Genomic DNA, 55,967 nt, shown 5'->3' on the forward strand with positions numbered 1-55,967 from the left:
CGCAATCTTCATTGGTCACGCTTAGAATCGACGAGAACATATTTACACCTGCATTCAACCCCAAAGGGCCAAATGCCTGTCATATCTTCTCTCGAAACGTGTCCGCCAAAGTATCTGTTGAACTTCTATGCGAAGTTCCGCAGGACCCTGCCGCCCACGTTTCTCTTTCTTCCATATGAAATTGTCAAAGAACCGACCATGGCATAAACCACCGTCAATAAACCGGCTTCAACCGGCACGAATTCAACCCTCCGGTCAAACCCGAAGGAATGTCACTTCCGCAACAATCCCTTAAACCTTGCCAAGGACCGCTTGCATCAACACGTCAGTCTCGCAACCAACCATCCTGCAAACCTTAGGGCGCATTCAGCAACCGCCAGCGGCGCCCCGCCCTCGTTGTGCCGGTATATAGACCCCACCCAACAAAACTGTCAACACCGATTTTGAAGAATTTATGAAAAATATGACGGTTCGAATTTGCCGCCCTGCCCAGGCCTTGCAATGGCTGCGAAATCCCGGCCCGGCAAATCCAAATGTGATGGCCTTGGCCACAAACATGCCCCAATCGCGACCTAGCGCTCGCGCAGATGTGCGGAGGCTTTTCTAAAACACCCCCGCGGTCGAATGAGCGATGCGCGCATCCGTTTCGGCGGCCTGCGTTGACATAGTGAAGTCCCGGGGGCAAAACTGCGGCCTCGTTGATTTCATGCCAGGGCAAACCTGGCCGGCCAACGCGCCGGGAACCTGCATTCACAACGGCGACGGGATCACACTTTAAAGTATGAGCGAGTACGAGGGGCACTCATCGATCGATCCGGGCAATGAGCCGCCGCTTATCACGGACGGACGCCGCGGGCCGCCTGACCGTCGCGAAATCTCGGCGCGCTGGCTGGCCGGCACGTTTCTTACCGGCATTACCTCGAGCATGCTGATGGGCGTTGCCCTGTTTGCGGCGCTCGACGGCCGCGAACAACTCGCAACACCGCCGGAATTGATCGGTCGCAATGCCATGCCCGCCCCGGCCGACGCCAGCGGCGTGACCAAGGGTTCGCGCGTCGTCGCAACCACCCCCATACAGAAGAACCGGGATCGGCGCCGCCTTGACGTTTCGACCATGTTCAAGGATGGCGAGCGCGATGTCGTTCGCTCCATGCCGTTCGAGTTCGTGCATATTGAACTTGCAGACGTGCACAATACCAATCGCCGTTATCCAAACTTCAATCCGCTCGACGTCTTTGCCGAAGCGAATGAGGATACGGACCCCACGCCGAAGACCGGTCAGATTTACGGCGCCAAGGTCGAGAGCGAAGTCAGCCTGCGCACCGTCGATTTCCCGCTGACCACGGCACAATATGATCCTGCGGACGATCTCAGCGTCGACGAAGTTGAAGAAGTCGTCCGCAACACCGGTTCGCTTTTGACCGATGGCGCCATTCAGGTTGCTTCGCTGCATTATGTCGATCCGCTGCGTTTCGGTACGGATGACGACCCCTACAATTTGCGCAGTCCCCTCGCGGTCAAGATCATCCAGGAGAATGTGAGTGTTGCGCCACGCCTGCCCGAGGATGCAGCGAGCACCGGATATTCGGAAGCGCTGATCCCGTTCCGCAGCGACAAGGAAATTACCGCCGCCCTCGCGGACGCCGGCTATGAGAGCGACGATGCGACCGGCATGTCCGGGGCGATCAGCAAGCTCTTGAACTCCCCGCGCCTCAAGAGCGGCAGTGTTCTACGCCTCGGCATTGAATCGCGCGACGATCTCGACCGCATCGTGCGCGCCAGTGTCTACAATGGCAGCACGCATATTCTGACGATCGCGCTCAACGACAAGGAACAATATGTCCCCGCCGACGAGCCGGAAATGACGCCCGGCCTGCAGGTGGCGTTCGATGACAGTCCCGCCGGATCGCGGCGCGCCGAAGACCTGCCGACCGTCTATGACGGTATTTACAGGGCCGGCATCGCCTATGGCATGACCGATCCGATGATCAAGCAATTGATCCGCATGCTGGCTTCCGATGTCGACTTTCAGTCGCAGCTGAGCCCCACGGACGAGCTTGAAGCGCTGTTTTCGCTGCCGGCGGGCTCCGACAAGGCCGGGGACGAATCGGAGATTCTCTATGTCGCCGCGAACTTCGGCGGCGACCTCAAGAAGTTCTATCGGTTCCACGGCGAGGACGGCACGACCGACTATTACGACGAAAACGGCAAGAGTTCCAAGCAGTTCCTCCTGCGCAAGCCAGTGCCCAACGGCACTTTCCGCTCGCCGTTCGGCATGCGCCGCCACCCGATCCTCGGCTATTCGCGCATGCATACCGGCGTCGACTGGTCGGCGCCCCGCGGCACGCCCATCGTCGCGGCCGGCAATGGCGTCGTCGAGCGCGCCGGCTGGACCAATGGCTATGGCATCCAGACCCTCATCCGTCATTCCAATGGTTACGAGAGCAGCTATTCGCACCAGAATGCCGTGGCCAGCGGCGTGGTTGCGGGCGCGCGTGTGCGCCAGGGACAGGTCATCGGTTATCTTGGATCAACCGGCCTATCGACCGGGCCGCATCTCCACTACGAGGTGATCGTCAACGGCTCGAAAGTCGATCCGATGCGTATTCGCCTGCCGAGCGGCGGCGAACTGCAGGGCAATGATCTCGTCGCCTTCCAGCGCGAGCGTGAACGGATCGACCAATTGCTTCAGGACGAAAATTCCGACGCCACCAAGGTTGCAGCGAGCGGGTAAGCACCCGCTCTATTCCTGGAACTCTACCGTCACGCCCTTCTGAACCATCTTGGAAAGCTCCGTTGCGTCCCAATTGGTCAGGCGCACGCAGCCATGGCTGTTGGTCTTGCCGATCTTCGACGGTTCAGGCGTGCCGTGAATGCCATAGGTGGGCTTCGACAGCGCAATCCACACCGTGCCGACCGGGCCGTTCGGGCCGGGCGGAATCGTCAGGACCTTGTCGTTCTCACCCTGCTTGAAGTTGAGCTTCGGATTATAAGTGTAGTTCGGATTGAGCGCGATACGCTCGACCTGGACCGTGCCCGAAGGCGATGGCGTATCGGTCGACCCGATCGTCGCGGGATAGGCGACGATGAGCCGGCCCTCGGCATTATAGCCGCGCACCTGCTTGCGGCCCTTGTCGGCGATGATCCGCGTTACCGCGCCGCCGGCATTCTGGCCGGGATTGGCCACCTGGATGGAAACGCCAGGCGTGTTGAAATTGATGCCCGGATTGATCTCCTTGAGATAAGTCTCATCCATATGGAAGCGTTCGGCCAACATCTCTGTGACCGAAGTGAACGCCATGCGCTCGAGTTGCGCCTTGTGGCCGTAATCTTCCGGAATGGAGGCGACGAACGGATAGGCCGCGTCCTCGGAGGTGATCGTATAGGACACGAAAGCGGGTCCGCCGGTTTGTTCGAGCGAGGCGTTGATCCCGTCATCGTTGAGCGGATCGAATTGCTGGCCGGTCATTTCCTCGAATGCCGCGACAGCCTTGTCGACATTGCCGCCCTTGTGGCCATCGATCACGCCGGGTGACACGCCGATCCGATCGAGCAGGACCTGGATTGCGGCGATCTTTGCCTTCGCGCCCTGCCCCTTCGGTAATTCTACTGTCGGCGCGGGATTTGGATGAGCGGGTATCTGCTCCTGCTGCGGCGTATCGTAGAACCCGTCGTTTTGCGAGTCCGGTGGATTGAAATTCGGATCCGCCGGATTGAGATCGGCCTCGCCGCCTGTGGGTGGCAGCGGTTGCCGGTCGACGCTGCCATAGTCACGCTCGGACGGGAGCGCCGATTGCTGTTCATAGCGATCATTGCCCGGTCCTGCATAGGGATCGTTAGGGATGGCGCCGGTGTCGTAGGGATCCTGCGGCGCGTCCGGGAAGTAATCCGCACCCTGATCGTTGCGCGGCTCTTCCACCGAAACGACACGGCCGCGGCGATCAACCGTAACCCTGCGGCCATATTCATCATAGTAGGAACGATAGGCCTCCCGGCGCGGGCGACGCTCGCCTTCGAACCATTGCGCCAAAGTGTATGGCGTGTCGGCATTGGCGGCAGGCGCAATCATTCCGGCCGCGCTCGACGTCGCCGGGGCGGTGACGCCCGCTGAAGCCATGAGCAACAATCCGAGTAATGAATGATGATAAGAGGCCATGCCATAAGATTCCGGTTATTGCCGATAACGCGACATTAATCATAAATGACCGAACTTCCTGTCATTATGGTTAATGCCTTCGCGCTTTTATCGTTGCATTTATGAGATGAACGAGACGTGAAAATGGCCGCGCTGTGGCGGCCATCTTCTTTCTTTCAGTGTTGCGAAATCGCAATCATGCAGCTTCGCTCTTGTCGCGCTCCGGCGCGGATTTGACCGACTTGAAATTCAGCCGATCCGAGCCCGCTGTGATCTTCACCGTCGAGCCGTCCAGAATATCGCCGAGCAGGATTTTCTCTGCCAGCGGATCCTGCACCTCTTTCTGGATGACACGCTTCAGCGGTCGCGCGCCATAGGCCGGATCGTAACCCTTCTCGGCAAGCCAGTCGGTTGCTTCGCTGTCAAGCTTGATCGTGATCTTGCGATCGGTAAGCAGCTTCTGCAAATGCTCCATCTGGATCGCGACGATCTTGCCCATATCCTTGCGCTTCAGACGATGGAACAGGATGATTTCATCGACACGATTGAGGAACTCCGGCCGGAACGCCGACTTGACGACGCTCATGACCTCGTCACGCGCCACGTCGACGTCCTGGTCTTCGCCCAGCGCAGTCAGATATTCGGCCCCGAGGTTCGACGTCATGATGATCAGCGTATTGCGGAAATCAACCGTTCGTCCCTGCCCATCGGTGAGGCGCCCATCGTCGAGCACCTGCAGCAACACGTTGAATACATCCGGATGCGCCTTCTCGATTTCGTCGAAAAGGATCACCTGATAGGGCCGCCGCCGCACCGCTTCCGTCAGTGCGCCGCCTTCCTCGTAACCGACATAGCCGGGAGGAGCGCCGATCAAACGCGAGACCGAATGCTTCTCCATATATTCGGACATGTCGAGGCGTACCATCGCCGTCTCGTCCGAGAACAGGAATGCCGCAAGGGCCTTGGTCAGTTCGGTCTTGCCGACGCCGGTGGGTCCGAGGAAGATGAACGAGCCAATCGGCCGGTTCGGATCCTGCAGACCGGCACGCGCCCGGCGGATTGCTTTCGACACGGCCTGGACTGCCTCACCCTGGCCGACGACGCGCTTGGCAAGCTCGTCTTCCATGCGCAGCAGTTTGTCACGCTCGCCTTCGAGCATTCGGTCGACCGGAATGCCGGTCCAGCGCGAAACGACCTGGGCGATGTGATCGGAGGTAACGGTCTCCTCTACCATCGACGTGGCGTTGTCCTGCTGTTCGGCGGTGGCAAGTTCCTTCTCGAGCGCCGGGATTGTGCCATAGGCAAGTTCGCCGGCTCTCTGGTATTCGCCATTGCGCTGGGCAGCGGCGAGCGCATTGCGCGCATCTTCAAGCTGCCGCTTCAGATCCGCCGCATGGCCGAGCTTCTGCTTTTCCGACTGCCAGGTATTGGTCAGCGCGGTCGACTCTTCCTCAAGCTCGGCGAGCTCGTGTTCCAGGCGTTCAAGCCGGTCACGCGAAGCATCGTCCTTCTCTACCTTCAGTGCCTCGCGTTCGATCTTCAGCTGCATGATGCGCCGATCGACCTCATCGAGTTCCTCCGGCTTCGAATCGACCTGCATGCGCAGCCGCGCCGCACTCTCATCGACAAGGTCGATGGCCTTGTCCGGCAGGAAGCGGTCGGTGATGTAGCGGTTCGACAGCGTCGCGGCCGCAACGAGGGCCGAGTCCGAAATGCGTACCTTGTGATGCTGCTCGTACTTCTCCTTGAGGCCGCGCAGGATCGAGATTGTGTCCTCGACCGTCGGCTCGTCGACGAAGACCGGCTGAAAACGACGGGCAAGCGCCGGATCCTTCTCGACATGCTTGCGGTACTCGTCAAGCGTGGTTGCACCGACGCAGTGCAACTCGCCGCGCGCCAACGCCGGCTTCAGAAGGTTGGAGGCGTCCATCGCGCCTTCGCTCTTGCCGGCACCCACGAGCGTGTGCATCTCGTCGATGAAGAGAATGATCTCGCCATTTGCCGACGTCACTTCCGAAAGGACGGCCTTGAGACGCTCCTCGAACTCGCCGCGATACTTTGCGCCGGCAATGAGCGCACCCATGTCGAGCGCCATCAGCTTCTTGTCCTTCAGGGATTCCGGCACGTCGCCATTGACGATGCGCAGTGCCAGCCCCTCGGCGATGGCAGTCTTGCCGACGCCGGGCTCGCCGATGAGCACCGGATTATTCTTCGTGCGCCGTGACAGGACCTGGATCGTTCGGCGGATTTCATCGTCACGACCGATCACCGGGTCGAGCTTGCCCGCCCGCGCGTCGGCGGTAAGGTCGCGCGCATATTTCTTCAAGGCGTCATAGGCATTTTCGGCGGAGGCCGAATCTGCGGTGCGACCCTTGCGGATATCATTGATGACGGCATTGAGCCCAGCAGGCGTTACGCCGGCACGACTCAGGATTTCGGATGTCTTTGCCGATTTCTCAATGGCCATGGCCGTCAAGAGGCGCTCGACGGTAACAAAACTGTCACCGGCTTTCTTGGCCACTTCCTCGGCCGTGGCAAAAACCTTGGCCAATGGCTGCGAAAGGTAAAGCTGACCATTGCCGCCCGTTACCTTTGGCATCGCGTCAAGCGCTGCCTGAAGGCCGAGGCGAACCTCTTCGACATTGCCGCCGGCGCGTTCGATCAGCGACGCAGCAAGTCCTTCCTCATCGTCGACGAGAACCTTCAGCAAGTGCTCGGGAGCAAACTGCTGATGATTGGACGAGAGGGCAAATGTCTGCGCAGACTGGATGAAACCCCGAACCCGTTCGGTGTACTTCTCAATATTCATTACTGTCTCCTTTTCCCGGACGACCCTTAAGCGGCATCGTGCGGTGGTCTGGTGACGGGCCCCCTGCGAGAGGCGGACCCATTCGCTCGAGGCAAATATGGGAACCAGTTCCTAGGCTCGCAAGGTCGAGGCGGAAGGATTTATCATGCCAGAACTAAAGCAAATTATCGATATAAATCATGGCGCATGCCGGCGCGCCCGGGAAGAAGCAATGATGGATTTGGGCGGCGGGCTCTGATCTGCGGCAAATGGATTGGAGTTTGCCGAATGGTCAGGCTTGCAGCGCAATAGCGGGCGCGGATCCTCGGGTAAGCCGGGGATTAGGGCCAACCAGTCGGCATGTGCACAACGGCGCCTACGCATCTCGCATTCACAAAATGAATAAGCCGCCCGCGAATGAACGCAGGCGGCTTATATCAAGAAAACCGAAATCAGACGTCCGACTCGACCGCGGCCCGGCGCTTCTTCACTTCGGCGACAATTCCTGCCGGCGAAAGATCGTTCGTGGCGTCAGCTGTGCTCGGTGCGTCACTGTTGCCTTCTGCCACACGCGGTTCACGCGGCCGGGCCGGGCGACGACCGCGCGGTGCGCGGCGGGCGGACTTGGCCTCGGCGTTTTCCGCGTCGACAGATGCCTCGGCCTCCACCGGCCGTGCCTCGGGCTGAGGCTGCGGCTGGCGCTGGCTTGCCGTATCATCATCATAGGCGACCTCTGCGGGCGTGCCTTGAATGACCGGCTGCGGTCCGCTGCCATTGATCGGCTGGTGCACGATACGTTCGACCTCGTTGCCGTTGTCGTCGTCATAGCCCATGTCGTCGTCCTGGTCATCGCGATCGTCGCGCTGGAACTGGACGGGCGCCTGGGCCTGTGCCGCTAGAATGATTCGATTGTAGTGCTCGGCGTGCTGAAGGTAGTTTTCAGCCATTACCCTGTCGCCGCTGCTCTGTGCATCACGTGCCAGAGTCGTATATTTTTCGGCGATGTGCTGAGCATTTCCCCGAATTTTGACATCGGGTCCGTTGCTTTCGTAATTGCGGGATAGTGGGTTCGGACCTTTTCGGTTGTTGTTACCGCGTCCGCGCATGCGCCTATTCTGCTGTACTGGCCTCATACTTATCTCTTTTCAGAAAATCAGGGGCGCTGTTTTGCTCACCATTTGAGTCAAAAAGCTTCGCTTCTCAAGTGCCGACCTGAAGCGCGCCCCGCGCTTCAATCGCATCCAAAGTTTCATAAAACTTTTGTGCTGCCGCAAAAACCGTCTTCTCCAAATTTTTCCCGAAGAAAGATCAAACACCCAGAAATTCCCTACCAACTTCTTGATAGGCAGAACCAGTTTTGTTCGGTTTAGAGCGGTATCCGGAAACTATCCGTCTTCGCGGCAAATTCCAAGCCTTTTTTCAAGATTTTTACGCGGCTGTGAACAAAAGTGCCCGTTCATGGCCACCAATATCCGTCTTTGTGGCCTCCAGCACCAAATCTGAAGCAGCGAAAATCGCTGCAACGTCGGCGCGTTGATCAAAACCGATCTCCACGGCAACCGCTCCACCTTCCCGAAGATACTGGCGGGCCCCGGCGGCGATGATTCGGTATGGTCCAAGACCATCCTCCCCGCCATCGAGCGCCCGGACCGGATCGTGCAATACAACTTCACGTTGCAGGCCTTCGATGTCGGCCGTCCGTATATAGGGTGGGTTGGAGACAATCAGATCGTAGACGCCCGTCACGGTGGAATACCAATCCGAATGCAGGCAGGCAAAGCGCTCCGATACCCTGTTAAGGTGGGCATTCTCGCGCGCCGTATCAAGGGCGCCTGTCGATATGTCGACACCGACGGCCCGCAATTGCTGCAAGTGATTGAGCAACGCCAAGGCAATGGCTCCGGTGCCGGTGCCGAGGTCGAGAAGGTCGGCAACACCTAATTCCTGAATGCGGCGGCGCAGGAACGGCAGCACGAGTTCCACAATCGCTTCGGTATCGGGGCGCGGCTCCAGCGTTTCGCGCGACAGCGCCAGTTCGATATCGAAAAAGGCCCGTTTGCCGATAATCCGATGTACGGATTCGCCGTTCATTCGCCGGTTGAGGACCACTTCAAGCCGCGCATTCGTTTCAGAATCCACCTGCCTGCCGGGGTTCCGGATCGTTTCCAGTTGATCGGTTCCGGTGACCCATTCAACCAGAAGGCGAGCATCCAGCGTGGCTGTGTCAATTCCTGCACGCGCAAGACGGTCGCGCGCGTGCTTGTGTGCGTCGGCGAGGCGCGCCGTCGTCATAGCCCATCGTTCATCTGGGCGAGCAAGGCCGTCTGGTGATCTGAGATCAAGGCGCCGATCAGTTCGTCGAGATCGCCTTCCATGATGCGGTCGAGTTTATAGAGCGTCAGGTTGATGCGGTGATCCGTCACACGCCCCTGCGGGAAATTGTAGGTGCGGATGCGCTCCGACCGATCGCCAGAACCGACCTGGCTGCGCCGCGCCTCCGAGCGCTCGCTGTCCGCCTTCTGGCGCTGCATGTCAAAAAGCCGCGACCTGAGCACCTGCATGGCGCGCGCGCGGTTCTGGTGCTGGGACTTTTCGGCCTGAACGACGACGATGCCGGACGGGATGTGGGTGATGCGGACGGCCGAATCGGTGGTGTTGACGTGCTGGCCGCCGGAACCGGAGGCGCGCATCGTATCGATGCGGATGTCCTCCTGGCGGATATCGATGTCGATTTCCTCGGCTTCGGGCAGAACCGCCACGGTTGCCGCCGAAGTATGAATGCGCCCGCTCGCTTCCGTATCGGGGACACGCTGCACGCGGTGTACGCCGGATTCGAACTTGAGCTTGGCAAAGACCCCCTTGCCGGAGACCATGGCAATGACTTCCTTGTAACCGCCGGCTTCGCCGTCGCTTGCCGAAATGAGCTCGACGCGCCAGCCATTGGCGGCTGCGTAACGCTCATACATGCGAAAGAGATCGCCAGCAAAAAGCGCTGCTTCCGAACCGCCCGTCCCGGCACGGATTTCGAGGATCGCGTTGCGCTCGTCGGCGACATCCTTCGGCAGGAGCAGGACCTGGATGTCCTTTTCGAGTTCGCCGATCCGCTCGTCGATCTCCGGCAGTTCCGCCTCGGCAAGTTCGCGCATATCCCGATCGGTCGCTGCATCATCGAGCATTGCCTGCAGCCCATCGGCCTCGCTGCGCGCGGCCAGAAGCTCACGGATCTTGGCGACAACGGGCTCGAGCTCGGAATATTCCGATGCGAGCTTCACATAGGTTTCGGAATCGGGATTGCTCGACATCTGCGTTTCCATCATGGAAAAACGCTTCAGCAGCTGATCCATACGATCCTGCGGAATGGACATTATTCAAAACCTCTAGAGTGGAACGCCAGCTCGCTCTGCGTACTTCGTAAGAAAATTGCGCAACGTGCCGGTCTCGCCGTGATTGTCGATCGCGTCCTTGAGCTGGGCGCTAAGTTCGCCAACGTCCAGTGAGCCGAGCATGGCTTTGACAGGACCGATCGCGGCCGGCGACATTGAAATGGAACGATAGCCGAGCCCGATCAACGCCATGGATGACAAGGGCTTGCCCGCCATTTCACCGCAAAGCGTCACACTCGTATTGTTGCGCTCGCCCGCCTCGGCGATCTGGCGCAGCACCCTCAGGAACGGCACCGAGAGATTGTCGAAGCGATTGTTGATGATCGAATTGCCCCGGTCGACCGCCATGACGAACTGGAAGAGGTCGTTGGAGCCGACTGATACGAAATCGACTTCGGCCATCAATTCGTCGAGCTGCCACAGCAGCGACGGCACCTCGACCATGGCTCCGATCTTGACGCGGGTCGGCAGATCATAGGCAAAGCGCGACAGGTGCTGGACCTCGCGGTTGATCAGTTCGCTGGCCTTGCGCACTTCTTGCACTTCCGTGACCATCGGCAGCATCAGGCGCAATTCGCGGCCGCCGGCGGCCTTGAGCAGGGCGCGTACCTGTGTGCGTAGAAGGCCAGGCCGATCGAGCGTGAGGCGCAAAGCCCGCCAGCCCATCGCCGGATTTTCTTCGTTTACGTTGCTGCGGAAGTAGGGGAGCACCTTGTCGCCGCCAATATCGAGCGTACGGAAGGTGACCGGCCGGTCGCCGGCGGCTTCGAGCACGGACCGATAGAGCCGCTCCTGCTGTTCTGCGCGCGGGAAGGTCGATGCAATCATGAACTGGAGCTCGGTCCTGAAGAGGCCAATGCCCGCCGCCCCGGCTTCGGCAAGCTGCGGAAGATCCACCAAAAGGCCGGCATTCATCAACAGCTTGATCGCGATGCCATCCTTGGTAATCGACGGCTTGTCGCGCGATTCGCGATAGAGGGCCTGGCGCTTGGCGCGGAACCGCACCTTCTCCGAATAGGCAGCCTCAAGTTCCGATTGCGGCCGCAGATGCACGCGCCCGTCATCGCCGTCGACGATCACGGCATCGTTGTTTTCCGCCATGGAAACGACGCCCTTGACCTGGCCCGCTACCGGAATGCCCATGGCGCGCGCCACGATGACCACGTGGCTGGTCGCCGCCCCGTCTTCGAGCACAAGTCCGCGCAGGCGTTCACGCGGATAGTCGAGAAGCTCCGCAGCGCCCATCGAGCGCGCGATTATGATCGCGTCCTTCGCCAGCGTTCCAGCCATGGTCTTGACATCGCGCCCCATCAGCTGGCGCAGCAGCCGATTGGCAAGGTCGTCGAAATCGCTCAGCCGCTCGCGCATATAGGGGTCGGTCAGATGCATCATGCGGGCGCGCGTATCGCTCTGCACCTTCTCGACTGCGGCTTCCGCAGTCAGGCCGTTGCGGATCGCCTCCTCAAGGCGCCGCACCCAGCCGGTATCGTGAGCAAACATGCGATAGGCCTCAAGCACCTCCCGGTGCTCGCCTTCGAACGCCACGTCACGCCGCGACAGCATGTCGTCGATGGAAATACGCAAGGACCCAAGCGAGCTCTCGAGCCTGTCGATTTCGGCATTGATGTCTTCGTTGAAGAGGTTGGTTACGACGATGCGCGGCTCGTGCAGCACGACGTGCCCGAGACCAACCCCATCGTTGAACGCGCTGCCGCTGAAGCTCATCGGCTTGCCAAGGTCGAGTTCGACACCGGGCCGTGCGATGCGGGGGATATCGCCGGCCGCAACCATTTCGGCAAGCACCATGGCCGTAGTCTCGAGCGCCTCGACCTCATCCTCGCGGTAGACGCGCTTGGTGCGGTTCTGAACGACGAGAACGCCGAGCGTGCGCCCTGCCCTCAGGATCGGCACGCCAAGGAAGGAGTTGTAAATTTCTTCTCCCGTTTCCGGCAGATACGCGAAGGCCGGATGCGCTTGCGCATCGGTCAGGTTGAGCGGTCGCGCGCTTGCAGCGATCGTGCCGACTAGACCCTGACCAAGGCGCAGTTGCGCCAGGTGGACGGCCGACGGGTTGAGACCTTCGGTTGCGTATAGTTCGAGGACCCCATCGGAGCGCAGCACGTAGAATGAGCACACTTCCGCGACCATGTTCTGCGCGATTTCGCGAACAATGCGGTCGAGCCTCTCCTGCGGCTCAAGAGCCTCCGCCATCAGTTCGCGGAGGCGCTTCAGCATCACACGAGGGCCACTTATCGGGTCGCGTGTAGGCACCGGATGCCTTTCTCCCATTGTCAATTGTGGCAAGGCCACCGGGACCTCACCAAATCAGTCGATCCATCATGTCAGTCGGCACGAACGCCGACAAACAGAATCTCGCTCGTTAATGCTTATCGAGACCGTACACAGAATGCAAAGTGCGTACGGCGAGTTCCGCGTATGGTCCATCGATCAGGATCGAGATCTTGATCTCGGAAGTCGTGATGGCGCGGATGTTGATTCCCTTGTCTGCAAGGGCGCGGAACGCCGTGGCAGCGACGCCCGCATGGCTGCGCATGCCGATGCCGATGACGGAAACCTTGACCATGCCGGCTTCGGACTGAATCACGTCGAAACCGACATCCTGCTTGACCTTCTCGAGAACAACGAGGGCCTTGTCGAGATCGCCGGTCGGGACCGTGAACGTCATGTCGGTCTTCGACCCGTCCTCGGAAATGTTCTGAACGATCATGTCGACATTGATGTGCGCTTCGGCGAGCGGGCCGAAGATGCCGGCGGAAATGCCGGGGCGGTCAGCAACACGCCGCAACGAAATCTGGGCCTCGTCCTTGGCGTAGGCAATTCCTGTGACAACCTGCTGTTCCACGATTTCTTCCTCGTCGCAAATAAGTGTTCCGGGCGGATTGATCAGATCGCCCATGCCCGGTGCATCGGGATCCTCGAAGCTGGATCTGACAAATGTGCGCACTTTGTGCACCATGGCAAGCTCGACCGAACGGACCTGCAGCACCTTGGCGCCGAGCGAGGCCATTTCGAGCATTTCTTCAAACGAAATGCGCGAAAGCCGGCGCGCCTTGGGCTCGACGCGCGGGTCGGTCGTATAGACGCCGTCGACGTCCGTATAGATGTCGCAGCGGTCGGCCTTGACCGCGGCGGCGATGGCGACGGCGCTCGTATCGGAACCGCCTCGCCCGAGTGTCGCTATGCGGTTGTCCGGACCGATGCCCTGGAACCCCGCGATCACCGCGACCTGGCCTTCCTGGAAGCGCTCGATCAGAAAGGAGCCGTCGATGTCGACGATGCGGGCCGCACCATGCGCATTGTCGGTCTTGATCGGTATCTGCCAGCCTTGCCAGGAGCGGGCATGGATACCCATTGATTGCAGAGCGATGGCAAGGAGCCCGGATGTGACCTGTTCGCCCGAGGCTACGATGGCGTCATACTCGCGGGCGTCATGCATCGGCGACGTCTGCCTCGTCCAGCCCACGAGCTCATTGGTCTTTCCGGCCATTGCCGAGACGACGACGGCAACCTCGTGCCCAGCGTCGACCTCGCGTTTGACATGCCTGGCCACATTGCGGATGCGGTCAATATCGGCCACCGAAGTGCCGCCGAATTTCATCACGATGCGTGCCATGGAAATTACCGTTCTGGAAAGGCCTGAAAACTGGGTCGGAAAAGAGTCGTTTGAAATGAACTGGCTCTTTGCCAAATGAATGCGGCCTCCCATAACGAAATTATCCGCCGACTGCAAGAATGCGAACAGATTTGCCGGGGTGAAATCGGGTGTGTGCCGCCCATGTTGAAAATGCCGGCTGATGGGCGTATATACTATTGCATATACTTTGAGAGGCAGAGAGATGACCGAAGTGCGCATTGCCAAGCTTTTCAAGAACGGCGCGAGCCAGGCCGTACGGTTGCCGGCTGATTTTCGCTTCGATGGCGACGAAGTCTACGTTTCCCGTGATGACCGCACGGGAGACGTCATTCTTTCGACGCGGCCAGGAGCCCGCGTCTGGGCCGACTTCTTCGAGTTGAGGAACTCCGTCGAAGTCCCTGATGATTTTATGGGCGAGCGCCCCATGAATGCATTACCGGTGGAGCGTAGCTTCTTTGACGAAAACGATTGACTTAACCAATTAGTGATATTTCGAAGGCTAGGCGCTCCATGCTCCATATGTTGGATACAGATATTGCGAGCTACATCATCAAGGGTCGCTCGCCGAAAATCGATGAAAAGCTCTCAGAATTGCAGCCTTCCGATGTCTGCGTCTCTGCCATCACGAAAGCGGAGCTGCTTGACGGCCTGAAACGGATACCTGAAAACCATCGTCTTCATGGTGAGATTTCGCGATTTTTCCAGATTGTTCGCGTCCTGGCCTGGGATGCGGTTGCCGCTGAATATTATGCCGGCATTCGTCATCAGCTTGTGTCGACCGGTCAGCCGATTGGCGAACTCGATATGATGATCGCTGCACACTCGATCTCTGTTGGCGCCGTTCTTGTGAGCAACAATACGCGGCACTATCAAAGGATCAGTGGCGGCCTGGCCCTCGCAAACTGGGCTCAATCGGAAGTCTGAGCAAGCATTGCGCCTTGACATTGCCTCCCGGAACAGGCCACTCGAAAACAGTCAAAGAGGATGAGGCCATGGCGACAACCGAGCGCACTTCAATCGATGCCGCAGAAGTCGAGCGGTTTTCTCGCATGGCAGCCGAGTGGTGGAACCCGCAGGGCAAATTCCGCCCGCTGCACAAGTTCAATCCAACCCGCCTTGCCTACATCAAGGAAAAGGTCTGCGGCCATTATGGTATCGACCCTCATACGCCGATGCCGTTTTCCCGCCTGCGCATTCTTGATATCGGCTGCGGCGGCGGACTTCTGTGCGAGCCCATGGCGCGGCTCGGCGCAACGGTTGTCGGCGCTGACGCGGGCGAGACCAATATCGAGGTCGCCAAAATCCACGCCGCCCAAAGCGGCCTTGTCATCGATTATCGGGCGACAACGGCAGAAGCCCTGGCGGAGGCCGGCGAACAGTTCGACATCGTCCTCAATATGGAAGTGGTCGAGCACGTCGCCGATGTCGAACTCTACATGTCGGCCTGCGCGCAGATGGTAAAGCCCGGCGGACTGACCTTCGTTGCCACCATCAACCGGACATTGAAGGCGCTGGGGCTCGCAATATTTGGAGCCGAGTATGTCTTGCGGTGGTTGCCGCGTGGAACCCACCAATATGAAAAGCTCGTTCGCCCGGAAGAACTCGAAGCCGCGCTGCGGCAATCCGGATTGGAAGTCGTCGAGAAGATAGGCGTATCTTACAGTCCGCTCAGCGATAGCTGGAACCGCTCCCGCGATACCGACGTCAACTATATGGTGCTGGCTACGCGGCCTTAGTTGCCACCAGCGCCTTGGCTTCCATGCGCTGGGCCTTCGTCGTCATCAGCACGCCGATTGTGATGATGAGGGCCCCTCCCCAGGTTGCAAGCTGGTAGATTTCGCCGAGAAATAACGTCCCGGCAAGCAGCGCAACTGCCGCGCCCACATAGCCGATCTGGCTGAGATAGACCGGGCCGCCCACCGCCTGCAGCCGAAAGTACAGCGCGAACATGCAGGCAGAAGCCACCACTTGCGCGACAACAAGCCAAGGAATGCCGCGAAGCGGCGCAACCGGAAAGCCGCCCGTCAAATATAAAATGATCGGGATCAGGAGCAAGGCCGTCATAAGGTGACTGCCGCCTGCAAGCTCGGTCGGATCGGCGCCCGCCGGCCAGTCGATCGTGCGGTAGACGTTGCCGAGCGCCAGCAGAACCGGAATAAGCAAACCGATGGCAACCCAAAGCGGATCGGCAGGCTGACCGACCTGACCGCGGGTGAAGCCGACGATGACGGCGCCGATAAAGCCGACAAAAATGCCGAGGAGGCCGAGCGGACTTGGCCTGCGCAACTTCAACATGACAGAAAACAGCAAGGTGAAGACCGGCGACAGCGTGTACATGATGCCGGTATAGCCGGATCCGAGATGCGGGATGGCCGAAAGCGTCATCAGGTTGGGAACGGCGTAGGAAACGAGCGCGGTGATAACGTAATAGCGCAGCATGTGCGCATTGAGTTGCGGTCGCTTGCCCATGACGAGAAAGGCCGTCAGCAGCACGGTTCCGGCGCCGAGTGAAATGACGAATGCCCAGAGCGACGGCGCAACACCTGCCACGAATGCGAGCTTGCCGAAAGGAAGCGTCAGCCCAAGGAAGGCGCCGGTGAGAACCAGCAGAACGGCAGCGGAGTTCAATAATTGCATGGGGAGAATCACCTCGGTCCGGAGAGGTGAACCTTAGCCATTGGCATCAACGCAGCAAGATCAATTGCGCTCTTCGGGAAAGACCGGAAGCGGCATCACGTCGACACCGTCATCGAGAAGCGACTTGACCTCCTCCTGGGAAGCTTCGCCATAAATGCCGCGCTTTTCCACCTCGCCAAAATGGATCTTGCGCGCCTCTTCGGCGAAGTCACTGCCGACATAATCGGCATTCTCGCGCACCTTTCTGGTCATTTCTTTGAGCTCGCTGACCATCTTGCTCATGGCAACGGCGACCTTCTCCTTCTGACGCCCGGTCGTCACCGATGGCGCCATCAGCGCTTTGCCGATGCTGTGCGAGCCGCAAGCCGGGCAGGCTACCAGTCCCTTCCCAACCTGGGAATCGAAGTCGTCATTGCTGCGGAACCACCCTTCGAATTCATGGTCGTGCTCGCAATGGAGCGAAAACCGGATCATGATGCGACGTCGAGCCTTGTCTTTTCGCCGTCATTTTCGACGATCAATCCGAACGGACGCGCATTCTTGAGGTTCGGTACCTTCGCACGCGCGGCGGCGCTGAGTGCCGGATCGATATCGGCGACAATGATCGCGGGATCGGCGTGGGCAGCCTCTGCAAGAACTTCACCCCAGGGAGCGACGATCAGCGAGTGACCGAAGGTCTCGCGCCCGTCTTCATGCACGCCGCCCTGGGCAGCCGAGATCATGAAGGCGCCGTTTTCAATCGCCCGGGCCCGTTGCAGCACATGCCAGTGCGCCTCACCGGTCTGCCGGGTAAAGGCGGCCGGAGCCGATATAACCGAGGCACCGGCAAGCGCCTGGGCGCGGAAAAGCTGCGGGAAACGCACGTCGTAGCAGATGGCGAGCCCGAGGCGCGCAAACGGCAGATCGATAACGACGGTATCAGCGCCGGGCGCATAGACGGCAGATTCGCGCCAGCTTTCGCCATTGTCGAGATCAACGTCGAACATGTGGATTTTGTCGTAGCGTGTCAGGATCTTGCCGTCTGGACCGAATACGAATGCGCGGTTGGCAATCTTGCCGTCATCACGGGCGATCGCCGTCGACCCGATGTGAAGATGGATGCCATGTTTCGCGGCAAGCGCAGAGGCAGTTCGCACGATGACATCGTCTGCTTCGCCCTTGAGCACGCTTGCCAGCGCCTTGCGGTCCCGCTGCAAGGCACCGGTCATTTCCGGCGTCTGCACGTAGACAGCGCCTTTGCCGGCCGCATCCGCCACATATTCGGCAAGGTCAGCGGCATTGCGCTCTGGATCGACGCCGGAGCGCATCTGGATGGCGGCTGCACGAAATGACGTCATTGGATCATCCTCAAGCGAGTTCGCCGGTCTTCAACAGTGTGTCGAGCCGGCCCTGGTTTTCAAGCGCATAGAGATCATCGCATCCGCCGACATGTGTCTCGCCGATGAAAATTTGCGGGAATGTCGTGCGGCCATTGGCGCGCGCCAGCATATCCTGACGGGCCGACGGCTCGAGGCTTGCATTGTGCTCGACGAAGGCGACGCCTTTCTCCGCAAGGAGGCTCTTGGCCGCCGTGCAATAGCCGCAACCATTGCGCGTATAGATTGTTACATCAACCATTCGAATACTCCACGTTGCTCCCTATATAGGCATGAAAAATCAACGCGGAAAGACCTGAACTTTGCGACATCTCGCCGTCAGATGGGCAATTCTTTTGCAAGCGCACGGCTGAAAGTGAGAACATCGACCCTTGACGCACCCCCGCGCAGCAATGCGCGTGACGCAGCCTTGACGGTGGCCCCGGTTGTATAGACGTCGTCGATGAGAAGCACGCGGCGGCCCCGGACCTTGATTTCTTGTGCCTCCGGCACCTTGAAAGCGCCGCTCATGTTGAGCCTGCGCGCATTCGAGCCGAGACCGACCTGCTGGCGCGTGCGTTTCACACGTTTGAGCGCATCAGGATCGAAGGTCTTGCCGGCAAGACGCGCAACATGCCGGGCGAGTTCGGCCGATTGATTGAAGCGGCGAAACCAGAAGCGCCGTGCGTGGAGCGGTACCGGCACGATAATATCGCAACCGTCAAGCAGTTCGGTGCCAGCGCGCAGCATCCAGAGAGCCATCCATGGTCCAAGATCGGTTCGGTCATTATATTTCAGCCCCTGCACCATCTCGGCTACAACGCCCTCATGCACGGCTACCGAACGGGCGCGCTCGAAAGGCGGCGGATCGGCGATTGCTTCGGCGGAGAGGATTTCGGCGCCAAGATCGTGGCTGAATGGCGTCCCGAGAACGGGACAATACGGCTTCTCGATAAAGCGAACCTTGGCCCAGCATGCACCGCAAAGACTGCCGGGCTCCGCGACAAGCCGCTCGCAGCCCGAACACACCGGCGGAAACAACAGCGTGGCAAACTGGCGTGTCAGCCCTTTCGCAAGTCCATGCGCCGTCTCCTTCAAGGTTTCCGCTCGGGTTTTCATTGCAATTCGTTCCAAGGCGACGCATCTACCCGTTGACTATACATTTATCAGAGAAATTCGGAATGGAACGGCATCAGGTTTTCGATCGGGCATTGTTGCTGAAACGGCGCCTGCGGGCGTTGCGCCAACACGGCAGCTCCGCCGATTTTCTGCTCGGGCGGGCAGCCGATGATCTCGAAGAACGTCTTTCGGCAGTCGAGCGCCGCTTCGACGTGGCGGTCGATCTCGCTGGGCATAGCGGCCTCGGGGCGCAGGCTCTGCTGCGCTCGGGCAAGGTCGAGAGCATCTTCCGCGTTGAACACGATTCAAGCTTTCTTGATCGGTCGTTTCCCGGAGTTGTCGCCGACGAGGAGGCCTTGCCGCTCAAGGCCGGGTCCATAGACCTGATCATATCCCTGCTTTCGCTGCACCTGACCAACGATACGCCCGGCACGCTGCTGCAAATAAGGCGCGCCCTCAAACCCGACGGCCTCTTCCTTGGTGCCATGGCGGGTGAGAACACGCTTGGCGAACTGCGCGAATGCCTGCTCGCGGCCGAGAGTGAAATTTACGGCGGCGCATCCCCGCGCGTCGCGCCGTTTGCGGATGTGCGCGATGTCGGTGCACTGCTGCAGCGGGCCGGCTTCACTTTGCCGGTCACCGATATCGAAACCTACACGGTCCGGTACGATACCGCGTTTCACCTGATGCGCGATTTGCGGGCCATGGGCATGCAGAACGTCCTTCTCGGGCGCTCGCGCAAGCCGATGTCGCGGCGCTTCTTCGCGCGCGTTGCGGAAATCTACGCGGAACGCTTCAGTGACCCGGACCGGCGCATAAGGGCGACATTCTCGTTTATCTGGATGTCCGGGTGGGCGGCGCATGAGTCGCAGCAAAAGCCGCTGAAACCAGGCTCGGCCAAGGCCAAGCTCGCGGATTTTCTCACCAGCGTCGAAAACCTTAAGAAGAAATAGCGATCAGCAGTCGCCGCTTTGCGAACCGTCGCTTTTTATAATGCAAACCGCATTTGGCGATCGCTGCAATACGCTACGGTGAATCGTATAGGTCTTGGTCGATGGATCGTCTTTCCGGATGGAGCCGGTTGCCATCTCGTCGAGAGACCGGCCAGCGGAATAATCGACGACGGACTGCGAGCCGCGATCGGCCAGCGGCGCTATGATCAGCGCCAGTGCAATGGCAGCCGAACCGAATAGCAAAGTGATGCGCAGCAGCCCGGTACCCGCATTCATTAGCGTACCTGACAGCCGCGGTTCATCCTCGCGATAGTCTTCCTTGCGCGCCATGCCCCACCTGAACTTCATTGCCCCAATTCGGCTAAAAGTCGCTCAATCAGGTGAAGGATTCATTAACACTTGGAAGACTTGGCAATTTACAGTTGTGTTCAAAGGAGATCGATCAGAAACGGGATCAGAGGTATGTCGGCAGGCGGCATTGGATAGTCGCGCATGTCTCTTGCCCTTACCCATTTCAGCGCCTGCCCTTCCATCGGACGGGGAATACCCTCATAGCGGCGGCAGATGAACAGCGGCATCAAGAGGTGAAAAGTCTCATAGGTATGGCTCGCGAAGGTTAGCGGCGCGAGACAGGCCGGCTTGACGGTGATGCCGAGCTCTTCATGCAGTTCGCGAATGAGACTCTCTTCGGGCGTTTCACCCGGATCGACCTTGCCGCCGGGAAACTCCCAGAGCCCCGCGAGCGATTTGCCTTCAGGGCGCTGGGTCAGGAGCACGCGCCCGTCGGCGTCAACAAGGGCGCAGGCCGTAACGAGAAGGATCGGGTGCGACACGCGCTCACTCATGATCGGGCGCCTGTCTGTAGACGTAACGATAGGCTTCCTTGAAACCCAATTGTTCGTAGAGCCCGATCGCGGCGGTATTTTCGACCTCGACCTGCAGCCATGCCTTTTTTGCCCCGTGCTGTTCGGCCCACTTCAGTGCCGAGCGCACGATCGCGCGCCCCAGCCCGGCGCGCCGGCGCTCGGCTGCGGTGCTGATGTTGAACAAGCCAACAAGAGCGCCGTCCTGAACACCGATCGCGGTTGCAACCGGCTCGGCGTTCTCCTCGACGACAAAAAGTCCCTTTGAAGGTTTGATCCCGCTGATCACTTCGAAAAGGCCAGGCTTCACTGAAGGATCATCTCCCTGGACCTTGATCGAAGCATCGATGAACCTGCCGATGTCCTTGAGCGGTATTTGATCGATGGCGTCGCCGACATCGACATGCGCGAGGTCGGCAACCATGACCATCGATTCATCGAAGCGCGCCCAACCTATGCTTTCAAGATAGGTATCGAGCTCCTGTGGCGCCAGCGGCGATAGCCGGAACGTTGGCGGCCTCCCATAGGCGCGAAAGCGCTGCGCTGCGCGCGCGACGCGATTTTCCATATCGGCAACATCCCCGGGATCGAGCGGATTGACCGAATTCAGCCGTTTCGAGGGATGACTCGCGGTAATGCGAATGGCCCAGCTTCCATCGTAATGAACCGAGGACGCTGGCCAAGCCCTGAATCCAACCGCCTCAATCTGTCTGATCTTCGCCAGTTGCATTCGCTATCCTTGTATGAGCAAGCCCGCCTAGCTGCGATAATCGCCGTTGATGGCGACATATTCCTTCGTCAGGTCGCAGGTCCAAACAGTTGCCTTGCCCTTGCCGAGGCCTATATCGACTCGGATTTTGACATCCTCATTCTTCATGTAATCAGAGGTTGCGTCTTCAGAATAGTCCGGATCGCGTTCACCGTCGCGGGCAACGCGAATGTCGCCGAACCAGATGGCAAGGCGGTCGCGGTCGGCCGGTTCGCCTGCCTTGCCAACGGCCATGACAATGCGGCCCCAATTGGCGTCCTCGCCTGCGGCAGCGGTCTTGACGAGAGGCGAATTGGCGATCGACAGAGCAATGCGCTTGGCCGAACCGTCGGACTTTGCGCCGGTCACGTTGATCTCAAGCATCTTGCGTGCCCCCTCGCCGTCGCGAACGACCTGCAGGGCGAGGTTTTTGAGGATCCCGTCGAGCGCCTTCTTGAAATCTTTCAGCCGCTTGTCTTTGACCTTGGTGACAAGCTCGGCGCCGCGTTCGGCTGCCGAGCCCGTTGCAAACAGCAGAAGCGTATCGGAGGTGGATGTATCGCTGTCGACGGTAACGGAATTGAAACTTTTGCCTACGGATTTCGACAGGAGCTTCTGCAGCACATCCGACTCGATCGGGGCATCGGTCGCAACGAACGACAACATGGTCGCCATGTCAGGCGCGATCATCCCGGCGCCCTTGGCGATGCCGTTGATGGTGACCGGTACGCCGCCAAGCAGGACCGTTTCCGTCGCGACCTTGGGGAATGTGTCGGTCGTCATGATTGCGCTTGCGGCTTCCTGCCAGAAGCCGGGCACGGCCTTCTTCGTCATATCAGCAAGGAGATGGCTGAACTTGCCGGCGTCCAGAGGCTCGCCGATGACGCCCGTAGACGCGAGAAACACTTCCCCGGTTTTGCAGCCCACGGCCTTTGCTGCTGCTGCTGCGGTCAGTTTGGTCGATTCGCGGCCTTTCTTGCCGGTAAAGGCGTTGGCATTGCCCGAATTGACCACCACCGCACGCGCTTTCCCGCCTTCGAGGCTGTCGCGGCAGAAATCGACCGCAGCGGAGGGACATTTAGACCTGGTGAAAACGCCGGCGACCGCTGCCGGCTTGTCAAAGACGATCATAAGGACGTCGGTACGGCCCTTGTACTTTATTCCGGCCTCGGCAGTGGCGATCCTGACCCCATGGATATCCGGCATCGCAGGATAGTGTTTCGGTGCCAGCGGCGAGACAGACGTAGACATTGGGCGACCTCGAAAAGCGCTTTTGACAAGGTGGGAGAGCATAGGGACCCGGCGCATGAACGCCGGGTCCCTATCAATTACTGTTGCTGCTGCGCTTCCATGGCGGCCTTCATGGCCTTTTCGGTTTCAGGATCGCCATATTCGATCTTCAAGTCGCCGCGGTCCTTCTTGACGAGATCAAGATAGCGCTCGCGAATAAGGATCGACTTTACCTGCTCCTTGACCTGGTCGAATGCCGGCGGCTGCTGCACGCGCTTGTCTTCGAGCTTGATCACGTGGAAGCCGAACTGGGTCTGCACCGGCACCTTGGTATACTTGCCGATTTCGAGCTCGTTGGCTGCCTTTTCGAATTCCGGCACCATCTGGCCCGGTCCGAAATAGCCGAGATCGCCACCCTGGGCCGCCGAACCATCGGTCGACTTGGCCTTGGCAACGTCCTCGAACGATGCGCCGCCATCGAGTTCCTTGATGATGGCTTCGGCTTCTTCCTTGGTCTTCACCAGAATGTGGCGCGCCCGCACCTCATTCTGCGGCGGCATGGCAGCTATTTCCTTGTCGTACCGAGCCCGGATGTCGGCATCGGTGATCTTGTCGACGACCTGCTGCTTGAAATAGTCGTTGTGAAGCGCGCGATCCTTGAGGAATTCAAGGCGTGCCTGGAATTCCGGTGTCTGGTCGAGCTTCTCGGCCTCTGCCTTTGCCGCCAGCGACTTGATGTCGATGATTGCGGCAAGAGCGGCCAAACGCCGCTGCTCTTCCGGCAGGCGCGAAAACTGCGGATCGAGATCGGCGGCAATCTGGTCTACGTCCTTCACGGTAACTTTCTCACCGTTGACGGTCGCAAGAACCTTGTTCGGATCGACTTTCGCGGGCTCTGCCTGGGTCGCATCGGGCTTCGGAGCTTCTGTTTTTCCTGCGTCCTGAGCCATGGCCAGAGTGGAAACACCGGTCAAAAGCAAAGCAGCAGTCATCAATGAAAGGGTTTTACGTATATGCGTCATGGTCAATTTCTCCTCGGAAGGACCGGTACGTGCTAGGAATGCGGCAGAATTTTGCTATGGCGAAGCGATCAATCGCTTGCTGCTTCAACATTGACATAATTCGGGACCCCTCTTATCTGTCCATCGGCTTTGCGTCCAGATAGCTTGGCAACCATACGCTTATAGATTTGGCTTGGTGTCCGTATTGTAACAGGCATGCTTCATGCGGGCGGCGGGCGCCATTAAATGCCGGGTTTCCTGGCAAAACGGATTAGAGAGGACCAGGGATGGTCAGTTTCGGCGGCCTTGCCCGCAAGATTTTCGGCTCCTCGAACGAGCGCCGTGTCAGAGGCTTCAAACCTCGCGTTGAGGAAATCAATGCGCTTGAAGCGGAAATGTCATCACTTACCGACGAACAACTGAAGGCGAAGACCGCGGAATTCCGCGCGAAGCTCGCCGAAGGCACCAAGCTCGACGACCTGCTGGTACCGGCATTCGCGGTCGCACGCGAGGCGGCCAAGCGTGTCCTCGGCATGCGCCCCTTCGACGTGCAGTTGATTGGCGGCATGGTGCTACACCATGGCGGCATTGCGGAAATGCGCACCGGCGAAGGCAAGACGCTGGTTGCAACGCTGCCCGTCTACCTGAACGCCCTCGAAGGCAAGGGCGTTCACGTCGTGACTGTGAACGATTACCTTGCAACGCGTGACGCGCACTGGATGGGCCAGGTCTACAATTTCCTCGGCCTGACCTACGGCATCATCGTTCATGGTCTCGACGACGAGGAACGCGCAGCGGCCTATAATTCCGATATCACCTACGCCACGAATAATGAACTCGGCTTCGATTATCTGCGCGACAACATGAAGTATGAGCGCGCGCAGATGGTGCAGCGGCCCCACAACTACGCGATCGTCGACGAAGTGGATTCGATCCTCGTCGATGAGGCGCGCACGCCGCTCATCATTTCCGGTCCGCTCGACGACCGCTCCGACTTCTACAATCTGATCGACACGTTCATCCTGCCGTTGAAACCGGAAGACTACGAAGTCGACGAAAAGCAGAAGACCGCGATCTTCACCGAAGAAGGCACCGAGAAGCTCGAAAATCTGCTGCGCGATGCCGGCCACCTCAAGGGCGAAGGCCTTTACGACATCGAGAACGTTGCGGTGGTGCACCACGTCAACAATGCGTTGCGCGCCCACAAGCTGTTCCAGAAAGACAAGGACTACATCGTCCGCGGCGACGAAATCGTCATCATTGACGAGTTCACCGGCCGCATGATGCCGGGCCGCCGTTTCTCGGAAGGCCTGCACCAGGCACTCGAAGCCAAGGAACATGTGACGATCCAGCCCGAAAACCAGACGCTGGCATCCATCACCTTCCAGAACTACTTCCGCATGTACAAGAAGCTAGCAGGGATGACCGGTACCGCTTCGACGGAAGCCGAAGAGTTTGCCAATATTTACGGCCTCGAAGTCACCGAAATTCCGACCAATCTTCCCGTCCAGCGCAAGGATGAGGACGACGAGGTCTACCGGACCGTCGAGGAGAAATACAAGGCTATCATCCGTGACATCCGCGAAGCGACAGGCAAGGGCCAGCCGGTCCTCGTCGGAACGACGTCGATCGAGAAGTCCGAACTGCTTGCCGAACGCCTGCGCAAGGAAGGCTTCAAGGACTTCCAGGTCCTGAACGCCCGTTACCATGAGCAGGAAGCATTCATCGTCGCGCAGGCGGGCGTCCCGGGTGCGCTGACCATCGCCACGAACATGGCCGGTCGCGGTACTGATATCCAGCTCGGCGGCAATCTCGACATGCGGATCAAGGCCGAACTGGACGATATGCCGGCAGGCGACGAGCGCAGCGCCAAGGAAGCCGCAATCCGCGCCGATATTGCGCGGCTGAAGGAAAAGGCACTTGCCGCCGGCGGTCTCTACGTTCTTGCTACCGAGCGCCATGAAAGCCGCCGCATCGACAACCAGCTGCGTGGCCGATCCGGCCGTCAGGGCGACCCCGGCCGCTCGAAGTTCTTCCTGTCGCTGCAGGACGACCTCATGCGCATTTTCGGTTCCGAGCGCATGGACGGCATGCTGCAGAAGCTCGGCCTCAAGGAGGACGAAGCCATCGTCCACCCCTGGATCAACAAGGCGCTCGAAAAGGCGCAGAAGAAGGTCGAGGCGCGCAACTTCGACATCCGCAAGAACCTTCTAAAATACGACGACGTGATGAACGATCAGCGCAAGGTGATCTTCGAACAGCGCATCGAATTGATGGATGGCACCGATCTCAGCCAGACCACCAGGGAAATGCGCGAGGACGTCATCGACGACCTTCTCGCCCGTCATACGCCGGAAGGCGCCTATGCCGAGCAGTGGAACATCAAGCAGCTCGATGAGGACGTCCGTAACATCCTCAATCTCGACCTGCCCGTCACCGAATGGGCGCTCGAGGACGGCATTACGCCGGACGACATTCGCGAGCGCCTGACAGAGGCGGTCGAAAAGGCGGCGGCAGATCGCGCCGAGCGTTTCGGCCCCGAGATCATGGCCTATGTCGAGAAGTCGGTAATCCTCCAGTCGCTCGATGCGCTTTGGCGCGAGCATCTGGTCAATCTCGACCATTTGCGTTCGGTCGTCGGCTTCCGCGGCTATGCGCAGCGCGATCCCCTCAACGAGTACAAGACCGAAGGCTTCGAGCTCTTCCAGACGATGCTCGTCAACTTGCGCCAGAACGTGACCTCGCAACTGATGCGTGTCGAACTCGTGCGCGAAGCCGCAGCCGCCCCTGAACCGGCGCTCCCGGTCATGGAAGGCCATCACATCGACGGCTTCACCGGCGAAGATGATTTTGGCGAAGGCAGCGTCCTCGCGGTGCAGGAAGATCTTCGGGTGGTAGACCCCGCCGACCGCGATCCTAACAATCCGAAAACCTGGGGCAAGGTCGGCCGCAACGAGGCCTGCCCTTGCGGTTCCGGCAAGAAGTACAAGCATTGCCACGGCGCCTTCGTCTGAAGTCGCCCGATCAATGACTTATGAAAAGGGCCGCGCTCACCACGCGGCCTTTTTTCTCCTGTGAGCGCACACCTTCGGGGCGTTGACATTCCGAACCGTTTCTAAACGTTTACGGACTAATACCCAGGGTTGAACAAGTGGAGCGGCCTTTGCGAATTTCTGCGGTACGAACTGCAGACCTTCTATTGCCAAAACGACTGTCGGAGCAGCTTAATCCGTGGCTTTTACGCCTCGACCAGCTGTTCGACGGATCGAACCAGCATGCCGTTGCGCAGCGCGTCTCGCTTATCGCTTTTTCCGTTCGCATTTTCAGCGCCATGATCGCCCTGATTTCGCAGGTGATCTTCGCGCGCTGGATGGGCCAGTTCGAATACGGCATCTTCGTGCTCGTCTGGGTGACGGTGGTCATCCTTGGAAACCTTTCCTGCCTCGGCTTCCAGACCACCGTCATCCGCTTCGTCCCGGAATATCTAGAGCGCGGCCAGCTGAACCATCTGCGCGGCATTCTATTCACCAGCAAGACGTTTGCCGTCGGCCTTACCACCCTGGTTGCGCTTATCGGCGCGGCCGGCGTCTATATCTTCCGAGACAGGCTCGAATCCTATTACGTCGCGCCGTTTATCGCGGGCTTTATCTGCCTGCCGATGATTGCACTTGGCGATACCCTCGACGGCACGGCGCGCTCGCGCTCGTGGGCGCTTGTCGCCCTCACCCCAACCTATATCGTCCGCCCCATCCTCACCCTCATCGTCATGAGCATCGGCCATGTGACGGGTTTTGCCCCGACCGCGATGACCGCCATCATCTCGGCGATCATCGCCACCTATGCGACGAGCCTGTTCCAGTTCCTCGTCGTCCGGCACCGGTTCAAGACGGTGGTGGAGCCTGGCCCAAGGACCATAGAGTTCGGCCACTGGTTTGCGGTATCCCTGCCGATTTTCCTCGTCGAAGGCTTCTTCTTCCTGCTGACCAATGCAGATGTCCTGATGGTAGGCCGCTTCCTCGATCCCGAGAAAGTCGCAACCTACTTTGCCACGGTGAAACTTCTGGCGCTCGTGCATTTCGTCTATTTTTCAGTAAAGGCCGGGGCGGCGCAACGCTATTCCGAGCTGATGCAGAGCCACAACCAGGCGGAGCTCGGGCAATTCGCCCGCGATACGGCGCGCTGGACTTTCTGGCCTTCGCTCGCCATGGCGATGCTGCTGCTCGTTGCCGGCAAGCCGCTTCTTTACCTTTTCGGCGCGCAGTTCACCGATGGTTATCCGTTGCTTTTCATCATGGTGATCGGCGTCGTCGCCCGTGCATCGGTCGGCCCGGCGGAGAGCCTTCTCAATATGGCCGGCAGACAGAACATCTGCGCGACGGTCTACGCAGTGACGCTTGTCGTAAACATCTGTCTCAGCATACTTTTGATCCCGATCTATGGCCTGGCGGGCGCCGCCTGCGCCACCGCATTCTCAATGGTGTTTGAAGCGGCGACCCTGTCACTGACCGTCTATTATCGCCTGGGCATAACAATGTTTGTTTTTGCCGGCAGGTCTGAAGCCAAGCCCGCCAAGGAAGAAATCTGATGGCAGCCACACCCCTTCTCGAAGAATTGGCCGCTGGCCCGTCCGCACAGATCATTGCGCAGCTTTCCGGCTTCGACAATCCGGGGGATGCGGCAAAGCAGATCGAGGAATCGCTCGGCAATCGAGGCGTGCCGCGCAAGCTCTCGGTCTATTCGGCGTCCGCCGGCTTCGAACTTCTCGAAGAACTCGACTACCTGACCTACCGCACCGTCGAGCCGAATATCTTCTTCAATCCGCGCTTCCTTGCCCCGGCCATGCCTCGCCTTGACGACAGGCAGGTGCGCCTGATGGTCGTGCGCGACGAAAACGACGCCAAGAGCCGGCTGCGCTTCGTCATGCCCTATACGATCGAAAGGCCTGGCTTTGCCCTTTCGGCCTCGATCATCCGTGGCTGGGCGACTTCGTTTGGCCCGCAGGGAACGCCATTGATCGACCGCGATGACCCGATCGGCGTGCTCAATGATTTCTTCGACATGATCGGCCGCAAGCATTTGAAGCTGCCGCAGATCCTGGTCTTGCCCGACATGCTCCTCAACCGGCCGGTGGCGCAGTTGATCCGCTCGGTTGCCATGGACCGCGACCTTACGATCGAAACCGTCAACCAGGTCGAGCGGCCCTTCATCGAAAGCAAGCTCGACGGCGACGATTATCTGCGCGAAGCCATCGGCACCCGCCACGCCAAGGAGTACCGGCGCCTGTGGCGCCGCCTCGCCGAAAAGGGCAAGCTGACCTCCACCGTCAGCCGCAGCGAAGAAGACATTCGCCTCAAGCTCGAAGAGTTTCTGGCCCTTGAAGCGAGCGGCTGGAAGGGCCAGCGCGGCTCGGCGATGGCCGTCGATCGTTTCCGCGCCGCCTTTGCCCGGGAAGCTGTCAACAACCTCGCAGGACGCGATCTGGCGCGCATCCACGCGCTTGAACTCGACGGCAAGACCATCGCCGTTCTCGTCGTTTTTGTCGAAGCCGGCGAAGCCTGGACCTGGAAAACCGCATACGATGAAAGCCTCGGCGCCTATTCGCCAGGGGTGCTCCTGATGATCGAGATGCTGAAGAACCACCTCGACGATCCGAACATCGACCGGACCGACTCTTGCGCCATCCCCGACCACCCCGTCGCCTCTCGCCTCTTTCGCGAGCGCGAATTGATCGGGACGCTGGTGATCGGACTGACGCCCGGAGCTGACCGCGCCGCACGCCAGGCGGCGTCGCAACTCCACCTCTACCGACGCACCCAGAACCTTGCCCGCGCCCTGCGTGAGCGGATACGGGATTTCACCCGGCGGAAGTAGTTCGCTGCGAGTGCGTGCCGCCCGGCGCTTACTTGGGAGCCGCGCATGACGCCGTTGTCCTACCTTGGGCCAACTGGGTGTTCACCCATGCGGCGCTCAGCGACAGGACCTCTGACATCCGGTTTCGGCCGTCCAGATCCACCATTCCGTGGTCGAAGCTCGGAAATTCCCAGTATGTAAGATTACACCGTTCATTTTTTGCAAAGAGATCCGCCACCGATCTAGCATTGGCGACCGGGGTGGAATCGTCCTTGCCACCCTGGATAAGCAAAAGTGCGGACTTCGACAGAAGCATTGCATCCACAGCGCGGCGATCTATGGCGTCAGCCCAAAAGCGGTAGCTCGATCCAGCCCACACTTCGCTGCTTTGGGGGTTCTCCCGCGCCTTTCTGAAAGCTTCATCGACTGGCGGCCATTGGTCCCTGGGGACCGCATTCCGCGCCATTTCATCCATGATCGACTGCCGCACCATCTCACCGAATGTAACGCCGCCTCCCGTCGATAGGAGGACGGCCGCGTCGGCATCGATTTCCGGAGCAAGGCGGGCGGCGACACCGCCTCCCTCGGAACCTCCGAACAGGACGATTTTGCCGTCCCACCAGGTCTCGTCGCGGAGCGGCGTCAAAACCTGCTTATAGTCCGCGACGCGCTGCCCCATCGTGTGGTGGGCACGGAACGTCTCCGAACATCCCTTGTCGAACGGGTCGGCTGGGTCATCCCCCGGACCAACCCCATACTTGTCGACCATGAGGGCGGCGAAGCCGGGAAACGCCTTCCGTGCAACACCCAGATTCTTGCTGGCCAATGCCGACTGGCACCCCGAGCCTTGCGCGAGGATGATGATGCCAGCCCTGGCATTCTCCGGCCTGTCGAGGTACCAGTTGATGGTGCTGCCGTCTGGCCGCTTCGTCTCGTGACATTCCGGCGCGGCAGCGGCGGCGGATGCCAGTACACCAACAGTTAGTGCCGCCACAGCGAGGCGAAGCGATTTGAAATTAAGCCATCTGTAATAATCGTTCAATCTCTGCGATCTCCAGGACATTTACCTCGAATATACGCCCGGACGTTCCCATTCCTCAATCGCCAATTCGAAAAGTTTCGCATTTTCAATGCGTTACAATCATGCCGTGTAAATTGCCGCTATACTTCAGACCGTCGCCGTCCGCTTCTCCCACTCGGCGACAATCGCCTCGCGTGCGGCAATCGACGGAGCGATGCGCTCTCTCGCCAAGGCCAGGAGCTGCGGCGAAGCCTGCCGGGGGGTGCCTGAGGAAAATGGCGGATGCGGATCATATTCGAGCGAAAGCTGGACGCGTTCTGCCTCCTGCTGCCCCATGAGTTCTGCGACGACCGCCAACCCGAAATCTATCCCTGCAGTTACTCCGCCGGCGGTGATGAGATTTCCGTCCTTGACGATGCGGGCCTCGACATGGGTCGCGCCGAAACGGGCGAGATAATCGACTGCATTCCAATGCGTTGTCGCCCGCTTCCCCTTTAGCAGTCCTGCAGCGCCGAGGACGAGTGCCCCCGTACAGACCGAGGTCACGTAACGCGCGCCAGCAGCTTGTTCGCGCACAAATTGCAGCACGTCTTCATCCAGGAGTAATGCGTTGACGCCGGCCCCGCCCGGTATGCAGATCACATCGAGCTGAGGGCAATCGGCGAGCGTATGTGTCGGCGTCAGCATGAGGCCAGTTGCCGAGCGTACCGTGGCGAGATCCTTCCAGACAAGGTGCATCTGCGCACCCGTGGCAGAGGCGAACATTTCATATGGACCGGTAAGATCGAGTTGCTGGACATTTGGAAAAACAAGAAATCCAAAGCGAAAAGACATGGGCAAACTCCTTATTGACTTCTGGCAGTTTACGACATCAGACTTTGGCAAGTTTGCCAAAGGCCCCACATTTCATGCCAAACGCGCGCAATATCGAAATATTGGCTTTTGCCGACGCTCAGGTGCTGGACATATCCGGTCCGCTCCAGGTTTTTTCGAGCGCAAACGACTTCGCCGCCGCCCGCAGCGCCCCGGCGCCCTACAGGCTGACCATCGTCGGAATGTCGTCACAAATACGCACAAGCTCAGGGTTGGTGCTGGCGGCCGAGCCCTTACCCGAACATTGCCGCCACCTCGACACATTGGTGATCCCCGGCGGCTGGGGCGTCAACGCCGCTTGCGAAGACCCCGAGCTTGTCGAATGGGTCGGACAGAGTTCCGCGCAAGCGCGCCGCACGGTCTCGGTTTGTAGCGGCGCCTTTCTCCTCGCCACGACGGGCGTCCTCAACGGTCGGCGAGCCGTGACCCATTGGCAGCGTTGCGCCGAATTTTCGCAACGCTTTCCTGATGTCAGGCTTGAACCCGATCCGATTTTCATCAGGGACGGAGCCTTCTGGACATCCGCTGGGGTAACGGCCGGGATAGATCTCGCCCTCGCGCTCGTCGAGGCCGATCTGGGACGTGAGGCAGCACTCGCCGTTGCCCGCCAACTGGTGGTGTTTTTCAAACGCCCGGGCGGTCAGTCGCAATTCAGCGCGACACTTGTCCTGCAGGAGAGCGCCACGCGCTTCGACCGCCTGCACGCCTGGATCCTCGAAAATTTGCGTTCGGACCTTTCGCTCATCCGGCTGGCGGAACAAGCTAACATGAGTGCCCGCAGCTTTTGTCGCCACTACCTGAGCGAGACCGGACTGACGCCGGCACGCGGGGTCGAACAAATCAGGTTCGAAACGGCGCGGCGGATGCTGGAACAGGGCAACTCCGTCGGGCGTGTGGCCGCACATTGCGGCTTTGGCTCGGACGAGACAATGCGACGCTGCTTCCTGCGCTATGTCGGCATCACGCCACAAGCCTATCGCGAACGTTTTTGAACCTTATTGGCAAATCCATTGGCCTTGCCTAATGTAACCTCTGATTTGTATTTCTAGTAACGTATTGCGTTTGGGGGTTGTGATATGAAACCTGTATTTGCGCATGGCCTGATCCTCCCGCTCCTTCTGACAACAACAGTGTTGGGGGCACAGGCGCAGGAATCGACCGCCGATCTCGCCAAGAAACTCTCCAATCCGGTGGCCGCGATGATCAGCGTGCCGTTTCAGGCCAATTACGACGGCGGCTATGGGCCTGAAGACGGCAGCAAGTATACGATCAACATCCAGCCGGTCATTCCTTTCACCCTCAACGAGGATTGGAACGTAATTTCGCGCACCATCCTGCCTGTTGTCTGGCAGGACGACATTGCCGGGCCTTCGGGCCATCAATTCGGCCTTGGCGACACCACGCAGAGCTTCTTCTTTTCACCAAAGAAGCCGGGTCTTGGCGGCGTTATCTGGGGCGTTGGACCAGCCTTCCTCTTGCCGACCGCGACCGATGATCTCCTCGGCGGCGAGAAATGGGGTGCGGGTCCGACGGGGGTCGTGCTCAAGCAGGAGGGCCCCTGGACCTTCGGCGCGCTCGCCAACCACATCTGGTCGTTTGCCGGCGATGACGACCGCAGTGACGTTAACGCGACTTTCCTGCAACCCTTCCTGTCCTATACGACCCCCGATGCCTGGACATTCGGCGTCAACACCGAGTCGACCTACAATTGGGATGAAGACCAGTGGTCGGTGCCGATCAACCTGACGGTCGCCAAACTGGTCAAATTCGACAAGCAGCCGGTAAGCTTCACGGCCGGCGTGCGCTACTGGGCCGAGAGCCCGGAGAATGGCCCCGATGGCTGGGGGGCACGCTTTGTCGTCACTTTCCTGTTTCCAAAGGGAAAATAGACGGGCTGGCTAATACAGACCACGTCGATGACGGTTGCACTTATTGCATGCAGCAGATTTGATCTGAAAGATCTTATTTGAGCTGGAGATGTTTTGATGACGTCGTCGCGGCCAACGGATGACGGCATTATCCGGGGCGCGGGCCCGATTTTCCTTTTACCCACGGCAACGAACGACCTTCTCGGCGGTGAAAAAATGGGGTGCCGGCCCAACAGTCGTCGTGCTGAAACAGTCGCAGTTCTGGACTTACGGCCTGCTTGCCAACCATCTCTGGTCATTTGCCGGTGGCAGGAACCGAACCGATATCAGCACGAGCTTTGTCCAGCCGTTCATCGACTATACGACCAAGGATGCATGGACATTTGAACTTGGCTCGAAGTCGAACTATGATTGGCAGAGCAGCGAGTGGTCCATCCCGATCAACTTGGATGTCTCCAAACTGGTGAAGATCGGCGACCAACCGGTGAGCATCGGCAGCGGGGTCCGCTATTGGGCCGCCAGCCCGAAAGATGGGCCTGAAGGTTGGGGTGCACGCTTTGTGGTTACGTTCCTGTTCACAAAGTAAGTCCACATAAATTGCAGGAGACCTGAGACATGATCCGTTTGACGATGCTCCTTGCACTCACACTTATCGGCCTTTCGGGTTGCACGTCGAGCGCCAATGTAAGCCCCCTCAGATTTTGCGACAGGCCGACGGACATCAATGCCCGGGTCTTCACAAACTGCACGCCGAGAGTAGACGACAGGGTGTGACCTGCCGCATGGCTGGGGCTCTCGGTGGGGCATGCCCGAACCGGTGACGCACGCAATTTCCAGATTGTTCGGGTGGTGCATCGGTGCCCCCTGCCGGTCCATCTTGGGCAAAATCGAACCCTACCACCAACAGAAAATCCATCAACAATATTAATACCTTGAAGGAAGCTCGCCCGGTAGGTCTGCGCGTTTGAACAGTACCTCGTACTATGTGAAATCAGTACCCCGCTTCCAATTTATTTTGCCCCCCGCCAGCCCAACAACCTCATGGCATTCGCGGTTACGATGACGGTCGCACCCGTGTCGGCAAGGATGGCGGGCCACAGCCCGGTGATGCCGACAATCGTGGTGACGAGGAACACTGCCTTCAGACCCAGCGCGACGGTGATGTTCTGGTGGATATTCCCCATGACCTGTCTCGAAAGATCGATCATGTTCCACACATCTATTACGCGGCCATGCAATATGGCTGCATCTGCTGTCTCCAGTGCAACGTCGGTACCGCCGCCCATTGCAATTCCAACATCGGCTGCTGCAAGCGCAGGTGCATCGTTGATGCCATCGCCAACTTTGGCAACAATAAGCCCCTCGCGTTTCATTTCGCTCACAGTGCGTTGCTTGTCTTCAGGCATGAGTTCGGCCTTTGCTTCAATGCCCAATTCGTCTGCAATTGCCTCTGCGGTCCTCCGGTTGTCACCGGTCAACATGACGGTCTTGATGTCGTTATTTCGGAGCATCTCTAGCCCTTGCGCGGCGTCCTGACGGGGCTCATCCCGCATCGCAATAAATCCCGCTACTTCACCTGCGACGATCAGGATGGATACTGTCTTGCCAGCTTCATTCAATCTTTCCACCGCATGGCGCTGATCCATGGAAAGTTGAACCATGTCCGTTGCCGCACGGGCAGAGCCCAAGAAGACCCTCTGACCACCGACGTTGCCTTCGACGCCTTTTCCGGAGAGTGCTGTCGCAGCTGTTGCAGGTGGAATGGGTACATTCTCTGCGGTCGCTTTGGCGAGGATGGCGTTGGCGAGCGGGTGGCTTGACCCTGTTTCGAGGGCGGCCGCGAGGGACAATATTTGCCGTTCAGCATGTCCGAACGAGATGATGTCCGTGACGACCGGCTTGCCCTCGGTCAGCGTTCCAGTCTTGTCGAATGCAACCGCAGTGATCTTCCCGATTGTCTCAAGGACGGCCCCTCCCTTCAGCAGAAGACCGCGTCGTGCCCCTGCCGACAGCCCTGCCGCGATTGCAGCTGGTGTGGAGATGACTAGGGCACATGGACAGCCGATCAGCAGGATTGCGAGGCCCTTGTAGACCCAATCAACCCAAGAGCCTCCCATCACCATGGGAGGGACAACAGCGACGAGGGTCGCAACGACCATAACGCTTGGCGTGTAGTAGCGCGAGAACCGATCAATGAAACGTTCCGTAGGTGCCCTACTCTCTTGGGCTTCCTCCACCAGACGCACCACGCGAGCTATCGTGTTGTCAGCTGAGGTTGCTGTGACACGAATACGCAGCAAACCATCCGTATTGATGGTACCTGCGAAGACACTATCGCCAGCGGTCTTGCGCTTTGGCGTGCTTTCGCCGGTTACGGGTGCTTCATCAATCTCGCTGGTGCCTTCAGTGATGTCACCATCGGCGGGTATCCGGTCGCCTGGACGAGCAAGCACCACATCACCGATAGCCAACTTGTCGGCCGCAATGGACACGGTCTGTCCCTCGCGTTCAACCAGAGCTGTCTTCGGTACAAGGTTGGCCAACCCCTGAATGCTCGCCCGAGCCCTACCAGCCGCTACGCCCTCCAGAAGTTCCCCAACGAGGAACAGGAACACAATTGCGGCTCCTTCTTCCCCGGCTCCAATGATCACAGCTCCAACGGCGGCAACCGTCATCAGCATCTCAATGGAGAATGGAGTACCTGCAAGCGCCGCCATCAGTGCCCTACGAGCAATTGGCAGGAGACCCACGAGCATTGCGACGGCAAATGCCCACTGCGAAATGTCAGGAAACAATTTGCCAAGCCCATAGGCGGCCACCAGCGCCAGTCCGCTTGCGATGGTCAGGTGGGCCTTCTTGCTTCGCCACCAAGGCCCTGACGAAGGTCCATGGTCATGCCCATGCAGCCCCGATAAGCCATCTGCTTGCTCTTTTGCGTGATCATGCTTGGAGTGATCGTGGTCCGCGTGGTCATGAGAAATGTCGTCCAGCGATGCCTTCTCTCTACGAACATCGCTGCTGCCGATTGGGGCAATCGTGTAGCCCAGCCTTGCAATGCTCTTTTGAAGCTCCTGCAGGTCCGCCTTTGCTCCATGCATCACTGTCATAGTCCCAGCACTGACCGACACCGAGACGTCTTCAATGTCAGAGAGCCTACGCGCAGCCGTGTCGATCTTTGACGCGCAACCAGCGCAATCCATTCCCTCTACGCGAAACCTCGTCTGCGTTGATGCCGTATCCATCTGTCAGCTCCATTGACTTCTCCACTGACCAGCCTACATCCTCTAGCGACTAGAGGAGCAAGCGCAAATGTCGGAACAAATTTCCATAGGCGAGGCTGCGAGACGCAGTGGAGTGAAGGTGCCAACGATACGCTACTACGAGCAGATTGGCTTATTACCGGCCCCTGAACGCACCGAGGGCAACCGAAGGAACTACAGGAAGGACGAGGTACAGCGACTGGCTTTCATTCGCCATTCACGCGAGCTTGGCTTCGAGATCGATGCCATCAAGACATTGCTGGTTCTGCAGGACGATCCCAATCAGCCCTGTGGTACAGCCGACCAGATAGTCATTGCCCGACTTCAGGACGTCGATCAACGTATCAATAGCCTCAATGCTCTGAAAGTCGAGTTAGAGACGATGCTTGAGCAATGCAGCCATGGTCGCGTCAAAGAATGCCGTGTGATTGAGACCCTCGCCAATCATGACCGATGCATTCATGGCCATCACTGAAAGGGCGCTTCATGCTTGCCGACGTAAAGCTATGGGCAAGAAGGATCAAGCGGGACATTGTGGCTCTTTGGATTGCAGCACGAGACCCTCGAACACCTCTGCTCGCAAAGTTCGTAGCGGGAGCTGTGGCCGCGTACGCTCTTTCTCCTATCGATCTGATCCCGGACTTCATTCCAGTACTCGGATACCTCAATGATCTACTGATAGTCCCGGCGGGCATACTAATCGCTGTCGCGCTCATCCCGCCAGCACTGATGGAAGAGTTTCATGACGACGCAACTGGTCGAGAGGGACTAGCTCCATCATCTGCATTTCATAGCAGGTTCTCAATCAGTACGCCAAACAGTAGCCGGAGGACGATTTTCAGTGCAGGATTAAAGAGATGCAGGATTTTTGGTGCTTATGGTGCCCCCTGCCGGAATCGAACCAGCACTCCTCTCGGAACCTGATTTTGAGTCAGGCGCGTCTACCAATTCCGCCAAGGGGGCCGCAAAAGCTTCGGGTGCGGCGAACCGCACCGTCAAAGCCAAATACATGCTGGAGCGGCCCGCGGTCAACACCATTCCGCCAATTTCTCGCGATAACGCACTCGTGTGTTGCCGGTCGCGCGGGCCACAAGTAGAGGCGAAGCAGCCTGGCTGGCAAAAATCGACTGCAGCGATTCCATTTGGGTGAAGTTTGCTCTAAGGATCACCGACTTTCTCGAACAACTTCCCCGGACAGGAACCGCCATATGCTTCGCAAACTCTATGATTGGACGATGTCGCTCGCCGCGCGCAAATCCGCGGAAGTCTGGCTCGCCATCATCGCCTTCGTGGAGAGTTCGGTTTTCCTCGTTCCCGCCGACGTCCTCTATCTTCCCATGGCGCTGGCACGGCCGGAGCGCGCCTATCGTTATGCGCTCGTGGCGACGGTCGCCTCGGTGCTCGGTGGCATTGCCGGCTGGCTTCTCGGCTATTACGCCTATGAGACACTGGCAAAACCCATTCTCGAAATGTACGGCAAGCTCGATGCTTTCGAGGCGCTGCGCGGCTCGACCAGCGCAGATGCGATCCTCCTGCTGCTCATCACCTCCGGCCTTGCGCATCTGCCCCCGATCAAGGTGGTGACGATCCTCTCCGGCGCTGCTGCGATCAACATCTGGGTATTCATCGGATCGGCAATTCTTGCACGCGGGGCGCGGTTCTTCTTCCTCGCCTGGCTCCTGCGCCGCTATGGCGAACCGATCCGCCATTTCATCGAAAAGCGGCTCGGCCTCATCGCCGGTGCAGCCGCTGCGGTGCTGATTTTGCTCTACGCCGTATTCCACTATTATCATCTATAGTTCGAGGACGCTTCGCGCATCATGACAATGGCAACGGCACCCGCGATGAGTTCGACGCATTTCCGGACCGCTTTGTTCCTTCTCGCCGCAATGATAGTGACGGTCGGGTCGGCGCTGGCCTTCCAGTATGTGGGCGGCTACCTGCCCTGCAAGCTCTGCCTCGAGCAGCGCTATCCCTACTATGCCGGCATACCGCTCATGGCGCTTGCCGTCGTCGCCTCTCTCCTGCGCTGGCCGTCAGGCCTGACACGGCTGCTGATCGCATTGGGCGGCATCCTCATGTTGATCGGGCTTGGCCTTGCAATCTTCCATGCAGGCGTCGAGTGGAAGTTCTGGGCGGGACCGACGGATTGCACCGCGGTCGCAATGTCCATCACCACCGATGCCGGCAATCTGCTAAGTGACCTCAACGCAGTCCATCCACCGGCATGCGACACCGCCGCCCTGCGCGTGCTCGGCCTGTCATTTGCCGGCTGGAACGCCATCGCCAGCCTTATTCTGGTTGTCGTGGCGTTTCGTGGAGCGATGAGGCGGGGTTAAGCCCTTGCCAATCTGCTGAGCAAATTATGCATCGCAGAGAGCTCAGCAAAAAATAGCCAGGCGCGGCGCAGGGACCGACGGCCGGAACCCTCAAGGCTCCAGTTCGACATCCCAGTAGAGATAATCCATCCAGCTGTCGTGCAGGTGGTTTGGCGGGAAGAGCCGTCCATTGTTGTGAAGGTCGTGCACCGTCGGCTGGAATGGCTTCTGCCGCGGCCACATTTTGGCGCGGTCTGGCATCAGCCCGCCCTTGCGAAGGTTGCACGGCGAACAGGCGGCGACGACATTTTCCCAGATCGTCTCACCACCGGCGCAACGTGGGATCACATGATCAAAGGTCAGGTCTTCTTCCGAACCGCAATACTGGCACTCGAACCGGTCACGCAGGAAGACGTTGAACCGGGTAAAGGCAGGGTTGCGCGACGGCTTGATGTAGGTCTTCAGCGAAACGACGCTCGGCAGCCGCATGGCGAAGGAAGGCGACGACACCTCGTGCTCATACTCGGCGACGATGTTCACACGGTCGAGAAACACCGCCTTGATCGCGTCCTGCCATGACCAGAGCGACAAGGGATAGTAACTGAGCGGACGATAATCCGCATTGAGCACCAGTGCCGGCAACCCGTCCGGCGAGACGGCTATTGTCAAGGAATCAACTCCAATCCAACCATCAGGCCCTATTATTGTAAGCTGGACGTGACAAGAATGTGAAGCGAATTGCTCGCTTATGCAGCGAAAAACGCCGCTATATCAAATTCATGCGATTGGTGTGCCGTCGCGGCCACGCGTCGCGGCATAATAGGCCCAGAAAAGCCGGGCCGCCACCCCGCGCCAGGGCGACCATCTTTCGGCAAAACGCTGCAGCGCCTTGGAATCGGGCCGGGCTGATTCGCTGTAGGCGTGGGCATAGGCGTGCTGCAGCGCAACGTCGCCCGACGGGAACACATCCGCATGCCCGGCCGAGAACAGGAGGTAGACCTCCGCCGTCCACGGCCCCACACCCTTGATACGCGTCATCAGCGCCATGGCCTCCTCGATCGGCCGCTCGCAAAGATCGAGAAGGTCGAGCTCCCCGGCAATGATCGCCTCGCTGATCCGCGCGAGGGTCTCCTGCTTGGCGCGTGAAAGGCCGGCTGCGCGCCACGCCTGCTCGCCGGCCGCAAGGTAGTTTTGCGGTGTCAGCGGATCGATGAGCCCTATGAGCCGCGACCATATCGATGCGGCGCTCGCCTTGGAAACCTGTTGCGAAACGATGACCGAAGCAAGGCTGGCAAAGCCGGGCTCGGAGCGGCGCAGCGGTAAAGGCCCTGCCCGTTCCGCAACTGCCGCCAGCTCGGGGTGAGCCTTGAGCAATGCGGTCAGGCCTTCGGCCACGTCATCGAGCGTATCTATCCTGCGCATGTCGTCACTTTGAATCGTCGGGAAAACACAGTATCAACCCGCGCATATGGTCACGCAAGGACACCAGTTCACGCTCATGACAGTTCCTGTCTTTCGCTTTGCGCCTAGCCCCAATGGATACCTGCATCTCGGCCACGCCTATTCGGCACTTCTCAACCAGAAGATGGCGCGCGAAAGTGGCGGCCGCCTGCTTCTGCGCGTCGAAGACATCGACCGCGAGCGCTGCTCGCCGGAACTCGATGCGGCCATGCTCCAGGATCTGCGCTGGCTTGGCATCACCTTCGAGGAGCCCGTTCGCCGCCAGTCGGAGCATTTCCCGGTCTACCAGCAAGCGCTGCAGCGGTTGACCGATATGGGTTTCGTCTATCCGGCGTTTCTCAGCCGCGGTGAAGTCAGGCGGATTGCCGAAACGACTGGAGGCGGCATTCAGCATTGGCCGCGCGATCCGGACGGCGCATTGCTCTATCCGCCCAATGACCGGAAGCTTTCGCAGGACGAGCGTACTCGGCGCATCGAAGACGGTTCTCCCTATGCGCTGCGCCTCGACATGGAGCGGGCGCTGGCGGCGATTCCGGCTCCGCTAAGCTGGCACGAAGAAGGAGCTGGCGAAAGCAGTGTCGAAGCGCGTCCGCAGGATTGGGGCGATGTCATTATTGCCCGTAAGGATGTGCCTACGAGCTACCATCTGTCGGTTGTCATCGATGATGCCGCGCAGGGAGTAACCCATGTCGTGCGCGGCAGGGATCTCTTCCAGAGCACCAGCGTCCATAGGATCCTGCAACATTTGCTGGAGATCGAGCCGCCGGTCTACCACCATCATGCACTGATACTTGACCGTGACGGCGAGAAACTGTCGAAAAGCCGCAAGGACACGTCTCTGCGGGAATTGCGGCAAGCGGGAGTGACGGGTCAGCAGATTTTCGCCATGGTCGGCCTCTGACCTTTCGCTACGCATCGTTCGGGTATAAACAGCCCTGCCATCCTCGTTCCGCCGGTCTCCCGACATGCCCGTTCGTCTTTTCCCTGCACTCTTCGTTCTGCTCTGGGCCACAGGCTTCATTGGCGCGCGCTATGCGATGCCGTATATGGAGCCATTCCTGTTCTTGACGCTCCGTTTTCTTATCGCTGGCACGATCCTCGGCGTCTGGGTCGCGGTCACGGGCAATGCATGGCCGGGCAGACGCGGGGCGATGCATGCCATCATTGCCGGTTGTCTCATCCACGGTGTCTATCTCGGCGCCGTGTTCTGGGCGATCCACCAGGGCCTGCCCGCCGGCATGTCGGCGCTGGTCGTCGGCCTGCAGCCGCTCATCACCGCACTGATTGCCGGTGTTGCACTTGGCGAGACTATCCAGCCCCGCCATTGGGCCGGTCTGGCCGTCGGTTTCGCCGGCGTCGCCATGGTGCTCTCGCCGAAGCTCTCTGTCTCGTCGGACGGGATCACGCCCGCCACTGTTACCGCATCGATCGTCTCGGTTATCGCCATCAGCGCCGGCACCGTATGGCAAAAGCGCTTCGTCGGCGCGATCGATCTGAAGGCGGGGACGGCTCTGCAATATTTCGGTGCCGCGGTGCTGATGGGGTTGCTATCCCTGGTCCTTGAAACACATCAAGTCACCTGGGCCGCCCCGCTTGCCTTTGCGATGTTCTGGCTGGTCTTCGTGCTTTCGATCGGTGCCGTGCTGCTTCTTATGATCCTGATCAAGCAAGGCGCCGTTTCCAAGGTCGCTTCGTTGTTCTATCTCGTGCCGGGCGTCACCGCGCTCATGGCCTATGTATTGTTCGGAGAAACGCTGACACATTTCCAGCTTATCGGCATGGCGATTGCCACGCTCGGAGTGGCGCTGTCGACGGGTCAGAGACGTTCCGCTGCCTTGCCTTCGCGGTAGCGGATGATCGCCGCATTGACCTCAGCGCCGATGATGAAGATCGCGGCGATGATATAGAGGAAGACGATAGCGACCATGATCGAGGCAAGACCCGCATAGGTCGTCACATACGAGGCGAAGGTCTCGAGATAGCTTGCGAAAATGGTCGCGCCAACGGTCCATGCGATCAGGGTGATGAGAATGCCCGGCAGGATGTCGACAAACCGCCTCTGCCCGGCTGGCAGCCAGAGGTGCACAACGAGGAGACCGACGACAAGCACCGCCGTAGCAATGACATAGCGCCAGAAGACGATCGTACCCGATACGAGCACAAGTTCCGGTATCCAGCGTGTTGCAATGCGCAGAGCGAGCGGTGCAAGGACGAGCAGAAAACTGATCGCCATGATGCCGATCGTCGCGACCATTACGAATCCGAGACTTTGCAGCCGGCAGAAGATGATCGAGCGCGTATCGATGACGCGGTAGGCCCGGTTAAGGGCAACGCGCAGCGCTTCGATGCCGTTGGAGGCGAAATAGGCCGCCGCGATAACGCTGACCGTGAGCAGTCCGCCGCGCTGCACGTTGAGGACGTTGCGGACCTCCTGCGCTATCGGCCTTGCGATGACATCGGGCCAGGTATCGAAGATGACGTGCACGGCCGTATCGGTGAAGGCGCTGGCGCCAAGAAAGCTCGCAAGCGACGTCGCAAAAATTAGGAACGGGAACAGCGCCAGGATGCCGGAAAGGGCGACATGGCTGGCAAGCGCCCAACCGTCGTCGGTCAGGAAATGCCCCAGCGCATCGGCGACCACACGCCGGAGAAACCCAAACACTTTACGCATCGGCGATGATTGCCCCCTGTGAAGCCCAAGATTGCAAGGCGCGGTCGAATATGTGAAGTCTTTTCTTGTCTTGGATCAAACGAACAATTTGAAAACATTCAGCAACATGGCCGATTCCAGAACGATTCTCCTTACCGGATGTTCCAGCGGCATCGGTGAGCATTGCGCTAGGGCGTTGAAGGCCGACGGATGGACTGTGTTCGCCACCGCGAGGCAACCCGCCGATATCGAAGCCCTCGATGCAGCCGGCCTCACCGGCCTCTACCTCGACTACCGGGAACCGCAATCGATCGCCGCCACCGTCGATGCGGTGTTTTCCCGCACGGGCGGAAAACTCGACGCCCTGTTCAACAACGGCGCCTATTCGCTGCCCGGCGCGGTTGAGGACTTGCCTATTGCCGCTTTGCGCGAACAGTTCGACGCCAATTTCTTCGGCTGGCACGAATTGACGCAAATGGTGGTTCCCGCCATGCGCAAACAGGGACACGGGCGGCTTGTCCATTGCTCCTCCATCCTCGGCTTGTTGCCGATGAAGTGGCGCGGCGCCTATGTCGCCTCAAAGTTTGCCGTCGAGGGCCTGATGCTCGTGCAGCGCATGGAGCTTGCGGGATCCGGCATCGAGGTGTCCCTCATCGAGCCGGGGCCCATTGCAACACGGTTTCCCTTGAATGCACTCAAGCAATTCGAGACGCATATCGATGCGGAAAAATCGGTGCATCGCGATGACTACCGCAAACTCGTAAGGCGGCTCGGCGGTGGCGGAACCAAATCCCGCTTCAAGCTTGGTCCGGACGCAGTTTATGCGGTGCTCAAGGACGCCTTGGAAAATCCACGCCCGAGGCCGCATTATATCGTCACTCGCCCGGCAAAAATTAGCGCATTCGCAAGCAGATTTCTCAGCGCACGTGCGCTATACGCCATGCTTGCACGCCAATCATAATGAGATCAGCCTATAGTCTGGCCGGTCTGAAAGGAAATGCATCATGGATATCATCTTCAAGTTTCTGGCGGTCGTTGCCATTGCGGCGGTCACGATCGTTCTTCTCATCGGACTGCGCAACATGATGAAGGGAGGCGATGCCAACTTCTCCAACAAGATGATGCAACTGCGCATCTTCCTGCAGTTGATCGCCATCATCCTCATCGTCGGCGCACTCTATTTCCATCGTGCGGCAGGCTAGGTTTCACAAATGGTCAAGCTCAACAAGATCTACACGCGCACGGGCGACGACGGCAGCACGGGTCTTGGCAGCGGCGAGCGGCGCTTGAAGCATGACCTTCGCGTGGAAGCCTACGGTACCGTCGACGAAGCGAATTCCTGCATCGGGCTTGCACGCATCCACACGGGCACCTTCCCGGAGCTTGATGCAATGCTCGCACGCATCCAAAACGATCTGTTCGATCTCGGCGCCGACCTTTCAACGCCCGATACCGGCGAGACACTTGCCTACGAGCCGCTACGCATCATCGACAGTCAGGTCCAGCGCGTCGAGGCAGATATAGACGCGCTCAACGCCAACCTTGCACCCCTGCGCTCCTTTGTGCTTCCCGGCGGATCGCCAGCATCGGCGGCACTTCACCTGGCGCGCACCGTCGCAAGGCGCGCCGAGCGTCACATGGTAGCGCTGTCGCAGAAACCGGACGAAACCGTGACACCGGCGGCGCTCAAATACATCAACCGCGTTTCCGACTTTCTCTTCGTCGCCGCACGGGTCGTCAATGACAATGGCGCGAAGGACGTGCTATGGGTCCCCGGGCATAATCGCTAAGTGCGGAGGGGATAGAGGCGCCGATGTTCATTCCACTGCATGACGCCAACAGCCTCAAATATATTAAGGTCCAATATGTCACGCTGACCCTGATTGGCATCAATGTCCTGGTTTTCGCGGTGATGAGCGTTGCCGGCGACGTATCGCAGGCCGCCGCGATCGGCCTAGGTTACATCCCCGCCGTCATCCACCATCTAGTCAACCTCCCGGCGAATTACGATTTCGTGCCGCCGGATGCGACCTACATCACATATGCCTTCCTGCACGCCGATATCTTCCACCTCGGTGGCAACATGCTGTTCCTCTGGGTGTTCGGCGACAATGTCGAGGACGCCCTTGGACATGTGAAGTTCCTGATCTTCTATCTCCTTTGTACGGCGGCGGGTGCGTTTCTGCACGGCGTCATTCTGCCTGCTTCGGAAATGCCGCTCATCGGCGCGTCGGGGGCAATCGCCGGCATTGTTGCGGCCTATCTGCTGCTCCACCCCCGTGTTCGCGTCTGGGTATTGGCCTTCGGGCGAATCCCATTGCGCATCCCCGCTATCTACCCGCTCGCGCTGTGGGTGGCGACGCAATTTCTCATGTTGGGGTTCGGCGGCGCTGAACAGGTTTCCTGGCCGGCCCATGTCGGTGGCATCATTGCGGGCGCGCTTCTGATCATCATCATGAAGCGCCGCGGCGTGCCGCTTTTCGACAGGGCGATTGTCTCTCCAAAGGCAGTCATAACCGAAAAGGCGCCCGAGCAGGCAACCTCAAATGTGCCGCCGGTCCGGTGGGGGCGTTAGCACCCGAGACATGAGATTTATTCAATCGTTTGAACTTAAAAATCGCCCGCCGCACCGATTGACCTTTACTTCCCTCATATTTACGGTCCGGCGCAATTCCGGCACCTGACGTGTCGTTTTTTTCACCTCAATGTCGGCATCCGGCAAGCGGGTACTATATTGAGGCAGTTAAATCTGCCTTTCTTTTTTGAAGAGGGAGTCCCCATGAAAGTCCTCGTACCGGTAAAGCGGGTAGTCGATTACAACGTGAAGATCAGGGTGAAGGGCGACGGCTCGGGCGTTGAGCTTGCCAACGTCAAAATGTCGATGAACCCGTTCGACGAAATCGCGGTCGAGGAAGCGTTGCGGCTGAAGGAAGCCGGCAAGGTCGAGGAAATCGTCGTTGTCTCCATCGGCCCGGCGCAGGCACAGGAGACGATCCGTACCGCGCTCGCCATGGGCGCCGATCGCGGCATCCTCGTCAAGGTCGACGACATTGTCGAGCCCCTTGCCGTTGCCAAGATCCTGAAGGGTGTCGTCGAGGCCGAACAGCCGAAACTCGTCATCCTCGGCAAGCAGGCCATCGATGATGATGCCAACCAGACCGGCCAGATGCTTTCCGCGCTGCTCGGCTGGAGCCAGGGGACCTTCGCCTCCAAGCTCGAACTCGGCAGCGACGACGCCAAGGTGACCCGCGAAGTCGATGGCGGCCTGCAGACCATCGAGATCAAGCTGCCGGCGATCGTGACCACGGACCTGCGCCTGAACCAGCCGCGCTATGCCTCGCTCCCGAACATCATGAAGGCGAAGAAGAAGCCGCTCGACGAGAAGTCGGCCGCCGATTATGGCGTCGACACCAAGCCCCGCCTCAAGGTCATCAAGACCGAGGAACCGGGCGGCCGCAAGGCCGGCGTCAAGGTCAAGGACGTCGCTGAACTCGTCTCCAGGCTGAAGAACGAAGCCGGCATTCTCTAAGATTTAGGAAAGGAACATAAAATGGCTATTCTTCTGTTTGCCGAACACGACAACGAGACCCTTTCCGACCAGACCGCCAAGGCGCTGACGGCCGCCCTCGCCATTGGCTCGGACGTGCATGTGCTCGTCGCCGGCAAGGGCGCCAAGGGCGTTGCCGAGCAGGCCTCCAAGCTTGGCGGTGTCAAGAAGGTTCTCCTCGCCGACAGCGACGATCTTGCCAACCGCCTCGCCGAGGCAAGCGCCGCGCTCATCGTTTCGCTTGCCGGCAACTACGACACGATCATTGCCGCTGCCACCACCAACGGCAAGAACATCCTGCCCCGCGTTGCAGCCCTGCTTGATGTCATGCAGGTCTCGGACATTATCGAAGTGGTTTCCGCCGACACCTTCAAGCGTCCGATCTATGCCGGCAACGCCATCCAGACCGTGCAGGCCACCGATGCCACGAAGGTCATCACCGTGCGCACCGCGACGTTTGCCGCCGCCGGTGAAGGTGGTTCGGCACCGGTCGAAAGCGTCAATGCCGCCGCTGATCCCGGCCTGTCGAAATTCATCGAAGCCAAGCTTTCGGGCGGCGACCGTCCGGAACTGACCTCGGCGAAGATCATCATCTCGGGTGGCCGTGCGCTCGGCTCCAACGAGAAGTTCAAGGAAGTGATCCTGCCTGTTGCCGACAAGCTCGGCGCAGCGGTGGGTGCGTCGCGCGCCGCCGTCGATGCCGGCTACGCCCCCAACGACTGGCAGGTTGGCCAGACCGGCAAGGTCGTGGCTCCTGACCTCTACATCGCGGTCGGCATTTCCGGTGCGATCCAGCACCTTGCCGGCATGAAGGATTCGAAGGTCATCGTCGCCATCAACAAGGACGAGGAAGCACCGATCTTCCAGGTGGCAGATTACGGCCTCGTCGGCGACCTCTTCACCATCCTGCCGGAACTCGAAAAAGCGCTTTGAGATCCTTCAAAATTTGAAATGAAATTATCTGGCCGGGGTAGACGATACTACCCCGGCCATTTAGTTTGTATGGTACATATAACAATCGGATGGAAACATGGCTGGCACGATCAAGACTGTAGGCATTATTGGCGCAGGGCAAATGGGTTCGGGCATTGCCCAGGTTTGCGCAGTCGCCGGTTACAATGTTTTGATCCATGACCAGTCTGCCGAACAGATCGAGAAGGGCATCGCCACGGTCAACGGCAACATGGCTCGCTCGGTTTCCCATGGCAAACTCGAGGAATCCGCCCGCGTCAAAGCGCTGTCGCATATCCGTCCCGCCCTGAGCATGGAGGATCTGGCCGGCGTCGATCTCGCCATCGAGGCGGCGACCGAAGACGAAACCGTCAAGCGCAAGATTTTTGCCCAACTTTGTCCGAATCTCAATCCGGAGGCGATCCTCGCCACAAATACATCGTCGATTTCGATCACGCGCCTTGCCGCCACCACCGACCGGCCCGAGCGCTTCATTGGCATTCACTTCATGAATCCGGTGCCGGTGATGAAGCTCGTCGAACTCATTCGTGGCATCGCCACCGAAAACGTGACCTTCGAGACCGCGCGGGAATTCGTCGCCAGCCTCGACAAGACGATTACTGTCGCCGAGGATTTTCCCGCCTTCATCGTCAATCGCATTCTGCTGCCGATGATCAACGAGGCGATCTATGTGCTTTATGAGGGCGTCGGTTCGGTAGAGGCGATCGACACGGCGATGAAGCTCGGCGCCAATCATCCAATGGGGCCGCTGCAGCTTGCCGATTTCATCGGTCTCGATACCTGCCTGTCGATCATGCAGGTCCTCTATGACGGCCTCGCAGATTCGAAGTACCGCCCCTGCCCCCTCCTCGTCAAATATGTCGAAGCCGGCTGGCTCGGGCGCAAGGCGGGGCGCGGCTTTTACGACTATCGCGGCGAACACCCCGTGCCGACACGCTGATCCTCCGCCAGCCGCTTGCCGCAAAAGTATATTTCGATCAAACCCTTGCATTGGTCCCCGCCTCTTCCCAACTGAGGCAGAATTGCAGCACCGGGCCCCTCTGGCGGGAGTTACCGGCTCTCTCGTGATGTCGGAGCTGTAATCTGGAACCGATGCCGGCGGATCTTTTTCAACATGGAGCTTCTATTTACCGACGCCATGGGCCAGCCCCTGTGGATGTGGCTTGGCTTTCTCACCCTCGTTCTCGTTCTTCTCGTCCTTGATCTGGGCGTTCTCAACCGAAAAAATCACGATATAGGCATGAGCCAGAGCCTTTTGCTCTCAGCTTTTTATATCAGTCTCGGCCTCGCCTTCGGCGGGTTCATCTGGTGGGAACTCGGCCCCGAGGCCGGCATGCAATATCTCACCGGCTTCGTCGTCGAAAAAAGCCTGGCGATGGACAATATTTTCGTCATAGCGATGATCTTCGGCTATTTCGCCATTCCAAAGCAGTATCAGCACCGCGTCCTCGTTTACGGCATCCTTGGCGTCGTCGTCCTGCGCGGCATCATGATTGCCGCGGGAGCTGCCATCGTCCAGGAATACCACTGGGTCCTTTATCTCTTCGCAGGTTTCCTTGTCTTTACCGGCATCAAGATGCTTGTTTCCAGCGACGAGGCGTATGACGTCTCGGCCAACCCGGTCTTCAAGTTCATGAGCAAGCGCTTCCGCGTCACGCCGGAACTGCACGGCGAGAAGTTCATCGTGCGCCGCACAGATCCACTGACAATGAAACGCCAGACCTGGATTACGCCGCTGCTTCTGGCGCTCGTTATGGTCGAACTTGCCGACGTGATCTTCGCGGTCGACTCGATCCCGGCGATTTTCGCCATCACCACCGACCCCTACCTTGTCTTCACGTCGAACATCTTCGCAATTCTTGGCCTGCGAGCGCTTTATTTCGCGCTGGCGAGCCTCATCCACCGTTTCGTTTACCTGAAATACGCGCTCTCGCTCGTCCTCGTTTTCATCGGCGGAAAGATTTTCGTTGCCGACGCATTGGGGCTGGCAAAGATACCGCCGATGTGGTCACTGTCGATCACGCTTGGCATACTGCTTGCGGGTATCATCGGTTCGCTTTGGAGCACCCGGCACGAGCATAAGGCCGAATTGTCACATGATGGAAAACCCTCCCCAGCCGCCGCTGCTGCTGACACGTCGGGGAAGGTCTGAACCATCGAGCAGGAGGACGCGATGAACGCTGACGGAACACCGTCAGACTGGGACCCGACCGGGTCTGCTGACGAACGGCGCCTCTCTAGCGTTCTTGTCCATCTTGGCGACAGACAGGCGGACAGGATATCGCTCGATGATATCCTGTCCGCACTTTCGGAGCGCAGCTTTGGCGCGCTCCTGATCTTGTTTTCGGCGCTCAACCTGGTGCCGCTCCCCCCCGGGACATCGACAATATTCGGCATTCCCCTCGTGCTGCTCTCGATCCAGATGCTGATCGGTTTCGAGAACCCGTGGTTCCCCGCCTTCATCCGCCGCAAATCCATGCGTATCGAAACTTACCGCGCCTTCATCGGCCGGATACAGCCCATTCTGCTGCGGTTCGAAAAGCTGGCTCGCCCGCGCTACTGGCTGGTGCCGCAGATCATTGTCGAGCGCGTCGTCAGCATTGTCGCGCTGGCAATGTCACTGATCGTGATTTTGCCGTTTCCCCTGATCAACCAGATGCCTGCACTGAGTATCGTTCTGCTTTCGATCGGGCTTGGCGAGCAGGACGGATTGTGGCTCGGCACCGGCCTGCTCGTTGCGGCGCTTGCTGCCGGCATTGCCATCGGCCTTGGCGCCTCCGTGGGCCTTGCCGCCTTGCATATTTTCGGCTGAACCATGACCGAGACCAACAAGATCACGATCTATGTCGATGCCGACGCCTGTCCGGTCAAGGCGGAGATATACCGTGTGGCCGAACGCCATGGCGTCAAGGTCTATGTCGTGTCGAATTCCTTCATGGCGATCCCGCGCGATCCGATGATCGAGCGCGTCATTGTCAGCGACGGGTTCGATGCGGCCGACGACTGGATCGCGGAGCGCGTCCACCGGGGCGATATTGTTGTCACCGCGGATATTCCGCTCGCCAGCCGCTGCGTCAAGGCCGGCGCCGACGCGATTTCGCCGACGGGGCGGGCTTTCACCGAGGCCTCGATCGGCAACACGTTGGCGACCCGCAACCTCATGGAGGAATTGCGCCAGGCCGGACAGATCACCGGCGGCCCGCGGCCCTTCTCGCCGAAGGACCGCTCGGCTTTTCTTTCCGCGCTCGACCTTGCCATCGTGCGTCTGAAGCGGGCGGGATTCGTTTAGCCAACGAATCCGCGCCGCAACAGCGCCTCTAGCGCAGCAGCATCACCGCCGCCGGCCCTTCTGGGTACAGTCCTTTCGAAAGCCCGTGTGCGACCAATGTGCTCCGTGCGCCTTTCCCTAATGCTTTACCGTCAACGCAAAAAACTTGATCATCGCAGGATTTCCCGAGATGGCCGAGGCGGATTGTCCGCGCGCCGAGCCGCCCGCCATTGACGAAATGCGCGATAAGTTCTACGAGGACGCAACAAAGCTATATGCGTGCCGCTCGTGCTCCCATTGACGCCGAGCCCAGACACCAGCCAAACCCATACTTGAAAGTTCATGAATGACCATCTTCGATTCTATCGCCCCGGCGTTGTCCGGTGCATTGGCAGCCCGTGGCTATGAGACGCTGACCCCGGTCCAGACCGCCGTGCTCGCCCCCGAGGCGGAAGGTGCAGACCTTCTCGTCTCCGCCCAGACAGGCTCCGGCAAGACCGTTGCCTTCGGCATCGCCATCGCACCGACGCTGCTCGATGGCGCTGAGCGCTTCGAATCCATCGGCGCGCCCTATGCGCTGGTCATAGCACCGACGCGCGAGCTTGCGCTGCAGGTGCGGCGCGAGCTCGAATGGCTCTACGAGCAGACCGGCGCGCGCATTGCTTCCTGCGTCGGCGGCATGGACATGACCAAGGAACGCCGCGCCCTGCAGGGCGGCGCTCATATCGTCGTTGGCACCCCCGGCCGTCTGCGCGATCACATTACCCGCGGCTCGCTCGACATGGCGGACCTGCGCGCCGTCGTTCTCGACGAAGCCGACGAGATGCTCGATCTCGGCTTTCGCGAAGATCTCGAATTCATCCTCGGTGAGGCGCCGGAAGACCGCCGGACATTGATGTTCTCGGCGACGGTGCCGAAGCCCATCGCCCAGTTGGCCAAGCAGTTCCAGAACAATGCGCTGCGCATTTCCGCCACGAGCGAAAAGGAACAGCACAGCGACATCGAATACCACATCATGCCGGTGGCGCCGCGCGAGCGCGAAAATGCCATCATAAACGCATTGCTCTACTACGATGCGCAGAACACGATCATCTTCGGTTCGACCCGCGAAGCGGTCAAGCACCTGACGAGCCGTCTTTCCAATCGCGGCTTCAATGTTGTGTCGCTTTCCGGCGAACTCAGCCAGGCCGAGCGTACCAACGCCTTGCAGGCGATGCGCGACGGTCGCGCCCGCGTTTGCGTTGCGACCGACGTCGCCGCCCGCGGTATCGACCTGCCCAATCTCGACCTGGTCATCCACGCCGACCTTCCCAATAATTCCGAGACCTTGCTCCACCGCAGCGGCCGCACGGGACGCGCCGGACGCAAGGGCGTCTGCGTGCTGATCGTGCCGCCATCACGCCGCCGTACCGCGGAACGCCTGCTGCAGGGTGCCAAGCTCGCGACGTCCATGGTCCCGCCGCCGGATGCGGCAGCCATCAACAAGCGCAATCGCGAACGTATCCTCAACGATCCGTCATTGACCGAAACCGTCGCTGAGGACGAGACGGATTTCGTGCGGGAACTCCTTGAAAAGCATTCGTCAGAGCAGATTGCGGCCGCATATCTGCGCCAGCAGATGGCCGCCCGCCCTGCTCCGGAGGAACTGTCTTCGACGCCGTCGCATGTGCTCGAACCAATGCGCAAAGGGGGCCGTTTCGACGAGCGTCCGGAGCGGGGTGAACGCGCTGACCGCGGAACGCGCTCGGCGCGCAATACGGAGTTCGAAAGTGGCGCATGGTTTTCCGTCAGCGTCGGTCGCAAGCAGCGCGCCGAACCGCGCTGGCTGCTGCCGTTGATCTGCAAGGCTGGCGATATCACCAAGACCGATGTGGGATCGATCAAGATTCTCGACACCGAAACGCGTTTCGAGATCACTGCAAGCAAGGCTGATGATTTCCTCGCCCGCATCAAGCAGTACGGCAGCGGCGAAAAGGGTGTGAACATTACCCGCAGCGAGGGCCCTGGCTCTGCTGGTGCGCGCCGCAGCGATGGCGGCGAATACAAGGGCAAGAAGAGCTTCGGCGAAAAGCGCGATTGGGATGACAAGCCGCGCGCCCGCGACGACAAGCCGAAAGGCGATTGGTCAGCCAAGCCGGCCAAGGCGAAGCCCGAAGGCTGGACCACCGAAAAGCCGAAAAAGCAGCCAAAGGAGCGCAAGCCCGGCGAACTGCATGGCTTTGACAAGTACAAGGCCAAGAAGGCACGCAAAGCCGCCGCCGGCGGGGGCGAGTAGTAGAGCGACACGTCGGGGGCTGCCTTGTCTGCCCCAGGATCGCGGTAGCGATCAGGGAAGCATTTAGCCCTGACCTAAAGAGCCTTTGCCGCGTCGATAAAGCGGGCGGCGTCTTCGCCGGACCATTCGGCAGGGCCATTCATGGCGGCAATCTGGCAGCCTTCCTTGTCGACAAGCATTGTTACGGGAAGGCCGAAGGCGAGGTTCTTGCGCTTCAGATCGTTGAAGACGACCATCGACGGATCGCGATAGAGCTCCAGCGATTTGACGCCGATTTCATTCAGGAACGTCCTCGGCTTCGTTTCGTCGCCCGTATCGATATTGATCGTCACGACCTTGAAGTCATCGCCGCCTTTCTTCGCCTGTAGCGCGTCGAGCGCCGGCATTTCGTCGCGGCAGGGCAGGCACCAGGTGGCCCAGAGATTGACTAGCAAAGTCTTGCCCTTGAAATCCTCGAGCCGCACCGGCTTCCCGTCGGGACCGGTGAAGCTGAGCGACGTCATCGATTGCGGCGTATCGGCGCCGCGCATCGCCGCCACGGCACCGGTTGCCGACTTGTCGATCGTCTTTGCATTGGCGGTTTTCAGCGCACATTGATCGCCTGTGTTTGTCGCGGTGGCAATATTGCCAGAGGGCCGCTCCATCACGTATACCGCAACCGCACCGGCAAGGATGCCTGCGAGCGCGGCAAGGGAAATAATCCTCCTGCTGCTGCTCCGTTGGGTTTTGCCTGTCTCGTCGCTGCCTGCCATTTTCTACTCTTTTCGCTACTCACCAAGGCGCATCATGTCCGACAAGAAGAACAGCAATGAAATGTGGGGCGGCCGCTTTGCCTCCGGTCCCGCCGCGATCATGGAAGAGATCAACGCTTCCATCGGTTTCGACCAGAAACTTTACGCCCAGGACATTCAAGGTTCACTTGCCCATGCTGCCATGCTTGCGAAAACCGGCATAATCGCGGCAGAGGATTACGACAAGATCGCGGGCGGCCTGAACACGATTTTGTCAGAGATCGAGGGCGGAAAGTTCAATTTCTCACGCAAACTTGAAGACATTCACATGAATGTCGAGTCGAGGCTGGCCGAACTCATCGGTGCAGCGGCGGGCCGCCTGCACACGGCGCGTTCGCGCAATGATCAGGTCGCGGTCGATTTTCGCCTTTGGGTAAAGGCGGAATTCGAAAAGGTCGCGGTCGCCTTAAAGAAGCTAATCGAGGCGTTTCTTCGCCGCGCCGAAGAACATGCGGCAACGCTGATGCCGGGCTTCACCCATCTTCAAACCGCCCAGCCTGTCACCTTCGGCCATCATTGCATGGCCTATGTCGAAATGTTCGGGCGCGACCTCAGCCGCGTCAAGGATGCTATCGCCCGAATGGACGAATCGCCGCTCGGCGCCGCGGCTCTTGCCGGGACCGGCTTTCCCATCGACCGTCACATGACCGCGAAGGCGCTCGGCTTTCGCGAACCGACCAGGAACTCGCTCGACAGCGTATCCGATCGCGACTACGCGCTCGAATTTCTCTCGGTGGCCGCAATTGCCGCGACGCATCTATCACGCCTCGCCGAGGAGATCGTGATCTGGTCGACGCCGCAGTTCGGTTTCGTGCGGCTGTCGGATTCGTTCTCGACCGGCTCATCGATCATGCCGCAGAAGAAGAATCCCGATGCCGCGGAATTGGTGCGTGCCAAGACCGGCCGCATCACCGGTTCTTTGGTCGGTCTCCTGACCGTGATGAAGGGTCTGCCGCTCACCTATTCGAAGGACATGCAGGAGGACAAGGAGGCAGTGTTTGACGCCGCGGAAACCCTCGAGCTTGCCCTTGCGGCGATGACCGGCATGGTCGGCGACATGACGATCAATGTGGCGGCGATGAAGAAGGCCGCGGGCTCGGGCTATTCCACCGCGACGGACCTCGCGGATTGGCTGGTGCGCGAGCTCGGCCTGCCGTTTCGCGAGGCGCATCACGTCACCGGACGCGCTGTCGCCCTCGCCGAGCAGAAGAAATCCGATCTCGGTAAATTGTCGCTCGCCGAGCTTCAGGGCATTAACCCGGGGATTACTGAGGCTGTGTTCGGCTTTCTGACCGTCGACAAATCGGTGCGCAGCCGCAAATCCTATGGCGGAACAGCCCCGGAACAGGTTCGCAAGCAGATCAAGTTCTGGCAAAAGCGAATTGCAAAACTCTAGGTAGCGGGTGACTCTTCCCTAAGTCGCCATCATGCACTAGACAAGGACAAAGCCCTTCCGGACGACAGGATCAAGACCTATGGCAATCCGTTCCATTCTGACGACAATTCTGGTCACACTGGCGATTGCGAGCGCCGTTTCGGCTTGCGGCCGCAAGGGTCCGCTCGAATTGCCGCCAGCCTCCGTGACCTCCGCGCCGGGCGAGCCGAAGACGGCCGCTCCTCCCGCCCAGGACAAGCGATTCATACTCGACCCATTGATCTAGGCCATTGCCGTGAACCATTTCGAATACAAGGACGGCGTTCTACACGCCGAAGGCGTCAGCATCCCGGATGTCGCGCGGGTCGTGGGCACGCCGTTCTATTGCTATTCGACCGCAACGATCGAACGGCATTTCAAGGTCTTTTCCTCCGCTTTTGCCGAAATGGATGCGCTCGTGTGTTACGCGTTGAAAGCCAATTCCAACCAGGCTGTGCTGAAAACGCTGGCAAAGCTGGGTTCAGGCGCCGATGTCGTCTCGGAAGGCGAACTGCGCCGTGCGCTGGCCGCC

54 protein-coding genes, 1 tRNA gene and 2 pseudogenes (1 of these 57 running past the window's edge) are annotated in these 55,967 nt (G+C 59.4%); 32 read left to right on the plus strand and 25 right to left on the minus strand.

The window, feature by feature from the left end:
* The first annotated feature begins 781 nt into the window (after window positions 1-781).
* A complete protein-coding gene (locus HQ945_RS13230; protein ID WP_027229655.1) occupies window positions 782-2,734 on the plus strand; it encodes a M23 family metallopeptidase in 1,953 nt (650 codons plus the stop codon).
* A gap of 9 nt (window positions 2,735-2,743) precedes the next feature.
* Here the strand turns inward: HQ945_RS13230 and HQ945_RS13235 are convergent, their stop codons facing one another.
* From HQ945_RS13235 to HQ945_RS13265, 7 genes are all read right to left on the minus strand, one after another.
* The gene (locus HQ945_RS13235) at window positions 2,744-4,156 is read right to left on the minus strand and encodes a L,D-transpeptidase (RefSeq protein WP_091921328.1); all 1,413 of its coding nucleotides are present in this window, start codon (window positions 4,154-4,156) and stop codon (window positions 2,744-2,746) included.
* A 175-nt stretch (window positions 4,157-4,331) separates the two neighbouring features.
* Window positions 4,332-6,944, minus strand: coding sequence for an ATP-dependent chaperone ClpB (gene clpB, locus HQ945_RS13240; RefSeq protein ID WP_027229657.1), 2,613 nt, complete (start codon window positions 6,942-6,944; stop codon window positions 4,332-4,334).
* A gap of 431 nt (window positions 6,945-7,375) precedes the next feature.
* Window positions 7,376-8,056 (minus strand): DUF4167 domain-containing protein, encoded by a 681-nt coding sequence (locus HQ945_RS13245; protein WP_081815716.1) that lies wholly within the window; start codon window positions 8,054-8,056, stop codon window positions 7,376-7,378.
* Between the two features lie 295 nt (window positions 8,057-8,351).
* Window positions 8,352-9,215 carry a peptide chain release factor N(5)-glutamine methyltransferase gene (gene prmC, locus HQ945_RS13250; protein ID WP_113281463.1) on the minus strand — a complete coding sequence of 288 codons (864 nt, stop codon included), beginning with the start codon at window positions 9,213-9,215 and terminating at the stop codon, window positions 8,352-8,354.
* Complete coding sequence (gene prfA / locus HQ945_RS13255; RefSeq protein ID WP_091921324.1) at window positions 9,212-10,291, minus strand: peptide chain release factor 1; 1,080 nt, start codon at window positions 10,289-10,291, stop codon at window positions 9,212-9,214. Before prfA ends, prmC begins: the two co-directional genes overlap by 4 nt.
* Before the next feature lie 9 nt (window positions 10,292-10,300).
* Entirely contained in the window at window positions 10,301-12,595 is a 2,295-nt protein-coding gene (gene ptsP, locus HQ945_RS13260; RefSeq protein ID WP_036813038.1) for a phosphoenolpyruvate--protein phosphotransferase, read from the minus strand.
* Between the two features lie 91 nt (window positions 12,596-12,686).
* Window positions 12,687-13,940: an aspartate kinase gene (locus HQ945_RS13265; RefSeq protein ID WP_027229661.1), complete on the minus strand. Its 1,254-nt coding sequence runs from the start codon at window positions 13,938-13,940 to the stop codon at window positions 12,687-12,689.
* Between the two features lie 223 nt (window positions 13,941-14,163).
* Between HQ945_RS13265 and HQ945_RS13270 the strand changes: the two genes are divergently transcribed.
* The 3 genes from HQ945_RS13270 (at window position 14,164) to ubiG (ending at window position 15,697) form a co-directional block, all read left to right on the plus strand.
* Window positions 14,164-14,433: an antitoxin gene (locus HQ945_RS13270; protein WP_113281462.1), complete on the plus strand. Its 270-nt coding sequence runs from the start codon at window positions 14,164-14,166 to the stop codon at window positions 14,431-14,433.
* Window positions 14,434-14,471: 38 nt separating this feature from the next.
* Window positions 14,472-14,885, plus strand: a complete 414-nt coding sequence (locus HQ945_RS13275; RefSeq protein ID WP_113281461.1) for a type II toxin-antitoxin system VapC family toxin — start codon at window positions 14,472-14,474, stop codon at window positions 14,883-14,885.
* 68 nt (window positions 14,886-14,953) lie between these two features.
* Window positions 14,954-15,697 (plus strand): bifunctional 2-polyprenyl-6-hydroxyphenol methylase/3-demethylubiquinol 3-O-methyltransferase UbiG, encoded by a 744-nt coding sequence (gene ubiG / locus HQ945_RS13280; RefSeq protein ID WP_113281460.1) that lies wholly within the window; start codon window positions 14,954-14,956, stop codon window positions 15,695-15,697.
* On the opposite strand, the gene HQ945_RS13285 is transcribed toward ubiG, so the two are convergent.
* The 5 genes from HQ945_RS13285 to HQ945_RS13305 all read right to left on the minus strand — a co-directional run bounded on the left by HQ945_RS13285 (window position 15,684) and on the right by HQ945_RS13305 (window position 19,072).
* Window positions 15,684-16,598 carry a DMT family transporter gene (locus HQ945_RS13285; RefSeq protein WP_113281459.1) on the minus strand — a complete coding sequence of 305 codons (915 nt, stop codon included), beginning with the start codon at window positions 16,596-16,598 and terminating at the stop codon, window positions 15,684-15,686. The genes ubiG and HQ945_RS13285 overlap by 14 nt on opposite strands.
* A gap of 60 nt (window positions 16,599-16,658) precedes the next feature.
* Window positions 16,659-17,072 (minus strand): DUF1178 family protein, encoded by a 414-nt coding sequence (locus HQ945_RS13290; RefSeq protein WP_113281458.1) that lies wholly within the window; start codon window positions 17,070-17,072, stop codon window positions 16,659-16,661.
* The gene (locus tag HQ945_RS13295) at window positions 17,069-17,935 is read right to left on the minus strand and encodes a carbon-nitrogen hydrolase family protein (protein WP_113281457.1); all 867 of its coding nucleotides are present in this window, start codon (window positions 17,933-17,935) and stop codon (window positions 17,069-17,071) included. The genes HQ945_RS13290 and HQ945_RS13295 overlap by 4 nt, the downstream gene beginning before the upstream one ends.
* A 10-nt stretch (window positions 17,936-17,945) precedes the next feature.
* Window positions 17,946-18,215: a glutaredoxin 3 gene (gene grxC / locus HQ945_RS13300; RefSeq protein WP_091921308.1), complete on the minus strand. Its 270-nt coding sequence runs from the start codon at window positions 18,213-18,215 to the stop codon at window positions 17,946-17,948.
* Between the two features lie 77 nt (window positions 18,216-18,292).
* The gene (locus HQ945_RS13305; protein WP_113281456.1) at window positions 18,293-19,072 is read right to left on the minus strand and encodes a ComF family protein; all 780 of its coding nucleotides are present in this window, start codon (window positions 19,070-19,072) and stop codon (window positions 18,293-18,295) included.
* Window positions 19,073-19,134: 62 nt separating this feature from the next.
* Here HQ945_RS13305 and HQ945_RS13310 point away from each other — a divergent pair, with 62 nt between their 5' ends.
* The gene (locus tag HQ945_RS13310; RefSeq protein WP_113281455.1) at window positions 19,135-20,025 is read left to right on the plus strand and encodes a methyltransferase domain-containing protein; all 891 of its coding nucleotides are present in this window, start codon (window positions 19,135-19,137) and stop codon (window positions 20,023-20,025) included.
* A 3-nt stretch (window positions 20,026-20,028) separates the two neighbouring features.
* Here HQ945_RS13310 and HQ945_RS13315 read toward each other — a convergent pair whose 3' ends face one another.
* From HQ945_RS13315 to HQ945_RS13335, 5 genes are all read right to left on the minus strand, one after another.
* A complete protein-coding gene (locus HQ945_RS13315; RefSeq protein WP_343051230.1) occupies window positions 20,029-20,373 on the minus strand; it encodes a hypothetical protein in 345 nt (114 codons plus the stop codon).
* 80 nt (window positions 20,374-20,453) lie between these two features.
* Window positions 20,454-20,870, minus strand: a complete 417-nt coding sequence (locus HQ945_RS13320; RefSeq protein WP_027229672.1) for a (deoxy)nucleoside triphosphate pyrophosphohydrolase — start codon at window positions 20,868-20,870, stop codon at window positions 20,454-20,456.
* Window positions 20,863-21,618 (minus strand): GNAT family N-acetyltransferase, encoded by a 756-nt coding sequence (locus tag HQ945_RS13325; RefSeq protein WP_027229673.1) that lies wholly within the window; start codon window positions 21,616-21,618, stop codon window positions 20,863-20,865. The genes HQ945_RS13320 and HQ945_RS13325 overlap by 8 nt, the downstream gene beginning before the upstream one ends.
* Before the next feature lie 27 nt (window positions 21,619-21,645).
* Window positions 21,646-22,887: a bifunctional glutamate N-acetyltransferase/amino-acid acetyltransferase ArgJ gene (gene argJ / locus HQ945_RS13330; RefSeq protein WP_113281454.1), complete on the minus strand. Its 1,242-nt coding sequence runs from the start codon at window positions 22,885-22,887 to the stop codon at window positions 21,646-21,648.
* A gap of 77 nt (window positions 22,888-22,964) precedes the next feature.
* A complete protein-coding gene (locus HQ945_RS13335; protein WP_174208175.1) occupies window positions 22,965-23,888 on the minus strand; it encodes a peptidylprolyl isomerase in 924 nt (307 codons plus the stop codon).
* 266 nt (window positions 23,889-24,154) lie between these two features.
* On the opposite strand from HQ945_RS13335, the gene secA reads away from it, so the two are divergent.
* The 3 genes from secA (at window position 24,155) to bspF (ending at window position 29,738) form a co-directional block, all read left to right on the plus strand.
* Window positions 24,155-26,881, plus strand: coding sequence for a preprotein translocase subunit SecA (gene secA, locus HQ945_RS13340; protein WP_091921302.1), 2,727 nt, complete (start codon window positions 24,155-24,157; stop codon window positions 26,879-26,881).
* Window positions 26,882-27,030: 149 nt separating this feature from the next.
* Window positions 27,031-28,452: a lipopolysaccharide biosynthesis protein gene (locus HQ945_RS13345; protein WP_174208176.1), complete on the plus strand. Its 1,422-nt coding sequence runs from the start codon at window positions 27,031-27,033 to the stop codon at window positions 28,450-28,452.
* Window positions 28,452-29,738: a type IV secretion system effector crotonyl transferase BspF gene (gene bspF, locus HQ945_RS13350; RefSeq protein WP_174208177.1), complete on the plus strand. Its 1,287-nt coding sequence runs from the start codon at window positions 28,452-28,454 to the stop codon at window positions 29,736-29,738. The genes HQ945_RS13345 and bspF overlap by 1 nt, the downstream gene beginning before the upstream one ends.
* Window positions 29,739-29,766: 28 nt before the next feature.
* On the opposite strand, the gene HQ945_RS13355 is transcribed toward bspF, so the two are convergent.
* Complete coding sequence (locus HQ945_RS13355; protein ID WP_246272683.1) at window positions 29,767-30,759, minus strand: alpha/beta hydrolase family protein; 993 nt, start codon at window positions 30,757-30,759, stop codon at window positions 29,767-29,769.
* 126 nt (window positions 30,760-30,885) lie between these two features.
* Window positions 30,886-31,572, minus strand: a complete 687-nt coding sequence (locus HQ945_RS13360; RefSeq protein ID WP_113281450.1) for a DJ-1/PfpI family protein — start codon at window positions 31,570-31,572, stop codon at window positions 30,886-30,888.
* Between the two features lie 74 nt (window positions 31,573-31,646).
* Here HQ945_RS13360 and HQ945_RS13365 point away from each other — a divergent pair, with 74 nt between their 5' ends.
* The 4 genes and pseudogenes from HQ945_RS13365 to HQ945_RS13380 all read left to right on the plus strand — a co-directional run bounded on the left by HQ945_RS13365 (window position 31,647) and on the right by HQ945_RS13380 (window position 34,253).
* Entirely contained in the window at window positions 31,647-32,603 is a 957-nt protein-coding gene (locus tag HQ945_RS13365) for a GlxA family transcriptional regulator (RefSeq protein ID WP_091921297.1), read from the plus strand.
* A gap of 84 nt (window positions 32,604-32,687) precedes the next feature.
* Window positions 32,688-33,500 (plus strand): hypothetical protein, encoded by an 813-nt coding sequence (locus HQ945_RS13370; RefSeq protein ID WP_091921295.1) that lies wholly within the window; start codon window positions 32,688-32,690, stop codon window positions 33,498-33,500.
* Window positions 33,501-33,605: 105 nt separating this feature from the next.
* Window positions 33,606-34,065 (plus strand): annotated as a pseudogene (locus HQ945_RS13375) (transporter); the annotation flags it as partial.
* A gap of 29 nt (window positions 34,066-34,094) precedes the next feature.
* Window positions 34,095-34,253, plus strand: a complete 159-nt coding sequence (locus HQ945_RS13380) for a hypothetical protein (protein ID WP_162737243.1) — start codon at window positions 34,095-34,097, stop codon at window positions 34,251-34,253.
* 236 nt (window positions 34,254-34,489) lie between these two features.
* On the opposite strand, the gene HQ945_RS13385 is transcribed toward HQ945_RS13380, so the two are convergent.
* Window positions 34,490-36,721 carry a heavy metal translocating P-type ATPase gene (locus HQ945_RS13385; protein ID WP_174208180.1) on the minus strand — a complete coding sequence of 744 codons (2,232 nt, stop codon included), beginning with the start codon at window positions 36,719-36,721 and terminating at the stop codon, window positions 34,490-34,492.
* A gap of 67 nt (window positions 36,722-36,788) precedes the next feature.
* Here HQ945_RS13385 and HQ945_RS13390 point away from each other — a divergent pair, with 67 nt between their 5' ends.
* Window positions 36,789-37,214 (plus strand): MerR family transcriptional regulator, encoded by a 426-nt coding sequence (locus tag HQ945_RS13390; RefSeq protein WP_081815718.1) that lies wholly within the window; start codon window positions 36,789-36,791, stop codon window positions 37,212-37,214.
* 11 nt (window positions 37,215-37,225) lie between these two features.
* A pseudogene (locus tag HQ945_RS23195) lies at window positions 37,226-37,501 on the plus strand (YkvA family protein); the annotation flags it as partial.
* Between the two features lie 116 nt (window positions 37,502-37,617).
* Here HQ945_RS23195 and HQ945_RS13400 read toward each other — a convergent pair.
* Window positions 37,618-37,702 (minus strand) — tRNA-Leu (locus HQ945_RS13400).
* A gap of 245 nt (window positions 37,703-37,947) precedes the next feature.
* On the opposite strand from HQ945_RS13400, the gene HQ945_RS13405 reads away from it, so the two are divergent.
* On the plus strand, window positions 37,948-38,538 hold the full coding sequence (locus tag HQ945_RS13405) for a YqaA family protein (RefSeq protein ID WP_027231365.1): 591 nt from the start codon (window positions 37,948-37,950) through the stop codon (window positions 38,536-38,538).
* A gap of 21 nt (window positions 38,539-38,559) precedes the next feature.
* A complete protein-coding gene (locus HQ945_RS13410) occupies window positions 38,560-39,078 on the plus strand; it encodes a disulfide bond formation protein B (protein ID WP_051614774.1) in 519 nt (172 codons plus the stop codon).
* 90 nt (window positions 39,079-39,168) lie between these two features.
* On the opposite strand, the gene HQ945_RS13415 is transcribed toward HQ945_RS13410, so the two are convergent.
* Together HQ945_RS13415 and HQ945_RS13420 are read right to left on the minus strand one after the other, a co-directional pair.
* Complete coding sequence (locus HQ945_RS13415; protein ID WP_027231363.1) at window positions 39,169-39,726, minus strand: HNH endonuclease; 558 nt, start codon at window positions 39,724-39,726, stop codon at window positions 39,169-39,171.
* Between the two features lie 108 nt (window positions 39,727-39,834).
* Window positions 39,835-40,479, minus strand: coding sequence for a DNA-3-methyladenine glycosylase family protein (locus tag HQ945_RS13420; RefSeq protein ID WP_113281447.1), 645 nt, complete (start codon window positions 40,477-40,479; stop codon window positions 39,835-39,837).
* A 76-nt stretch (window positions 40,480-40,555) separates the two neighbouring features.
* On the opposite strand from HQ945_RS13420, the gene gluQRS reads away from it, so the two are divergent.
* Window positions 40,556-41,419 (plus strand): tRNA glutamyl-Q(34) synthetase GluQRS, encoded by an 864-nt coding sequence (gluQRS, locus tag HQ945_RS13425; protein ID WP_113281465.1) that lies wholly within the window; start codon window positions 40,556-40,558, stop codon window positions 41,417-41,419.
* A 64-nt stretch (window positions 41,420-41,483) separates the two neighbouring features.
* Window positions 41,484-42,368 carry a DMT family transporter gene (locus HQ945_RS13430; RefSeq protein WP_113281446.1) on the plus strand — a complete coding sequence of 295 codons (885 nt, stop codon included), beginning with the start codon at window positions 41,484-41,486 and terminating at the stop codon, window positions 42,366-42,368.
* Here the strand turns inward: HQ945_RS13430 and HQ945_RS13435 are convergent.
* Window positions 42,335-43,189: a YihY/virulence factor BrkB family protein gene (locus tag HQ945_RS13435; RefSeq protein ID WP_027231359.1), complete on the minus strand. Its 855-nt coding sequence runs from the start codon at window positions 43,187-43,189 to the stop codon at window positions 42,335-42,337. The genes HQ945_RS13430 and HQ945_RS13435 overlap by 34 nt on opposite strands.
* 106 nt (window positions 43,190-43,295) lie before the next feature.
* Here HQ945_RS13435 and HQ945_RS13440 point away from each other — a divergent pair, with 106 nt between their 5' ends.
* From HQ945_RS13440 to HQ945_RS13490, 11 genes are all read left to right on the plus strand, one after another.
* Complete coding sequence (locus HQ945_RS13440) at window positions 43,296-44,129, plus strand: SDR family oxidoreductase (RefSeq protein ID WP_113281464.1); 834 nt, start codon at window positions 43,296-43,298, stop codon at window positions 44,127-44,129.
* Between the two features lie 43 nt (window positions 44,130-44,172).
* Window positions 44,173-44,370 carry a twin transmembrane helix small protein gene (locus HQ945_RS13445; RefSeq protein WP_027231357.1) on the plus strand — a complete coding sequence of 66 codons (198 nt, stop codon included), beginning with the start codon at window positions 44,173-44,175 and terminating at the stop codon, window positions 44,368-44,370.
* A gap of 9 nt (window positions 44,371-44,379) precedes the next feature.
* On the plus strand, window positions 44,380-44,958 hold the full coding sequence (locus HQ945_RS13450) for a cob(I)yrinic acid a,c-diamide adenosyltransferase (RefSeq protein ID WP_027231356.1): 579 nt from the start codon (window positions 44,380-44,382) through the stop codon (window positions 44,956-44,958).
* Window positions 44,959-44,981: 23 nt separating this feature from the next.
* A complete protein-coding gene (locus HQ945_RS13455; protein ID WP_113281445.1) occupies window positions 44,982-45,743 on the plus strand; it encodes a rhomboid family intramembrane serine protease in 762 nt (253 codons plus the stop codon).
* A 204-nt stretch (window positions 45,744-45,947) separates the two neighbouring features.
* Window positions 45,948-46,697, plus strand: coding sequence for an electron transfer flavoprotein subunit beta/FixA family protein (locus HQ945_RS13460; RefSeq protein ID WP_113281444.1), 750 nt, complete (start codon window positions 45,948-45,950; stop codon window positions 46,695-46,697).
* Between the two features lie 21 nt (window positions 46,698-46,718).
* Window positions 46,719-47,648 carry an electron transfer flavoprotein subunit alpha/FixB family protein gene (locus HQ945_RS13465; protein ID WP_113281443.1) on the plus strand — a complete coding sequence of 310 codons (930 nt, stop codon included), beginning with the start codon at window positions 46,719-46,721 and terminating at the stop codon, window positions 47,646-47,648.
* A 97-nt stretch (window positions 47,649-47,745) separates the two neighbouring features.
* Window positions 47,746-48,627: a 3-hydroxybutyryl-CoA dehydrogenase gene (locus tag HQ945_RS13470; RefSeq protein WP_027231353.1), complete on the plus strand. Its 882-nt coding sequence runs from the start codon at window positions 47,746-47,748 to the stop codon at window positions 48,625-48,627.
* Between the two features lie 174 nt (window positions 48,628-48,801).
* Window positions 48,802-49,839 carry a TerC family protein gene (locus tag HQ945_RS13475; protein WP_113281442.1) on the plus strand — a complete coding sequence of 346 codons (1,038 nt, stop codon included), beginning with the start codon at window positions 48,802-48,804 and terminating at the stop codon, window positions 49,837-49,839.
* Between the two features lie 21 nt (window positions 49,840-49,860).
* Window positions 49,861-50,499: an exopolysaccharide biosynthesis protein gene (locus HQ945_RS13480; protein ID WP_091921269.1), complete on the plus strand. Its 639-nt coding sequence runs from the start codon at window positions 49,861-49,863 to the stop codon at window positions 50,497-50,499.
* A 3-nt stretch (window positions 50,500-50,502) separates the two neighbouring features.
* Complete coding sequence (locus tag HQ945_RS13485) at window positions 50,503-50,976, plus strand: YaiI/YqxD family protein (RefSeq protein WP_091921267.1); 474 nt, start codon at window positions 50,503-50,505, stop codon at window positions 50,974-50,976.
* A gap of 325 nt (window positions 50,977-51,301) precedes the next feature.
* Complete coding sequence (locus tag HQ945_RS13490; RefSeq protein WP_113281441.1) at window positions 51,302-53,230, plus strand: DEAD/DEAH box helicase; 1,929 nt, start codon at window positions 51,302-51,304, stop codon at window positions 53,228-53,230.
* A gap of 74 nt (window positions 53,231-53,304) precedes the next feature.
* Here the strand turns inward: HQ945_RS13490 and tlpA are convergent, their stop codons facing one another.
* Complete coding sequence (tlpA, locus tag HQ945_RS13495; protein WP_113281440.1) at window positions 53,305-53,982, minus strand: thiol:disulfide interchange protein TlpA; 678 nt, start codon at window positions 53,980-53,982, stop codon at window positions 53,305-53,307.
* A gap of 34 nt (window positions 53,983-54,016) precedes the next feature.
* Between tlpA and argH the strand changes: the two genes are divergently transcribed.
* From argH to lysA, 3 genes are all read left to right on the plus strand, one after another.
* On the plus strand, window positions 54,017-55,417 hold the full coding sequence (gene argH, locus HQ945_RS13500; RefSeq protein WP_113281439.1) for an argininosuccinate lyase: 1,401 nt from the start codon (window positions 54,017-54,019) through the stop codon (window positions 55,415-55,417).
* A gap of 79 nt (window positions 55,418-55,496) precedes the next feature.
* A complete protein-coding gene (lptM, locus tag HQ945_RS13505; protein WP_091921260.1) occupies window positions 55,497-55,682 on the plus strand; it encodes an LPS translocon maturation chaperone LptM in 186 nt (61 codons plus the stop codon).
* A 9-nt stretch (window positions 55,683-55,691) separates the two neighbouring features.
* A protein-coding gene (lysA, locus tag HQ945_RS13510) for a diaminopimelate decarboxylase (RefSeq protein WP_113281438.1) crosses the window boundary here: on the plus strand, window positions 55,692-55,967 show its 5' end (the start). Its footprint extends 990 nt past the window's final position; the window shows 276 of its 1,266 coding nt (coding positions 1-276); its start codon is at window positions 55,692-55,694; the stop codon falls past the right edge of the window.

The organism is Phyllobacterium pellucidum (genome assembly GCF_013327855.1).
In the GTDB taxonomy this organism is placed as follows: Bacteria; Pseudomonadota; Alphaproteobacteria; order Rhizobiales; family Rhizobiaceae; genus Phyllobacterium; species Phyllobacterium pellucidum.

Bases quoted from the DNA above. Each gene is read 5' to 3' on its own strand.
- HQ945_RS13460 (WP_113281444.1), top strand. From the start codon at position 45,948: ATGAAAGTCCTCGTACCGGTAAAGCGGGTAGTCGATTACAACGTGAAG.
- tlpA (WP_113281440.1), bottom strand. From the start codon at position 53,982: ATGGCAGGCAGCGACGAGACAGGCAAAACCCAACGGAGCAGCAGCAGG.
- HQ945_RS13490 (WP_113281441.1), top strand. From the start codon at position 51,302: ATGACCATCTTCGATTCTATCGCCCCGGCGTTGTCCGGTGCATTGGCA.
- HQ945_RS13410 (WP_051614774.1), top strand. From the start codon at position 38,560: ATGACAATGGCAACGGCACCCGCGATGAGTTCGACGCATTTCCGGACC.
- HQ945_RS13305 (WP_113281456.1), bottom strand. From the start codon at position 19,072: ATGAAAACCCGAGCGGAAACCTTGAAGGAGACGGCGCATGGACTTGCG.
- HQ945_RS13370 (WP_091921295.1), top strand. From the start codon at position 32,688: ATGAAACCTGTATTTGCGCATGGCCTGATCCTCCCGCTCCTTCTGACA.
- HQ945_RS13440 (WP_113281464.1), top strand. From the start codon at position 43,296: ATGGCCGATTCCAGAACGATTCTCCTTACCGGATGTTCCAGCGGCATC.
- HQ945_RS13480 (WP_091921269.1), top strand. From the start codon at position 49,861: ATGAACGCTGACGGAACACCGTCAGACTGGGACCCGACCGGGTCTGCT.
- HQ945_RS13285 (WP_113281459.1), bottom strand. From the start codon at position 16,598: ATGCAATTATTGAACTCCGCTGCCGTTCTGCTGGTTCTCACCGGCGCC.
- HQ945_RS13295 (WP_113281457.1), bottom strand. From the start codon at position 17,935: ATGACGTCATTTCGTGCAGCCGCCATCCAGATGCGCTCCGGCGTCGAT.
- argH (WP_113281439.1), top strand. From the start codon at position 54,017: ATGTCCGACAAGAAGAACAGCAATGAAATGTGGGGCGGCCGCTTTGCC.
- HQ945_RS13390 (WP_081815718.1), top strand. From the start codon at position 36,789: ATGTCGGAACAAATTTCCATAGGCGAGGCTGCGAGACGCAGTGGAGTG.
- HQ945_RS13245 (WP_081815716.1), bottom strand. From the start codon at position 8,056: ATGAGGCCAGTACAGCAGAATAGGCGCATGCGCGGACGCGGTAACAAC.
- HQ945_RS13315 (WP_343051230.1), bottom strand. From the start codon at position 20,373: ATGAAGTTCAGGTGGGGCATGGCGCGCAAGGAAGACTATCGCGAGGAT.
- HQ945_RS13450 (WP_027231356.1), top strand. From the start codon at position 44,380: ATGGTCAAGCTCAACAAGATCTACACGCGCACGGGCGACGACGGCAGC.
- prmC (WP_113281463.1), bottom strand. From the start codon at position 9,215: ATGACGACGGCGCGCCTCGCCGACGCACACAAGCACGCGCGCGACCGT.
- ptsP (WP_036813038.1), bottom strand. From the start codon at position 12,595: ATGGGAGAAAGGCATCCGGTGCCTACACGCGACCCGATAAGTGGCCCT.
- HQ945_RS13420 (WP_113281447.1), bottom strand. From the start codon at position 40,479: ATGCGCAGGATAGATACGCTCGATGACGTGGCCGAAGGCCTGACCGCA.
- HQ945_RS13360 (WP_113281450.1), bottom strand. From the start codon at position 31,572: ATGTCTTTTCGCTTTGGATTTCTTGTTTTTCCAAATGTCCAGCAACTC.
- ubiG (WP_113281460.1), top strand. From the start codon at position 14,954: ATGGCGACAACCGAGCGCACTTCAATCGATGCCGCAGAAGTCGAGCGG.
- HQ945_RS13275 (WP_113281461.1), top strand. From the start codon at position 14,472: ATGCTCCATATGTTGGATACAGATATTGCGAGCTACATCATCAAGGGT.
- HQ945_RS13365 (WP_091921297.1), top strand. From the start codon at position 31,647: ATGCCAAACGCGCGCAATATCGAAATATTGGCTTTTGCCGACGCTCAG.
- HQ945_RS13325 (WP_027229673.1), bottom strand. From the start codon at position 21,618: ATGCAACTGGCGAAGATCAGACAGATTGAGGCGGTTGGATTCAGGGCT.
- HQ945_RS13430 (WP_113281446.1), top strand. From the start codon at position 41,484: ATGCCCGTTCGTCTTTTCCCTGCACTCTTCGTTCTGCTCTGGGCCACA.
- HQ945_RS13290 (WP_113281458.1), bottom strand. From the start codon at position 17,072: ATGATCCGGTTTTCGCTCCATTGCGAGCACGACCATGAATTCGAAGGG.
- HQ945_RS13335 (WP_174208175.1), bottom strand. From the start codon at position 23,888: ATGACGCATATACGTAAAACCCTTTCATTGATGACTGCTGCTTTGCTT.
- HQ945_RS13405 (WP_027231365.1), top strand. From the start codon at position 37,948: ATGCTTCGCAAACTCTATGATTGGACGATGTCGCTCGCCGCGCGCAAA.
- secA (WP_091921302.1), top strand. From the start codon at position 24,155: ATGGTCAGTTTCGGCGGCCTTGCCCGCAAGATTTTCGGCTCCTCGAAC.
- HQ945_RS13380 (WP_162737243.1), top strand. From the start codon at position 34,095: ATGATCCGTTTGACGATGCTCCTTGCACTCACACTTATCGGCCTTTCG.
- HQ945_RS13265 (WP_027229661.1), bottom strand. From the start codon at position 13,940: ATGGCACGCATCGTGATGAAATTCGGCGGCACTTCGGTGGCCGATATT.
- HQ945_RS13270 (WP_113281462.1), top strand. From the start codon at position 14,164: ATGACCGAAGTGCGCATTGCCAAGCTTTTCAAGAACGGCGCGAGCCAG.
- HQ945_RS13310 (WP_113281455.1), top strand. From the start codon at position 19,135: ATGGAACGGCATCAGGTTTTCGATCGGGCATTGTTGCTGAAACGGCGC.
- gluQRS (WP_113281465.1), top strand. From the start codon at position 40,556: ATGACAGTTCCTGTCTTTCGCTTTGCGCCTAGCCCCAATGGATACCTG.
- HQ945_RS13435 (WP_027231359.1), bottom strand. From the start codon at position 43,189: ATGCGTAAAGTGTTTGGGTTTCTCCGGCGTGTGGTCGCCGATGCGCTG.
- grxC (WP_091921308.1), bottom strand. From the start codon at position 18,215: ATGGTTGATGTAACAATCTATACGCGCAATGGTTGCGGCTATTGCACG.
- HQ945_RS13320 (WP_027229672.1), bottom strand. From the start codon at position 20,870: ATGAGTGAGCGCGTGTCGCACCCGATCCTTCTCGTTACGGCCTGCGCC.
- HQ945_RS13475 (WP_113281442.1), top strand. From the start codon at position 48,802: ATGGAGCTTCTATTTACCGACGCCATGGGCCAGCCCCTGTGGATGTGG.
- argJ (WP_113281454.1), bottom strand. From the start codon at position 22,887: ATGTCTACGTCTGTCTCGCCGCTGGCACCGAAACACTATCCTGCGATG.
- clpB (WP_027229657.1), bottom strand. From the start codon at position 6,944: ATGAATATTGAGAAGTACACCGAACGGGTTCGGGGTTTCATCCAGTCT.
- HQ945_RS13445 (WP_027231357.1), top strand. From the start codon at position 44,173: ATGGATATCATCTTCAAGTTTCTGGCGGTCGTTGCCATTGCGGCGGTC.
- bspF (WP_174208177.1), top strand. From the start codon at position 28,452: ATGGCAGCCACACCCCTTCTCGAAGAATTGGCCGCTGGCCCGTCCGCA.
- HQ945_RS13485 (WP_091921267.1), top strand. From the start codon at position 50,503: ATGACCGAGACCAACAAGATCACGATCTATGTCGATGCCGACGCCTGT.
- HQ945_RS13385 (WP_174208180.1), bottom strand. From the start codon at position 36,721: ATGGATACGGCATCAACGCAGACGAGGTTTCGCGTAGAGGGAATGGAT.
- HQ945_RS13230 (WP_027229655.1), top strand. From the start codon at position 782: ATGAGCGAGTACGAGGGGCACTCATCGATCGATCCGGGCAATGAGCCG.
- lptM (WP_091921260.1), top strand. From the start codon at position 55,497: ATGGCAATCCGTTCCATTCTGACGACAATTCTGGTCACACTGGCGATT.
- HQ945_RS13455 (WP_113281445.1), top strand. From the start codon at position 44,982: ATGTTCATTCCACTGCATGACGCCAACAGCCTCAAATATATTAAGGTC.
- HQ945_RS13470 (WP_027231353.1), top strand. From the start codon at position 47,746: ATGGCTGGCACGATCAAGACTGTAGGCATTATTGGCGCAGGGCAAATG.
- HQ945_RS13465 (WP_113281443.1), top strand. From the start codon at position 46,719: ATGGCTATTCTTCTGTTTGCCGAACACGACAACGAGACCCTTTCCGAC.
- HQ945_RS13235 (WP_091921328.1), bottom strand. From the start codon at position 4,156: ATGGCCTCTTATCATCATTCATTACTCGGATTGTTGCTCATGGCTTCA.